The following is a 56,029-nucleotide window of genomic DNA, read 5'->3' as shown; positions in this document are numbered from 1 at the left end:
CTGTTCCAATAGCCCACGGTTTATTGATTTGATGTAAATAACCGCCGGATTGCGACCACCCCCAACCCCCTCCTAAAACAGGAGGGGGCTACGCTGAAGGGTTCCCTTTTTCAAGTCCCCTCCTGTTTTAGGAGGGGGTTGGGGGTGGTCGCAATCCGGCGAAAAAGCGATTGTTGGTTCGGCGGTTAATTAATTCAAATCAATAAACCGTGGGCTATTGGAACAGGGGAAACCCACGAAAACTATGCACTGTGCAGAAATTCCATAATATCGCCGTCCTGTACGATGTATTCTTTGCCTTCTACGGCTAGTTTACCCGCTTCGCGAACACCCGCTTCGGTTTTAAACTGCGAGAAATCGGGAAGTTTCATTACCTGCGCCCGGATAAATTTCCGCTCGAAATCGGAGTGGATCACCCCGGCTGCCTGGGGTGCTTTCCAGCCCCGGTGAATAGTCCAGGCACGCACTTCTTTTACACCGGCGGTGAAATAGGTAATCAGGCCCAGTAATTTGTAAGACGCTTTAATCAGCTTGCTCAGCCCCGATTCGGTCAGGCTGTACTCACCCAGGAACAATTCCCGTTCTTCGGGGTCTTCCATTTCGGCAATCTGCGATTCGATACCGGCACTGATGATAATTACGTCGGCTCCTTCATCCTTGACCGCTTCCTGTAAGGCATCGGAATACGCATTCCCGTTAGGCAGCGACCCTTCATCTACATTGGCAACGTAGATAACCGGCTTCACGGTGAGCAGGGAAATGTCGCCAATGGCCGCTTCGAGCTCCTCGGGCGATACCGGCACCGTACGGGCACTCTGGCCTGCTTCCAGCGCTGTTTTAAACCGTTTCAGGATTTCCAGTTCCGACTTCGCTTTCGCATCGCCTACCTGAGCCGCCTTCGCAATCTTCTGAATTTTCTTGTCAACGGCTTCCAGGTCTTTCAACTGAAGTTCGGCATCGATAATTTCTTTATCCGAAACGGGATTCACCTTGCCTTCTACGTGAACGATGTTGTCATCCTCAAAACACCGGATAACGTGAACGATGGCATCTACCTCCCGGATATTGGCCAGAAATTTATTGCCTAAACCAGCTCCCTGGCTGGCCCCTTTCACCAGCCCGGCAATATCGACAAACTCAATAATAGTGGGCACCACTTTCTGGGGTTTCACCAGCGCTTCCAGGGTATCCAGCCGCTCGTCGGGAACCGTTACAACGCCCACATTTGGTTCTATTGTACAGAACGGATAATTGGCGGCCTCGGCCTTTCCGCTCGATATTGCATTAAACAGGGTGGATTTGCCCACATTTGGCAAACCCACAATTCCACATTGAAGTCCCATAGATGATTGTGAAAGAGTGAATGAGTGAAAGTTTGGCCTAGCTGGATATCTTTTCTTGTATAGACAGTTTGCCTGTTCAGGCTTTCAACCTTCTTCTCTTTAATTTTTCGCAAAAATACAACTGCAATGGCGGACCACCGCAACGGCGAACAGCAAAAAAAGCCTTCGGACATGCCAAAGGCTTTGGGTATGATGGTTGGTTAATAAATAGGTGTTTAGTAAAGTCTAACTCATTCAGTTCCTGTTGGTTTAATTACTCCCATTTCAATTCGCTGGCGAAGTCGTCCTGCTCGCTGCGTTCGCGCTGGGCTAGCTGCGTAAAATCTACCTCGGGCATCAGTTCCGTTTTTACGTGCTCTACGGTTTCCTGAAGAGCTTCGATAAACTTGTCAAAATCTTCCTTGTACAGAAAAATCTTGTGTTTTTCGTAGGTAAACCCCTCGCCCTGCGGATGCCGTCGGCTCTCCGTAATGGTCAAATAATAATCGTTGGCACGGGTTGCTTTAACGTCGAAGAAATACGTTCGCTTTCCCGCCCGGACCCGATTCGAATAGATTTTTTCCCGGTCTCTTTCGTCCACAATAAATAGGGTTTAATCAATATACGACCACTAAAGTACGGGCATTCGTGAAAGAACAAAAAGAATGGGTATAAATATATTTTGGGGACATATAACCGCAAAAATGAATCGAGTTGTGGAGATCATTCTACAGTTTCTGGCCTAATTGCTTGCTTGTGAAGGGGCTGCATTCTATCTTTGTTTTATAGGAATTGCACTTTTTGGAGGCAGGTGGTATGTGTGACGTTTATCAGCATACGACCCGCCTATTTTTTTTCACGTAACCAAAAGCTGTATGAATGTAATCATGTCCCTTATGTTGTTCTTTAGCAGCATGAACCCGACGGGGGCCTTACCAGGCCTCATACAGAAAGGCAAAGCGTCTTTTTATTCCAAAAAGTTTACTGGCCGGAAAACGGCCTATGGTGAGCGCGTCAATCCCGATGCGCTTGAAGGTGCCCACCGTCACCTGCCTCTGAACACGCTTGTTGAAGTGACCAACTTAAACAACAACCGTTCAGTAATTGTACGAATCAATGATAGGGGGCCCTTTTCCAAAGGCCGCGTTATCGATTTGACTTATGCCGCTGCAAAGTCCCTTGGCATGATTTCCAGCGGAATTGCCACCGTATCGCTCCGGGTTGTGGACAAAGGTAAACGCGCAGTGGCGCTTGCTCCTTCTGTCTTCGATGTACCCGCAGCCTTCCAGCCTCAACTGGAACCTGCCCTGTAACTTGTCTGCTCAAACCAGACCAACCGAACCGTTCGTTATTTCCCCGTGCAATTCCTGTCGGAGATGTCGAACGGTTCGGTTTTTGCGTTAAATTGGTAGGGAGACGAATGGCTGACTTTATCGTTCATCTCCCCTTCTTTCTTCTTCGGTCTACTCATGAAACAAACTCTTAATCTGGGTCAGGTGCGTTCCTACGGCAACGTCGAATTTCTGGCCCGTCAGTTAGTCGAAGGTTTTATTACCGGGCTTCACAAATCACCTTTTCACGGGTTCTCCGTCGAGTTTGCCGAGCACCGGCTTTATAATACCGGCGAAACGACCCGGCATATCGACTGGAAAGTGTTCGGTAAAACAGAGAAGTTGTTTGTAAAACGCTACGAGGAAGAAACAAACCTACGCTGTCACCTGCTCATAGACACGTCCTCCTCCATGTATTATCCGGAGGAAAACTACGGTAAAATGACGTTCAGTGTCATGGCGGCTGCCTGCCTGGCATACATGCTCCAGCGGCAGAAAGACGCGGTGAGCCTGACTACATTTGCCGACCAGATTGACGTGCAAACCCCCATCAAATCAACGCCTTCGCACGTACACAAGCTGTTTACGCAACTGGACCAGTTGATGCAGCAACCCAAGCCGCTGCGCCGAACGGCAGCCGCTGATGTGATTCACCAGGTAGCCGAGAAAATCAACAAACGGTCACTGGTCGTGATTTTCAGCGATATGTTCGATAATAGTGAAAAGGCTGATGCGTTGTTTTCGGCACTCCAGCACCTGCGTCATAACCTGCATGAGGTGCTGATTTTTCACGTAACCGATAAGAAGACAGAAGAGGAGTTCGCGTTCGATGAGCGGCCGTACGAATTCATCGACCTCGAAACGGGGGAGAAGGTGAAACTACAGCCGGGGCAAGTTCGTGAAACGTACCAGCAAGCCGTAAAATCGTACTTTCAGGAGCTGAAAATGCGGTGCGGTCAATACAAAATCGACTTCGTTGAAGCGGACATCGCTCAGGGGTTCGACCAGATTCTGAATTCCTACCTGGTGAAGCGGACAAAAATGAGGTAACAATGTCAGTATCAGGACGGGGCCGTCCTGATACTATTTCTTCATACTTGCCTTGGCGTTCTTTGGGGCCGCATCGGTTTTCTTATCACCCTGCTGTCGTTTCTGGAAGAGGATAAAATCCTCAATTTGCTCGGCGGGTAGTTTGTGGGCTAGTATCTTCTTGTTTTTATCGAGTACGTTGACCGTTGGCGTAGTGAATACATCGAACTGATTCCGGAAGTCATTCTTATGGGCGAAATCGTAGCCATTGATAGCGTTGCCGAGCTTAAACTCTTTGATGAATTTTTTCCACTCTTCGGGGCTTTGGTCGATGGCGATGGCCAGTACCTCAACGCCTTTGCCTTTGTAATCGTCGATCAGTTTTTTCAGCCCGGGCGCACTTTCCCGGCAATGGCCGCAGGTGGGGGAGTAGAAGAAAATAACGGTATAGTCTGCCTTAATGGCCGACAGGTTAATGGGTCGGCGGAGCGTATCACTTACAACGGGCGATAGCATCGTTTTGCCAACCAGGTTGGGTTTGATGGCAGCTACCCGTTCGCCAATGGCCTTCAGGGTAGACGAGTCCGATACGGTCATAACACCCGTCTTGTAATACTTCTCGAACATGTGAACAAACAGCCCCTCCGTTCCCATCACTTTGGGTTGCTCGTACTGACTCGTGATGTAGTAGATGGTGTAATACTTGATGTCGTTGTTTTTCCCGGCAATGGCTTTATTCACCACCAAGTCCGCTTCTTTAATAAGTGAATCGGGTACCTGCACTGTCAACTCTTTGATGTACCGCTCGATTTTACTTTGTAAGAAAGGCGTTCTGACAAAACGCTCATCGGAGAAGTCGAAATCGTCCCAGAAATGATCTTTGTAATAGTTGAAAATCCAGATGGAATCCGGGCGACCATTGGCTGCTTTGGGCGCAGGTGGTACTTCCGGTTCCGAGCTGGCTTTAAATAGTTTTGCCGCGAATGTAGTCGGGTTATCGGTTAAAAACTGCGCACGGTACGCATTGGCCTGTTTCTGCAGATCGTTCAGTTGCTTGTTGAACAGGGCAGACGACGCGGCATCATTACGCATTTTCTTCTGCATGGTGATGGCCTGCGCTTCTTCCGAAAATTTACCGAGCTTCTGCTGGTAGGCGTAGAACAGCTCGTTTTCTTTCGAGCCACTAATTTTCATCGCGTTGATGATAGAAGCGGTATCGGTATCAAAGGAAAATTGCTGGTCTTCCGTGATCAGCAACTGGATATAACCCTTCCTCGGAACTACGACAAGGAATAGTCCCTGGGGTAGACTTTTTTTGCCCTCAAAAACCATGTTTCCGGCTCCATCTACGCGGGCCGTGTCTTTGGGGATGTACTGAGTAGCGCCAAAATAGTGCGCCAACACGCAGGTGGTGTCTTTTAGCCCCGTGATATGGCCCGTTATCTTAAATCCGTCGGACGATGCCTGAGTCGTTGATTGGGCCTGAAGTACCGACAAGGGAAGGAGTCCGGTAAGCAAGGTCAGGAGGATGATCTTCATACAAGTGGGTGTATAGCTTGGTAGAAAGAGTAAAACGGGTGGTTATACGAAAGTTCTGCTGGTTAACACATTGCCTACAAAACGCTTGCCACGTCGTTTATAGTCTATAGTTTTGTTGTTTTCCGCTCCCGGATTGACACGAATGCAAATACTAATGCTTCGTAAAAGGGTACAACAGGGCGTTTAATCCGGCAGTGTAGAACCGTCTGGAACGGACGGTTTTTTCAAAGATACAGGCTTCCTGCCCGGTTGTCCGAACAAGGAGTAAAAGCGTATAGGCTTACCGGGCAGTGGATTATTAAACGGACAGAATCTTCACCATTCTGAGCAGATCTTCACTAATGGGCTTGGGTAAACGGATGGTATCGCGAAAGGGCGTATACACCAGTTCATTATTGACAATNCCAGCCATTACGTTCTGCTCCCCATTCATAAGCCCTTCCATAGCGCCCAGACCCAGGCGGCTGGCCAGAATCCGGTCGTAGGCCGTTGGGACACCCCCCCGCTGAATGTGCCCCAGTGTGGTTACCCGCATGTCGATGTCGGGTTGTACCTGCTGCCGGATTTTTTCGGCAATCTCACTGGCATTCCCCGCTTCTTCGCCTTCCGCAATAACTACGATTGACGATGATTTCTGGCGGCTCCATCCCGATTTCAGAATTTCAATCACTTCGGGAATGGGGGTAAGTACTTCTGGAACCATCACCATTTCGGCTCCGCCCGCAATACCCGACTGAATGGCGATATAGCCCGAATCGCGCCCCATCACCTCAATGAAAAATATGCGGTCGTGCGAGTCGGCGGTGTCGCGGATTTTGTCGATAGCTTCCAGGGCGGTATTAACGGCGGTATCGAAACCTATCGTATAATCGGTACCGTAGAGGTCATTGTCAATCGTACCGGGGGCACCTACTGTAGGGATACCGAATTCATCGAAAAAAAGGGTGGCTCCCGTAAATGTTCCGTTACCACCAATGGCAACCAGGCCTTCTATGTCAAATTTTTTGAGTTGTTCGTATGCTTTGGCCCGTCCTTCCGGAGTCATGAACTCTTTGCTCCGGGCCGATTTGAGAATCGTTCCTCCCCGTTGTACAATGTTACTAACCGAGTGGGAGGTCATCTGAAAAATATCGCCACTTATCATTCCGTTATACCCCCGGCGGATACCAAACACTTCGATACCGTGGTAAACCGCTCCCCGGACAACGGCCCGGATGCAGGCGTTCATACCCGGTGCATCGCCACCCGAAGTAAAAACAGCTATTCGTTTCATAGGTCAAGTCAATTTTTTAACGGAATTTCACAAAAAAGGCTACGGTGCGTTCTTTTGAACCTCGCAAATTTATTCTCATTTCCCAATCTTAAGGCATTAGGCGAGGAATTATCCTATTGTTTTCATACAAATTTCATAAAGGAACTTTACGAAATAACTCCATATACTACACCTGCTCAAGCTGGTTAAACAAACAGTGTCAATAAAAAATAACGATTCTCTCCCGTATAAGTATTGACTGATTAGATTAAATCGGCCCGATGACTTTTGAACTGGTGAGCCCGCACCAGAATCCGTCCATGATTGACCAATGTCGTAAACAAACCGAAATGCGCCACCAGTACCCTGAACCGGTCGGTGAGGGAGCGACGGTGGTGCTGGACCGATAAGCCGCCAACAAGGTAGTTGCACAAAAGAAAGGGCAGGAATTGAATTTTTTGAGCTGCCTTCAGACAGCGGATTTCCCAGTCGAGGTCGGCACTCAGGTTGTTGGGCTGGTAATCCGGAGCCAGCGAACGGCTGGCTACAAATGCCTGGTGACAAACTTTCATACCCAACGCCATATCGCGCCAGGTCAGGTGTTGGGGGAGCACATGGGGGGTTACCTGGCTCCGTAAACCAACTAAAGTGCCGTCATTCTGCACAAACAGGGCATCGCTGTAATATACATTTGCCGGGTTTTCCTTCATTGCGGTTAACAGGTTTGCCAGCGTTTGTGAATCATGCAGCGTATCTCCCGCATTCATAAACCAAACGTACTCGCCCCGCGCCCGGTGCAGCCCCTTGTTCATGGCATCGTACAGACCCCGGTCGGGTTCAGAAATCCAAGTGGTAATGTGGGATTCGTACCGCCTGATGATGTCCAGCGTCCCGTCTGTTGAATTTCCATCAATCACAATGTATTCATAATCAGTTGTCTGTTGCCCGATAACGCTCTGAATCGTACGCTCCAGAAAACGTTCGGCATTGTACGTGATGGTGATGATGGAGACGGTCATTCTCTCAATGAGTGAATTAGTGAATAGTGAATGAGTGAATAAACGGTTCGCCGTAACGGTGAATAGTTGACAAGGCTACTTTACTCAGTCACTAATTGACTATATAATTTTATATGTTGCTGCGCCACTACTTCTTCCGAGAACTGAGTTTCGGCGGATTGGCGGGCGTTTTGTCGTAGTAGTTCCGGGGTGGGATGGGTCAAAATAAAGGCTAGTCCATCGGCGAGTTGCTGGGCGGAACCCGTGTCGGCCAGAAACCCAGTTGATTCATGATCAATCATTTCGGGAATGCCGCCCGTTCGGAAACCAACAACCGGCGTTCCACAGGCCAGCGCTTCAATGATCGTGTTGGGCAGATTATCTTCCAGCGAGGGAACAACCAGCGCGTCGGCGGCATTGTAGGCGGCTACGATGTCATCTTCGCTGGTCAACAGGCCGAGGTGCCGTACGGGGTAGGGCAGTTCATCAAACAGGTACGAACGCCCCTTGCCGAACACCAGGATTTCGGGAGCCAGTTCCGGGTGTTGCTGGTGTAATAAGGTTAATGCATCAGCAAAGTAGCGGAACCCCTTGCGCGAATCCGTTACATTGGCACTGCCAAACAGGAGCCGGTCCGAACCCTTACGATCATTATCCCTGTCTGGCAACGCGAAACGGGTGTTCGCTTCTGCCCGCCCGATGGGACGAAAAATACGTTGATTGATAGCATAGGGAATAACCGTGAACGGAAACCTTTGCAGCAGCGTACTTCGCTGTGCCTCCGCTGCCAGCCACCGGCTCGGTGGGGNAAAATGAATAGAGGCTTCGGCAAAGAGTTTCTGTTTCTGTTCAAAAACCTGAGTGGATAAATCCTGCTCACCCGGTTTTTTCAGGTACGGACACTGATGGCAATGCGTTAGAAAATGAGTGCAGCCGCGTGCGTAGTGGCACCCGCCCGTAAACGCCCACTGGTCGTGCAGCGTCCAGACGATGGGTTTGCCTAGGGCAAAAAGAGACTGTAAACCGCTGAGCGACAGAAAGCCGAAGTTTATCCAGTGCAGGTGCAACACGTCGGCCTGCTGAATAGCCGGATGGAAGTTAAGGTTAGCGCCAAACCGGGCGGGCGAAAACTGAAACCGTACGGACGTATCGCGTTCGTGCGGCAGAAAGTAAAGCCGTTCGGCCACAAACCGGCCAAAGGCAGTTTGCTCGGCCAGAAAGTTGTTGGCTAAATACGTTACACCCGGCGCCGACCGGTGCTTCTCCAGCCGGTTTGGGGTACCCACAAGCAGCGTACTTTCTATCAGCTCATCGCCCCCTGTCTGCTTTTGCAAGGCCCGGTGCAGTCGATTCGCTGCCACGGCTGCCCCGCCAAACAAATGGTAAGTACTTAGGTGCGTAACTCTCAACGGCCCAGTAGTTTATTGAACTTTTTAGCAACTTCCGGCCAGAATCCCAGCCCGAATACGCGCCCCCATATTCGTCGGCGTGAGTAGTGTTCCATTTCGGTAAAAATGGGGTCCTGGAACCGGTCCTTTGCTTTTTGGGTCAGGATCAGGGCAAAGCCGTGCTGTTTCAGCGTGGTGGCAAATACCCAGCCCAGCAAGAGGTTACGCCGGCTAAGCATAGCGTCATCAGCAAATCGGTTGAGGTAGGTCATCTCGCCCCAAACGGCACTGTTCTTCAACGAAAAGAGCACAAATTTTCGGATGAGTGGCTGCCGCGAAAAACTATCCAGTAGGGTGGGGGTGATGCGGGGCGACCCCTTTGGCAACAGTTCGGCTAACCAGTGGCTACCGGTTTCGTCCATAAACTGTAGTACCTGAAACAGTTTATCTTCCCCTTCATAGATAGATGCGATACCCGGCTCAAATTCAGCGGTGAGTACATGCCGGGCACGTTCGGTACCCAAATTCCGAAACAGGCGCAAATCAGTGCCCTGTGAATCGGTTTTAAACCAGTCAATTTGCCTGATTTTCAGGTCATCGAGCGATGAACGAAGACTGCGCGTTTTCAATTGAACGACTTTTACGGGTTCAAACTTGGGGGCAAACGCATATTCCTGAATCAGATCGGGCCGGGGTTTCAGCAAACTGGAGCAGTGAGGGGATGCTGTCAGGTAGAAATCATCGGTGTCTGTTTCGGTGCTGACCGTATCTGGCCCGGTAACGATGTGGTTAAACGTGTACAACTTCCTGAAATGGCTGGACTCACTCTCTACGTAGCCAAAATCGCGATCGTCGGCATCGAAAGCGATACAGACGGCATATTTGGCAAACGGTTTCCAGCGACTGTGTAATTGCCCCGATGCGCCAATGTCCACCAGTACGGGTGGTTCAGCCTGGAATTCCGGACGGGAAAGTATTTTGTCGATCATTTAGTAAACGTCAATTATCGTCATTATAAATGTCATTAGCGGTGCGTCATTCGCTGCTTATAATCAATGACTGCCAATGGCGCATCGCTGATGACAATAAGTCGCTAGTTTCTGTATGCAAAGATATTCAATTGCAAATCCATGCTGTTGTTGCCTTTATACTGATGATTTACCAGGGGAGTATGGCGGTATTGGCTGGTGTTGAGGTAATACCGAAACCCACTGTCTTCCAGTACGTTTAGTACGTCGGCAAGGGTTTGGGGGTGATCGAGGTAGGCATGAAACTCCACGAACAGATTTTGCACGTGGGCCAGCGCATCTCGGCAGTCGGTGAGTACCGCCGTTTCAGCTCCTTCGATGTCCATTTTAAGCATGTCGATCTGGGTTTCCTGCAGCAGCCTGTCGCGCAACCTCACGGAGGGAACTAACGTCCGGTCCGTTTGGGAGAAGATAGACGCCGAATCGGCCTGATCGCTCCCAAACAGGATGCCATCCTCATTCGTCCAGACAGCTTTCGTAACGACCTCAACCCCGGTTATTTTATTCTGTCGCAGGTTTTCCTGCAATAGGTCACTGATGCGTTTGTCGGCTTCAAACGCCACGATACGCGCCCGCGGGTACTGCTGCCGAAAATACACGATGCTGGTGCCGATGTTGGTGCCGCAATCGAAAATGACAGGCGTGGTAGATGTGGTATAGAATTTATAAAACTCGTCCACAAAAATTTCGCGGTATTGCCACACAAACGACAGCGCATCGGGTACCCGGAACCGATAAGGCCCAAACGTAATGTCGGTAGCCTGATTGCGCGGCCGGTCACCATAGCGTACCGCTAATCCCAGCAAACGCCGACCTTCGACTGAGCGGAGTAGTCGGGCTGTTTCGGTAAATAAAAATTTAAAAAGCCACATGAGTGAGAATTTTCAGGGGCAAAGGTAGGCCAAAACAGAACGTAGAAATCTACTTATCGTTCAGGCGGGGCATTCAGCCAGTCTGCAACTGAATTACTCCATAGACCCGATCATTCCATTTCTGACCGGAGATACTGCCCGCTCCATTACTACGAAAATCAAAAACAACGTGGCACGAACCGTCAATCTTCCAGAATATTGCCAAAAATGGTTGTTTTCAGCGCAAGGGCAAATAGCAGAAAAACGATTCCCCAGTATAGATAAATACGGTAATAATCCTGCACGTCTTCATAAATCCGAACCCGAACCGGGGCTTTTTCCAGGCGGTCGATCTGGGCGAATACCGTTCGCAGGCGTTTGGCATCTGTAGCCCGAAAGAAACTCCCGTTGCCAATGGTAGCAATGGTTTTCAGAATGCCTTCGTCTACCGTAACGGCAGTAGAATCGGAGATGACCGGGCGACCAACGGCAATGGTATAGAGACGAATAGAAAATGCTTTGGCCAGCCGTGCCGCCGTTACCGGGTCCAGATTGCCCGCCGTGTTGTCCCCATCACTCAGTAAAATAATGATCTTGCTTCGCCCTTTAACCGACTCTGTAGCCTGTACCTGACTGGTATCCACCGGTGAAACAGAACGGTCCCTCATCCGGTTAATACAGCGGGCCAGGGCATCGCCAATGGCGGTACCAGAGGTGCTAATCATCTGCGTATCGAGGTCATTCAGGTACTGTTTCAATAAACCATAATCGGTCGTGAGGGGGCAGAGTGAAAAAGCTTCGCCCGCAAAGACGACTAGGCCAATCCGGTCATTGCGACGTCCATTGATAAATAGCTGGGCCACCCGGCGGGCAGCCGCCAACCGGGTGGGTGGCAGGTCGGCCTCCCGCATCGACTCCGATACGTCGATAGCCAGCATGATATCGATACCTTCCGATTGCTCATCGCGCTGCTCCCGAATAACTTGTGGGCGGGCCAGCGCTACCAACAGTAGCCCCGTGCCAATGAATACACTAACGGGTAATAGATAACGCAGCCAGCTTAGCCACGACCAGTAAGACCGGGTATGTTCGTTTGGGTTTCGGGACCTGTCCAGTTGTGTCAGCGATAGGGTAAGCCGTTGCTGTGTTTTTCGGTACAGGTAGTAACGAAGGGCAAACAGCAACAGGATAGCCGGAATAAATGCCAACGCCAATGGGTACACAGCCCGAAACTGCTGCCATTGTGCCGGATCAAACCAGTGAAGCGAATACCAGGGTTCCATTTTGTTAAGGGACAAACGGTTTTTCGGCCAGTTGGCTCGTGGATGCATTATCTGAACCCGACTCATGCTGCATTTGGGTCCGATGGCGCTGATAGCAGATCGTGGCTATTTGGCCCAGTAACCTAAGGGCCGATAATGAATCGGCGGAGAAAGCTCCTCCGTAAATCATCCGGTCCGCTTCGCGCAGAGCATTCAAGATACGGTCGTCTTTCATGCGGTCGGCCAGTTCAGGCGTTGTTAATGATCTATAGGGCTCTGCATCCAGTTTCTCCAGATACACCTTCCACGTCATAACGGCTTGCCGGGCGGTTTCGGATGCCGATAGGGCATCAATGCTCTGGATAAGCTGGTTAAATTCCTTGAGAAAGCGCCGGTGATTCTGGCGTAGCTGAAAGAGTTGCCAGTACCTCAGAACGGTTCGTCCCAGCAAACCGTATACGCCAAGTGCTACCAAACTGGCCAGTAAAAAGCCAGCAACCAACGCTGCGTAGTTAAACTGTTGCTGAAGAGGAGCCAGATTTGTTTCCGTAAGCAGTGCAGGCATCGGCCGGGATGAATCAGACAAAGCGGCTACCGGCAATTTCGATCGCAAAAGAACTGTGTCGGTTTGCGTCCACTGAGCCGTACAATCGGTTTCATGAATAACCTGAATGGGTACTTTCAATAGCTGAACAGAATCCGTTTCAAACGATACCAGCGTATACACCGCACTGTCCCGACTAATGGCTCCGGCACCGGAACCGGTAGTTTGGGTGGCAAAGACCGATACCTTCTGTACGCGGTAAGGCGCAAAGTTCCGGGCTGTATCGGGGAAAAACACATCTGTTATGGCAGGATGACGATAAACCAGACTATACTGAAAAGGTCGCCCGATATCAACGCTGTCCGTCAGGAATTGGCCACTCAGCGCAGCCTTTCGTGGGTGTGGTTGCGCCTGTATCAGCAAAGGGAAAAGGAGCAGTAGGAGTCGAACGGCGTATGACACAGTAGTTTTACTTTCTTATCCTGAATAATTCAACGAGTTTCGGTACAAAATCCTCCTGCGAATCGAGCGCGAGGTAACTGGCATTGTACTGTCTGCAAAGCCGTTCCAGTTGAATCCGATTCTGCTGGAACGTGTCGTGCAGGGTAGTCCGGAAAGACGCAGACGAGGTATTGACCCATACCATACGGCCCGATTCACTATCGTACACCGGAATAATGCCCAGTTTGGGCAGGTTTACCTCTCGCTGGTCGTATAAGTGAATAACGACCAGGTCATGCTTTTTAGCGAGTGCCTTTAGGTTGTGTTCATAATTAGTGTCGATAAAATCGGAGAGCAGAATAACGACGCTCCGGCGTTTGAGGGCGTTCAGCGTAAACAGGAGTGCATCGGCAATGCTGGTCTGACCCGATACCGGCTGTAGTTTAAACAGGCTCATAATAAGATGATAGCCCGTTTTTATACCATTGGCGGGTTTGATATACCGTTCTTTCTGATCCGAAAAACAATACATACCCACATGGCTGGCTTCATGAATGGCCGACAACGCCAACACGCCACATACCTCTTTGGTAGCAGTCAGTTTGTCGCGCTGACGGCTACCAACCTGCTGCGACGCGCTGACATCCACCACAAAAAAAACGGTCTGGTCTTTCTCCTCCCGAAACACTTTTACGAACGTGCCGTGCCCTTTTGACGAAACGTTCCAGTCGATGGCCCGCACATCATCGCCGTACTGATAGGTTCGTAAATCACTGAATTCAAGTCCTGTTCCTTTGAAAATAGACCGAAAGTTACCGCGCATCTGCGAGTTGACTGCCTTGCGGATGCGGATGTCGAAATTACGGAGCCGGGCTAAGAACTCGTCCATACAAAATAGGCGTTATACTATTTTAACAGCTAATCCCGAACTTTGCCAGCCGGGATTAGCTTACAAAGCTATTGATTTAACCGTATGCACCGATACTCATTCCTGCGCTATCTGTGGACGTTGCTGCTCGGCGGATGGCTGGCTACAGCCTGCACAAACCCCACCGACAGGAAGCCTGCGGGCCTGATTGATGAAGGGGAGATGGCCGGTATTCTGACCGAAGTACACATAGCCGAGGCCCGTGTCAGTCGACTTAGTCTGACCTCCATAGACTCGTCGCAGGTGGCCTACAAGCATATGGAAAAACAGATTTTTAAAAAATTCGGAGTCGATACAGCCGCTTACCGAAAGAGCTACATTTTTTATTCGTCCCATCCCGCAAACATGGAGGTTATCTATAAACAGGTGACCAAGAATTTACAAAAGAAAATTGACGCTGAAAACGCGAAGAGATCGAAAAAACCATGACGGTTGGTATTATTGGCGCAGGCATTTCGGGGCTTACCCTGGCGTATGAGTTGCAAAAGCAGGGCATACACTACCAGCTTTGGGAAGCCAGCCCGCAGCCCGGTGGGTATATCCAGTCGCGTCGGGAGCAAGCCAGTGCGTTATCCGGTAGTTCGTACCTGCTTGAGTCGGGGCCAAACTCGCTGCTTGGGGATAGTGCGCTACTGGCGTGGATTGACGAATTGGGTCTGACGCCTGAACTCCTGTTTAGTAAGCCGGTTAGCAAAGCGCGGTTTATTTTTCGGGATGGCCAGTACCGCGAACTACCATCCGGGCCGCCCTCGCTATTGTTTGGCCGTTTCTTTAGCTGGAAAACGAAGCTGGCCATCTGGCGGGAACGCTCGAATAAAACCCTGTCGCCGACGGGTGAAACGCTGGCTCAGTTTTTTCGCCGACGTTTTTCTCAGGAACTGGTCGATTATGCACTGGGGCCATTTGTGGCCGGGATTTACGCAGGCGACCCGGAGGAATTGCTCGTGTCGGAGACATTTCCTATACTGATTCAGTACGAAAAAGAGTACGGCTCTGTGGTGCGTGGCCTGATAAAAAACCGGTCCAAAACGAACCGGCGTCAGTCGTTCAGCTTTCGGAACGGGATGCAAACCCTGACCGATGCGCTGGCCGCCCGGTTAACAAACCTCGCGCTGAATACGCCCGTTGAGCAGATCGTTCCGCTACAAGCCGGGTGGCAGGTAACCGTGGGCGGTAAAACGGAGGTAGTCGATAAACTGGTTATCACCGTTGGCACGGAGGCTGCCGCTCAACTGGTGGCATCGTACAACGAAGACCTCGCTACCCGGCTCCGGGCGGTTGTTTATCCGCCCATGAGTGTTGTTCACTCAGTCTTCAAACGTAGTGCCGTGGGCCATGCACTGAATGGTTTCGGTGGTTTGAACCCAAAAAGGGAGGGACAGTTTACGGCTGGCCACATCTGGAGCAGTTCCATTTTCGACGGTCGGTGCCCGGCCGATGAGGTACTGTTTACCACCTTTGTTGGCGGAACTCAGTCAGCACGCAATGCCCGCCAACGGGATGACGTGTTGCTATCAACCGTTCATCAGGAGCTGGCGAAAGGCTTTGACATCCGGGCCGACAGCGGGCCGGTTTTCCAGTCTGTTCGACGGTGGGAGCGGGCTATTCCACAGTATGATGCTGCCATTGTAGCCGTAAAGGAACCGGTAAAACTGGCCGAAAAAGATCAGTTATTTGTCTGTGCAAACTGGTACGGGGGCGTGTCGTTGTCCGATTGTATTCAGAAAGGGCAAAAAATGAGTCAGCAGGTAAAAAATAACCTGGCTGTTACTAATTTTTAATGAATTTTTTGCACAAAAACGGCGTGTTTTGCTGTTATTTTAGTACGTCTGGTATCTAACCTATTATCTGCCTGTGAAAGAGCGTTTGGTCGTTATCCCAACTTATAATGAAATTGAGAATATCGAGGCCATTATCCGAAAGGTGTTCAGTTTGCCGGATTCCTTTGATTTGCTCATTGTAGACGACGGCTCTCCCGACGGAACCGCCCGGCGTGTGCGTGATTTGCAGGAAGAATTCCCTCCCCACGGCTCGTCCCGGACTAATGCCGCTGGCCGATTGCATCTGCTGGAACGGCGGGGTAAGATGGGATTGGGAACCGCTTATATCGATGGGTTCAAGTGGGCGCTATCCAGAGGGTACCAGTACCTGTTCGAGATGGATGCCGATTTCTCGCACAACCCCGAAGACCTGATTAAACTTTACCGGGCCTGCGCCGAAGACGGTGCCGATGTGGCCGTTGGCTCGCGTTACATTAAAGGTGTTAACGTGGTGAACTGGCCGATGGGCCGGGTGTTGATGTCCTATTTTGCGGGCGTGTATGTCCGGTTCATTACGGGTATGTCCATCATGGACCCAACGGCCGGATTCGTTTGTTACCGCGCCGAAGTACTGGAGGTGATATTGCATAACCCCATCAAATTTGTGGGCTACGCTTTCCAGATTGAAATGAAATTCACCTGCTGGAAATATGGCTTCCGCATTAAAGAAGTCCCCATTATTTTCACTGACCGGACACGGGGTGTATCGAAAATGTCGTCCAAAATTTTCAAAGAAGCCGTTTTCGGGGTTTTGCAGATGAAAATCAGCAGTTTCTTCCGCCATTACATTCCCCGGAACGAAACCGCTAAAGCTACGCAAGAGCCAGTCGACGCAGCTTGATTTCTGCTAGTAAGTTTGTTCGGTAGAAAACGGCGATACCCAGGAAACAGGCAGGCTCATTTTCGTCATTGAAATGGGGTGGAGTTTCATCGTAGAAGTGTTTGAAAGCAATGCTTCGATGAAAACAAAGTCGATTCTTGTTGAAGGGTAAATTTATTTCCGGACCAGCTAGTATCTATTTGTACAAATCAGGATACTTTGCTTAACATAATTGCTACTTATACAACAGTTCGTATGCTACTGATTCAGTGTACAGAAAAGTAGTAGAATACGATATCATATCAACTTAATGGTTTTTTATTGACTAATAAATTAAGCTTTCCATGGCGGAAATGGACGGCGCGGGAGCTGCCATCGTTGGCCTTAAAGCGGATATCAAACTTTCCCTTAAGTTGATTAGTCGTTGAATCATACTGAATGATTTGTAACCAACCATTGCCTTGATTGTATGTCCTAGTGATAACTTGTGCTACCCCTTCGGTTGCATAGCTACAATAAACACTAGTACCTTGTAAAGAATCTAAACCCGACTGAGTAATTCGATATAGACCGGAGCGAAGCGGAATGTTCGATAAAAGCAACGTTTGGGTTCGGTTACATTGGGTTTTGCAACCTGTCACTTTACCACTTTTTTTCTTTTCTAATTCAGGATGAGGTAGATCAGTAGCAAAAATGAGACTCAGCCTGTCACCCTCATAGATTTTCGGTGTACCATTTGATAGGGAAGCAAACCAAGCTGATCGATCAAGCGAAGCACGAACAGGAAACGAGCGGGAACACGAACTACAAAGTGCCAGCAAAAAGAATAAAACGGTTTCTAGCTTCATGACTTTACATTTTTACTCACTAAGCTAATTTTCGCTTTCAACTACTTGTCTAGTTAATTTAATTCATTCCCTTATTTCAAGGCAACATAATTCTTTATCAACTTCCCCGGCAGATAATCTGGTCCTTTTTTAAACTTGATAGCTGTGGTGAAATCAGGAAAAAGTCGAATAACATAAGTGTAGTTACAAAACTACTCTTGAAAAAGTACAATAATTGAGTTGTCATTCACCTATCTTCTAAATGAACTTTACCGGAAAATCGTAATCATTTTCCTACGTAACGTCCAGCAGAAACCGGTCATAGTCTTCCGGCTCTATATCGATTTCAATTCGTTTGTATGGATTGGTGAAACCCGCCACCATCGTTACATTCAACTTGGCCGTTCCCAACCGGTTAGCCAGGAATTCAATCAGGTAAGCATTGGCTTTCCCGTTCTATCCATTAGCATCAATGCAAGAATGTCGGGTTTAAAATAGCTAACCTACCATATTACGTCTACGATAGGATGATAACGACTAAATTTCTCATCGGCAGAGATAAGGGGCATTTGTTCGGCTAGTGATGTGGCCAAAATTAATCTGTCAAAAGGATCACGGTGATCGGCGTAGAGCGGTATCCGATCATAAAAGGCAATGTGCTGGTTATCAAGTCGAATAATGCGGAATCCATCCTGTTCCGTTTGGGAAATCAACTCTTTAAGCGATACTTTAAAGTCAGGAATCTTCCCAATCTTTTGCTTGATTGCTATTTCAATCAAACTTATCTGAGACACGTAAATCTGATTGAGCGAATTAGTCAGCATGGCGCGGGCACGTTCCGAAAACGCGGGGTTATCCTCCTGAATCCATACCAGGATCTGGGTATCAATCAATATATTCATTCGGATCTACATGTACTCGCTGAGGTCGTCTAGTGGCTCATTGAAATCTGCCGGAAGTGTAACTCTTCCAGCCAGTGAGCCAAATCGGATGCCCGCAAAACCACTCTCTTTTCGGGGTTGCCCGGTAGCGTCTGCTACCTCCTCCAAAAACATGACAATTACTTCCGCTCGATTCTGAACGGGTGGCGTTTCATGTAGTGTAATCTGCCCATGATCGTAAGTGCCCTTTACTGCGGTAAGCATAGTTCATCGATTATAAAGTAAAGATAAGGAATTTAAGCCTGATAGCCGACCCACGTCTCGCTTAGCAGATTGCTACGTTCCCGGGAACTGGCTAACTAGCTTATTTTTTTCAAAAATCGGTCATAAACTTCCCGATCCACATCAAGATCAAGTCGTTTGTGTGGATTGGTGAAACCCGCCACAATCGTTACATTCGACTTGGCCGTTCCCAACCGGTTAGCCAGGAATTCAATCAGGTAGGCATTCGCTTTTCCGTCCCGCGCTGGTGCCTTTATTCTGGCGTTCAGCAATCCGGCGCCATCGAAAAACAGTTGATCCACTTTGCTCCCCGGCTTCACTTTCAGGTGTAGGGTCATGCGTCAGACGTTTACCCTGTAACTCAGCTTTATCTCATCGCCGGTCATACCCCGAAAACCCCAATTATGGGCGGGGCTTTCCAGAATACAGATTTCTACATCCGTAACGGCTAAGCCCAGTTGTTCGCCGATACCCTGGTACAGCAGATGAATCAGTTTCTTCTTCGTTTCCACCGTGCGGCCTTCTATCATCATAAATTCCAGCATAATGTACCGCTCCGATGCCGTAGCCGGTCGGAAAAAATCGTCGTTGTCGAGGTAAAAAAAGCGGTGCGCCCGTTTATCCACCGGAAATTGGAGCGCTTCCACCACGCAGGCATGAATCACGTCGGATAGCTGATTGCGGATGGGCAGCAGCAGCTCGCGAACGCCGTAAATTTTCACCTGACTCATGTTATCTACCCGTTTAACTGGCTCGCCAGTACCGCAATGCCCTCTTCAAACGAGTGCGGGTCATAGCCTAACACCGTGCGGGCCTTGTCCAGAACGAAACCCGTGCGTGGAGGCCGACGGGCTACCTGCGTAAACGTAGAGGCATCGGCCTGGGCAATCAATGATTTATCGAGACTAAAATAGTCAGCAGTCCGGATGGCCATTTCGTAGGGCGTTAGTACTTCCTTTCCCGAAATATTGAATATACCTTCGGCTTCCTGGTCGGCAATAAGGTAGCAGCCCATCGCCAGGTCTTCGGCCAGCGTCGGACTGCGCCACTGATCGGTCACGACCTTAATGTTTTTACCGTCTTCCAGTGATTTTTTTACCCATAAAATAATGTTGCTACGGCTCATGTCGTGCGCAATCCCGTACACCAGCACCGTGCGGGCAATGGCCCACCGAATGGCCGAATGACGAACAACCGATTCGCCCGCCTGCTTGCTCCAGCCGTAAAAACTAATTGGGTTGGCTTCGGCGGTTTCGTCGTATGGACCGGCGGCCCCGTCGAATATGAAATCGGTTGATACATGGACCAGAAACGCATCGATAGTACTACAGGCTTCAACGATGTATTCGACAGCATGCACATTCTGCGCCCAGCAGGCATCCTTCTGTGTTTCGCACTTATCCACATCGGTCATAGCAGCTCCGTGGATAACTACGTCTGGCCGTGTTTCAGTAATCACATCCAGCACCTGTTGCCGGTCGGTAATATCCATAGACCGATAGACATACCCTTCCGAAAAGGGTAAACGATTATCGCCCCGTGCGGTGGCAATCAACTCAATAGTGGGTTGCTGGGTCAGTAAATGAACCAGTTTCTGGCCCAACAGTCCGTTGGCACCTGTGATAAGAATTCGTTTTTTCATAAATAGGAATGAGGAGCCAGGAGCGAGGAGCGAGGAGTTGCCGATGTGTCTGTTATTTCGTGTCAGCAACTCCCCGCTCCTCACTTCTCGCTCCTACTTACTAAACTCATACCCGTACTTTTTCGTGATTTTCCTTTTCTTTATCCACTCGCCCGTCATGGTCATGGGCACATCGCGTTTGGGTCTGTCCAATTCATTCCGGGGTTGTTTCGCTACGCTGTCAACGATAGCCAGCCCATCAATTACCTCGCCAAAAACGGTGTAATTGCCATCCAGATGCGGTGATCCGCCAATGGTTTCATAGACCCGCTTTTGCTCTTCGGTAGGAATGTGCCCCTTCAATGTTTTTATCCGTTCGACCTGCTTCTGGAAGCCCACTTCATCCCAAACCCGTCCTTCTACAATATAAAACTGGCAACCGCTCGATGCCTTTTCCGGATTATTATCGCGGGCTGCAGCCAGTGCCCCTTTTTTGTGAAAGAGGGTTGGAACGAACTCCGCCGGAATCCTGTATCCGACATCCCCGTTGCCGAGTAGTTCACCGTCTTCGTTTTTTCGGGATTTCGGATCACCTCCCTGAATCATAAACAGGGGAATGATTCGATGAAACAGCAGGCTATCGTAAAATTTCTGGTCAACGAGTTTTATGAAGTTTTCCTTGTGCTTAGGTGTCTGGTCGTATAGCACCAGGTGCATGGTTCCGAATCCCGTATTCAACGAAACGAGGTAATCCTTTTTCTTGCGTGGTCCGCTATTGCGGTTTTGTGCCGCTACAATTATTGGAAGAAGCAGGAAAAGCAATAAAGTTTTACGCATTGGGTGTTTTTATTGAATGGATTGTTTTTCCCGTTGAGAAGCTACAGATTCACTCGGTTTTGAAAGGCATCTTTTAATCGCTGGTCGTGGGTAACCACAATAAGACTGGCTCCAATTTGCTCCGACTGGTCGCGCAGGAGCGTTATAACGCGCGCTGTATTCTCGTCGTCGAGGCTGGAGGTTGGCTCATCGGCCAGGATAACATCCGGCTGATTCATCACGGAGCGGGCAATGCTGACCCGCTGCTGTTCGCCTTGGCTAAGCTGGTGCGTTTTCCTGGCCAGTTGCTCACTAAAACCCAACTGCATAGCCAGTGCACGGGCGCGATCCTTATCCTGCGGTTTGTTGGCCAGATAGTTGGCCAGCAGCAGATTGTCCATTACCGATAACGCGCTCACAAAGTGAGGTTTCTGGTATACAATTCCCAGATGCCTGGCCCGAAAGGCAGCCGTATCGGCAACGCTAAGCTGCGTCAGGTCTGTCTGATCAATAATAACCGAGCCGCTTTTGGGTTTGAGCAGTAAAGCCAGTAAATGCAGGAATGTTGTTTTTCCCCGGCCCGACTGCCCCAGAATAAGCAGCGCTTCCCGATTGGCACAGTGTACATCCGGAAATGTAAACTGTTTAGCAGGGGTATAGTCAAAGGTAAGGTGCCTGGTTTCCAGCATCTGTTAGAAACGATTAGCCACAAAAATAGGCAAAAGTTACATTTGCAATGGATAATGTAGAATGAACAATGTAGAATGAATAATTTTACGGGACGCCTGCCCATTGTACATTGTTCATTCGGGACCGCCCGCGCGGTACATTATCCATTTTCCTTTGAAACGTATTGCACTTTTTGCCTCCGGTTCCGGCTCGAATGCCGAAAAAATTGCCACTTATCTTGCGGATAACGCATCGGTGGATATTTCCCTGATTCTTTCCAACAATCCCAAGGCGGGTGTCATTGAGCGGGCCAGACGGCTGCACATTCCGGTCTTGTTGTTCGACCGGGCTACCTTTTACGACACGAATCGAATCACGCAGCTTCTTATTAATCAGAAAATTGATTTACTTGTACTGGCTGGTTTCATGTGGCTGATGCCGGCTGAACTGGTACGGGCTTTTCCGAATCAAATCGTTAATATCCACCCGGCTTTGTTGCCTAAGTTTGGGGGGAAAGGCATGTATGGTCACTTTGTCCACGAAGCGGTTGTGGCGGCTCAGGAAACCGAGTCGGGCATTACGATTCACTACGTAAATGAACACTACGATGAAGGACTAATTATTTTTCAGGCTCATTGTCCCGTTTTACCAACGGATACGCCCGACGATGTAGCGCTGAAGGTACAGGCACTTGAACATACCCATTATCCACGCGTGATAGCGGAGATTTTAGCTGAAGCGACGCCAAAACCATGAAAAAACTTTATGTGCTGTTACTGATTGTGCTGGCTGTAACGGGCTGTTTCAAGCCCATTATTTATTTGCAGAATAAGCCCAATTACCCCGTCGATGTGTTTTACGACAACCAGCGCCCCGACCGTCCCTTTGCGACGTTACAAGACCTGGAAGTAAAAGGGGAATTACCGCTTAACGAGCGGCAGTCCGGCAATAAACGGATGCTTAGCCGGGGTAACGACATGCAGCAGAAAGAGTTATTACTGGCCCGGCTTACACTACAGGCCAAGCGGATGGGTGCCGACGCGCTGGTGTTCGTTCGTTACACCTATTACACCTCTACAACGGACAACGGATATGTGATGAAGGGCGTTGCTGTAAAATACAGCCGGGAAGAGGAAACAACCGTAGAATCGACTGATCAGCACTAGCTCCTTCATCGATAAGTACTATGCACCTGCTATTATGGGTTCCGGCTGTCTGGAAACGAACAGGGTAAGTTCTTATTTAACCTCTTCGTAATCGACGTATTCACCGCCTTTGTGGGAAGAATTGCCCATGTTTTCCGGGCGTTTGTCCACGCGAATCTCACCCTCACGGGTTTTATTGCGCTTATTTCCCTGTTCTTCCTGTTGTTTTACCAATTTTCGGCCAACCAGCAAATAAAAGACAAACCGGCGTACGGGTGGTACAAACAGGATAATCAGCGTGATGATAAACAGATATTTGAGTAGCATGTTCAGGTATCGTTATTAATAGATAAACGATGAGTCAGGTCGTTTAGTTTTCCATTTTGTCAGACGGCTTTTATCCGGGTTGCCCGGATGCGTAAGCGTCCCTGTTAAAAGCACGTTTTTACAAACCTCTACTACTGACCGTACAATGCCTTTGCGGCTGGGGCATACTTATCGTCGGCCGACCACTGCGGGCGCGTGGCCCGATTGGCAATCAGGCGGGCTGCGTAGGCGTAGGCCTGACAAAAGCGGGTGAAATAAGGGTAATCCAATGATTCGGGGTTGTCGATAGCCTGATGGTAGTACTTCCCAATCGCTGCATCAAACGTTTTGAAACCCGGCGAAAACGTGGGAGCCGGAACGCCTTTAGCCGCAAAACTGACATTGTCAGAACGGTCGAACAGGCCCTGTTCGGGGGCGGGTTCGGCAAATACGCCCAGGCCAAAGGCGCGGGCAGCGGTTTCGATTTCTGTTTTGGCCCCCGTCCGCTCCAAACCAATCACCGAAACAATCGTGGTATCGTTGTACCCCGCTCCGTCGATATTCAGGTCGAAAATGGTTTGCTTCAGCGGCACCAATGGATGTTCTGCATAGTACCGGCTTCCCAGTAGTCCTACTTCTTCACCGGTCAGGGCCAGCACTAAAATAGACCGTTTGGGCTTTTGCAGCGATAACGCTTTGGCCGCTTCCAGAATGGCTACCGTGCCCATGGCGTTATCCCGTGCTCCGTTGAAAATACTATCCGTCGGTTGATAGGGTGTATTGGCCTGTTTACCCACGCCGATATGGTCGAAGTGGGCCGACAAAATCACGTATTCATCTTTCAGTTTCGGGTCGGTGCCTTCGATGATNCCCGCCACATTGGCCGAAGGCGTGGGCGTACGCATCCGTCCCGACGAATGCAGGGTAACGGTTTGCCCGGCTTCTTTCAGTTGTTTGTATTTGTTATTGGCGTTGTTCACCCATACGTGGGCTACGGAATTAGCTCCTTCGGTCGTAACGGGTATCGCTATCTGTTCGCGGTTAAAGTACTGATTAACAAAGCCCCAGGGGATGGATTCGCTGTAGAGTTCAATCAGGGCAGCGGCTCCTTTTTCAGCCGCCAGTTTACGTTTTTCATTCGAGGCCCGAAAGATTTCGCCGGGCCCTTTTGCCTCCGGTGAGCCGCCCTGAGCAACCAGAATCCGTCCTTTCACATCCCGGCCTTTGTATCCATCTTCGCCATCTGTCAGTCCGTAGCCAACATACAGCACCTCACCCGATAAATCGGCCGGGCCACCCGCCATTACCACCACCTCTTTACCCAGGCGCAGGGTGTCGGCTCCCAGTAGCATCATGGCCGAACTGGCGGCTTTCACTTTTTCCAGATTGATGGGCTGCAAAAAATCACCTTCGCTGGCCGGTTTTAGGCCCAGCAACCGAAATTGCTCGGCAATGTAGCGTGCCGCCACCGCATTGCCTGGTTCACCCGTGCGACGCCCCTGCAACTCGTCGGAGGCCAGAAACCGCGTGTGCGCTTCTACTTCGGAGGGAGGCAGGCTGAATTCAGGCAGTCTGGACGGTGCTGCCGTTCCTCTTGCTGGTGCAGCGGCCGGTCGGGGAAGCCGGGATTGGGCCTGAAGGGACAACGTAAGCAGGATCAATACCGCGATAAGCGACAGAGTACGTTTTGTTTGCATGATGATTGGGTTTCTACCGTCAAAAGTACGAAAACCCGGTGGTTAGCCCTCATTCCTGATTTAACCTTTCCGGTAGTGCTGCCGGGCAAACCGCATGAAGGTATCGGCAAGCCCTTCGCTAACGCCCTGCATCTGAATTGAATAAAAGTCGCGCTGGATAGCAAGCCCCTGCACATCCAGAATTTTTAGCGAACCCGCCTGCAACTCGTGCTGCACGGCAAAAACCGATACGAAGGCCATGCACCGCGAACTGCCGAGGTACGACTTCATGCTTTCGGTACTACCCAACTGCATCTCGATGGTCAGGTCGGTGAGTCGCAGGCCAACGCCCCGCAGTGCGTGTTCTACTACTTCCAGCGACCCGGAACCCCGCTCGCGCAGCACGATGGGCACGGTCCGTAACTCATCCAGCGTAATCTCATCGCGGTTAGCCAGGGGGTGGTCAGCGCGGCAGATGAGAACGAGTTCATCTTTTACGAAAGGGGTATACCGAATGTCGCTGTGATGCGTCCGCCCTTCCACCAGGCCCAGATCAATTTCGTCGTTGAGTAACCACTGTTCAATCCGTTCGGTATTACCGCTCAGCAGCGAGATGGATACGTCGGCCGACTGTTCGTGAAAGCGGGCCAGCACGGGCGGAATCACGTATTGCGCTACGGTGGTGCTGGCCCCCACCCGAAGCGTACCCCCCGGCTCACCTTTCAGCGCATTCATGTCGAACTCCAGTTGGCGGTAGGTAGCCATAATGGTTTCGGCATGGCGTAGGAACACGTTTCCGGCTGCCGTCAGGCTAATCTGGTTGCCGCGTCTGTCGAAGAGAGCCGTGCCAAACTGGTGCTCCAATTCCTGAATATGCTTGGTCACGGCGGGTTGCGTCACGTACAGTTCCGCAGCCGCTTTGGTAAAGCTAAGCCGCTTGGCAACGGTATAAAAAACGTTCAGACGAAAATCGAGCATGGGCTATTACGGATTAAAAAGTCGGTTTAGCCAGCCGACGAAGCGTAGACAGAGTTCGGCGTTATGGTCGAGGTAGGTTTTGGTTAAAGCTAAACCCATTGGTGTACCGGGGTCTTTTTGCCAGGCTAACCAGGTATGAATAAATGCCTTTGCCCGATGGGACTGAGGATTATACAGGCTATCAATATTTAGTCCTTCGATTTTTCCGAGTACTTCACTAACGTACGGCCGAAGCAAGTCATTTTCTGGAATAAGGTACTGGACAAAATCTTCAAGCATTCCCAATTGTAGGTTATCGGGCATGAGCCAGATTCCTATAGTTGGATTACGGTCAATTCCGGCGATAATGGTACCATCTTTTTCCGGTGATTCTGGAACCTCATAATTCTCTTTACGGAGCGTATCGCGGATACTATCCCAACGAGCTTTTAAATCTTTATCTGCATCCAGTACAATACCGATTGCGTTAATCTTTGGACGCTGAAGCTTAATCCGGGCGACAATTTGGTCAGGCATTTTGTCGACTCCTTCGCAATCGACAATCTCGAAATTATCGGGTAGTTGATGAGCATTGCGAATCGTAGCCGCTACATACAAATCATCTTTACCCTCAACCAGTAATTTGAATGAAAACTTCTTTCTACTAATATTTTCACTCATCGGGGATCGACATGAACGCGAGTGGTGGATTGAATTTCGTCGGCATCGTAAACCGTTGCTTCGATATTGCCTTCGTAATTCTCAAGTCGTATCATAGCGCCCGCACTTGAATCTTGTCTTCCATTATTCAGTACAGCGGAGAACGCTTCAACGCAATCGAGGCTATGTGTCGTAGCAAACACCTGAATGTTTAACTTTTCGGCAAGGTAGAAAATAATCTCCCAGATTTTTTCCTGCACCGAATAGTGTAGTCCATTTTCAAACTCATCAATGAGTAGGTAGCCGTTCTCACAGTTGACCATTGCTAGAATGATTGTGAGGATTCGGTTGATACCATCACCCATCGAACGAAGGGGCAATGGATTATTACTCTCGTCTAATCGAACCACTGGATACCGCTTGCCAGTCACCTTGTCTGTTCGAAACGCGAGTTTAGAGATTCGGGCATCAACAATTTTCAACGCATCCACTACCTCTACTTCCCAATCTGTAGTGACGATATCATCGAATAATGATCCATTAGAAATGCTATTCTCACTACTCGTTTTTACAAATTTATTTGCGGAATCTTTCGAGAAGCCATAATTCGGAAAATCAGGTTCCTTCAACCTGAGGAATTGTTCTGCCAGAATTATACGATCAATTGGATCAGTTGAGGTTGATACCGATAATCTTAGTACTTCAGGCTGAGAATTTTCAGGTAGTTTCTCCAATCCAGGGTTTTTTATTTTCACCTGGCCAAGCCTAATTCTTAATTCTACTGAATCTGACTCTAATTGCGAATTGATTTCAATTTGCCCCTCTTTTTTGTCGCTTAGCCTATCCGTGAATAGGGACGATAAAACTGCCTGACCACGTATATAGCGATCATCTGACATGGATTCAAAAAATCCGTCCCTCGATTCGAGAATCTCATAGATCACATCGAATCTGCCATTGTTAGCCCACAGATAAACCGCTTCCAGCACCGATGTCTTCCCTGTATTGTTCTTCCCCACCAGCAAATTTACCCGGCCCAGTTTTTCGATGGTCAGGTGGCGGAGGTTACGGTAGTTGCGGATTTCGAGCGAGTGTAACATAACGGTTGTTATTTAGCGTAGGCCAAAATACGAGTTTAAATGGGCATTAACCAAAATGCCCGGTACCGGTATCTTCGGCAACGGGCATCTATTTGTAAATCGAGTCAATTCCTTACGGGCGAATGACGGCCCAACCGTCTTCCTGCCGGATAATGAGTTCGCCGTTGGCGGTGGGTACGTAACTGACGAAGGGAAATAACTCCTCCCGTTTGATTTTCCGCATCCGCATGGTGTTTTCGCACATGGCCAGAATAACGCCCTGCTTTTGCAAATCTTGGAGTTGTTTTTCGTACTGGGGCTTGTCTTTGCGATACAGTATGTTTGCTCCACCGTACACGACCAGTTCCATATCCAGTTTCTCCTTCAGGCGTGGGTCGTTCAGGGCGTTCTGAATATTAGCCAGGGCGTGACTGATTACGGACGTGTCGGCAGTATTTAGCTGGTAAACAGCCCGGTAGCGCGACTTAGTGGCTTCGGCACCGTGGAAGGTGCCGGTCTCACTGGTTTGCGCCATTGCCGGAGCGATACTCAGTAAGGCCAGCGCGAATAAGTAGGTTAGTCTTTTCATGTTTGGTTTATTTTTCAGGTGAAGTTACTGTTTCTTCCGGGCATCAGCAATGGGTTGAAACGGACCAAACTTATGCTGCCGTTCCGGGAAGCTATCGGCGTATGGTCCGGTGGGGAAATCAATCGGTTTACTGGCCACGTTGGGCCAGTCCTTGCTTTGGTCTTTGTGGGGACGGGGCATGGAGTTGATGAAGGCCGCTACATCCCAGGATTCCTCGTCGGTTAGTTGTGGACTGGCGTATGAGGCCCCGAAAGGCATGTTGTTTTTAACATATCCGGCAAAGCTGGATAGGCGGTACAGACCCGCTCCGTCGTTATAACTGTGTGGCCCCCACATGGGTGGATAAATGTATTCCGATGCACCGGCCACTTTCATTCCTTCCCCCTTTACGCCGTGGCAAACCTGGCACTTCGCTACGTACAGCTGTCTGCCTTTAGTGGAATCAGCGACCCGGTCCAGGTAGGCCACTTTCACCAGACCTACCCCCTCGGGCTTTTGCCCTTTGGCTACGTCTGTTCCAAGCCACCGCATATAGGCAACCATCGCCTGCATTTCCCGGCTCGCACTGTCGGGTGCCTTGCCGCCCAGACTGCGTTCAAAACAGTCGGATATGCGTTTGATAACTGTTTCGGTGGCACCCGACCGTTCGCGAAAACGGGGATAGGTCGAAAACACGGCGGAGTAATTATTGCCAAGAATTTTGGTACCCGCTTCGAGGTGGCAGTTCTGGCAGTTCATGCCATTGGATAAGTGCTTCACCGACCCGTTTGGACCGAGGTATTTGGCCGTGTGGGCAACCAGGTCGCGACCATACCGGATTTGTTTGCCCAACGTACCCGCCGGAATCCGGCTATCGGCAGGTGGTTTCCAGTAGGTTGGTGGTACCAGCCCGGCCAGTGTAATCAGGCAGATTATGCCGCTAAGAATGGTTAAATGCTTCATTGTTTATACGTATAACAGGAACAACTCATTCCTCCGAAATTTGCCTTGTAGATCATTTAGGCAACTAATCCAACGGTTAAAACAAATGACTCTGATCAGTCAAAAAATGATTACTCGTTGCTATTGTCTGGTGTGGTAACTGTAGCAGACAAAGTAGGCGCAAAAAATGGAAATAAAGAAGTCCGCGGGTGGCAATCTGCCGGTTTTTCGTTTAATACGTTTTTGTCATGTCTGCGGGAATGGCCAGTACAAAATCAGCCAGATTCCGGTTTTCCCGGTCGGGCTTGTCGGTGTCGGGCATTTCGACGGAGGAGAGGGTCAGGATTTTTAGAGTTGGCCGCTGCTGCCGCAGATACCAGACAATACCCTCAAAGTTTTTGGAGTGATAATCGCCGTTCAGATGCAGAAAGGTTTGGCCCGGTTTTACATTTTGCAGAATAAAGTAAGCCATCGTCGCGTCTTTAATAGCTTGAGCCCGGGCAAAATTGGCCGCCGGTAGTTCGGTTGTTGTAGCTGAGGGGCTGTGCGCCGGACTACCAGTGGCTCCGTGACCCGGTTCGCTCATCATCGCCATCATGGCTTTGTAGCCCGGTAAGGTCAGGTCAACAGTAAGTGGAAGGGGAGCCATCTGCCCCTTAGCCTCTGCTGAAACCGTATCGAGAGCCGATAATCCCTGCCGGGAAACCAGTCGGGCGTACCGGCGGGGCACGTTGGTGGCAATGAACGGAATGTGCTGTTCGCGGGCAAAGTCCGTAATGGGTTTGTAATCGGTATCGTAATTATCCCAGAGCCGGGCCTGTACAGCCAGTTCCTTTGCGGTGGTCTGCCCCTGTACATAATTGCTCAGGGCCGTCTGGTTATCGGTCTCAAACATTTCGGCACCCAGTATGAGATTGCCTTTTTTTCGACCCTGTAAGTCTTTGGTCAGCTGGAGTTCGAGCCAGTGGCAAATGGGGTTATTATGCAGCTCTCCGAACAAAACGACATCGGCATCGGCTGCCTGCTGGAGCAGCTTCGCATAGGTGGTCGCTTTAAGGGTTGGCGTGTAGAGTTGGTAGGCCGGTTTGTCGGAGCGAAAGGCAACAAACAGAAAACTAAGCAGAAGCAGCGTAAGGCGCATAGCAGAGAAAATACGTTTTAGTAAGTTAACGTCTTTTTGGTAACTAATCGCGCTAACAAATCGTTACTCATCAGGCTCTCCAATCTGTATACTATATTGCATTACACTCCTCTTTCATTCGACTGAGGAGCCAGTTGTTTACCCATTTTTTTATTTCTTCCGGTATGAATCTGTTAGAAACCCTCCATCAGTTTCCAATCGTTGAACAGGTCCCCGATGAACAACTTCAGTGGTTTATCGACCGGGCCGAGGTTGTCTCGTTTCCCGAAGAAACCGTCATTTACAAACCCGGCTCTCCAGCGGATCACTTGATACTGTTGCTCGATGGTCGTATTCGGATTGATGCCGGAACGGGTGGGGCCGGGGACGAGTTGCTGGCTTTCGAACCGCATTCGGTGCTGGGTGTGTTGCCTTTTTCGCGCATGAAAGCCAATGTGAACTGGGTAATAGCCAGTTCGCCGGTGCAGATGATGCAACTGCACCGTACCCACCTGCCCGACCTGATTCATTCGTGCTACGAACTGACCGAGAGCCTGGTTCATCAGATGACCACGCGGGTTCGGGACTTTACCAAACAGGCGCAGCAAAACGAGAAACTAGCATCGCTGGGCCGGTTGTCGGCGGGGTTAGCGCATGAACTAAACAACCCGGTGGCTGCCGTTGTGCGCTCGGCTGATACGCTCAAAACCCACATGCGGGCCACGCCCGAGGCCTTTAAGGCCATTATGCACCTCAACCTGACCGACGAGCAGGTCGATTCGGTCAATACCGTATTCTTTAAAAAAGTAGACCAGCAGTCAGGCCCTAACCCGATACAGCGGCTAACGCTGCTGGAACGAAGCAGTCTGGAAGATGAAGTAGCCGACTGGCTCGACGACCATGGCGTTGATGATACGATGGACCTGGTTGGGCCATTGATTGACTACGGTTTTACGGTTGATGACCTGGACTGGGTTCTGGAAAAAATTGGTGATGAAAACCTGGCTGGTGTAAGTAACTGGCTGGTCAATAATCTGGTGACTGAAAAACTGGTTTTCGACATCAGTGAGGCATCCAAACGTATTTCTATCCTGACTGACTCCATCAAAAACTATACGCACATGGACCGGGGCGGGGGTAAAGAAACGGTCAAACTGGCCGACGGCATCCACAATACGCTCACCCTGCTACAGCATAAAGTAAAAAGCAAGCACATTACCGTAACGGTTGCCTTACCACCCAGCCTGCCTGCCATCTGCGGCTGGCCCGGTGAATTGAATCAGGTTTGGACAAATCTGATTGACAATGCCATCGATGCTATGCCCGATGGGGGCTCTCTCGCCATTGACAGTCAGGTTGATAAACGGCCCGATGGTTCGGAGTTTGTGCTGACCAAAGTAACCGATAGCGGGTCAGGTATCCCGGCCGATATCACCGATAAAATATTCGAGCCTTTTTTTACGACGAAGGAAATCGGCAAAGGCACCGGTCTCGGACTGGATATTGTACAGGGCATTATAAAACATCATAACGGGTCCATCAAAGTAAAATCAGTACCGGGCCGTACCGAGTTCAGCGTATGCCTGCCCACTCAATGAGAGAGTGAGTGAATGAGTGAATGAGCGAATGCTAGTTGGTATTCACTCGCTCACCCATTCACTCAATTGTTCATTCACTCAATCACTCATTAAAATTTATGCGTCTTCCTATCATTTTTGCCATTGACGATGACCCGCAGGTGTTGCAGGCTATTCAACACGATTTGCGACAGCAGTACCGCAAAAAATACCGTATTCTTTGCACCAGTTCGGCCCGCGAAGCGCTCGATTCGTTGCCCGAACTAAAAAAGAAAGGGGAGGTTGTGGCCCTGTTCCTGTCGGACCAGAAGATGCCTGATATGACGGGTGTCGAGTTTCTGGGGAAGGCCCGTAAACTATACCCCGATGCCAAACGAGCCTTGCTGACGGCTTATTCCGACATCGATGCTGCCATACGGGCCATCAATGAGGTACAACTGGATTACTACATTGCCAAGCCCTGGGACCCCCCCGAAGAAAAACTGTATCCGGTACTGGAAGACCTCCTTACCGACTGGCAGGCGAATTACCGGCCTGATTTTGATGGATTAAAGCTGATCGGCTACCAATTCTCCCCCCGGTCTCACGAGTTGAAAGATTTTCTGGCGGGTAATCTGTTCCCCTATCAGTGGCTCGACGTTGAAACGAACCCACGGGCGCAGGAGTTACTTGATTTGCACGGAAAGGACCAAAACGATTTACCCGCCGTTGTTTTTGACGATGGGAGCCTCCTGGCTCAGCCCGGCCTGAGTGAAGTGGGCGAAAAACTGGGACTACAGCCCAAGGCGTCTCTGAGTCTGTATGACCTGGCCATTATTGGCGCTGGTCCTGCCGGACTGGCAGCCGCTGTTTACGGCGGTTCGGAAGGGTTGAAAACGATTCTGGTCGATAAACGGGCTCCCGGTGGGCAGGCTGGCACCAGTTCCCGCATCGAAAATTACCTCGGTTTTCCCAATGGCCTGAGCGGGTCCGACCTGACCCGGCGGGCCATTACTCAGGCGCAACGGTTTGGGGTTGAGTTTCTGGCCCCGCAGGAGGTTGTTTCCATAAAGTCGCAGGGGCAGTATAAACACATAAAAATGTCGGATGACACGGAAGTAGTGGCGCGGGCCATTGTGCTGAGCACCGGTGTGTCGTATCATAAACTGGAAAACGAAAGCCTCGATAAATACACCGGAGCAGGCGTTTATTATGGTGCCGCCACCACTGAAGCTATCGCTTTCAAAGGGAAGATCGTGTACATTGTGGGAGGGGGGAATTCGGCTGGTCAGGGAGCCATGTACCTGTCCAGAACGGCGGCCCAGGTGTTTATCTGCGTCCGACGCCCCGATTTGTCCGAAACAATGTCGCAATACCTGATCGACCAGATCGATAAAACGCCTAATATAACGGTAGTAGGCTGTACCGAAGTGGTAGAAGGCTTAGGTGATAATGAGCTAGAGTGTCTGGTGCTGAAAGATATGGATACCAAAGAGCGCCGAACGGTGGAGGCTGCCGGGCTATTCATCTTCATCGGTACGAAACCCTTTACCGACTGGATTGAAATGGATATTCTGAAAGATCCCAAAGGCTTTATTGCTACGGGCCGGGATATGGCGAAGTTCGCTGCGTTCAGAAATGTCTGGAAACTGGGCCGGGAACCCTACCTGCTGGAAACCTGTAGCCCCGGTATTTTTGCCGCTGGCGATGTCCGGGCCGGTGCCATGAATCGGGTAGCATCGGCCGTAGGAGAGGGCGCCATGGCCGTAAGTTTCGTACATAAATACCTGGCCGAAAATTAAATTCAGTACTATGTCCATGCTTAAACAAACCATTTGCAACCATCTGTCAGCCATCACCGAAATCCGTCCGGCCACTGAATACGGCTGCGACGAATGCGTAAAAACGGGTGATACCTGGGTACACCTGCGTACCTGCCAGACCTGCGGTACGACGCTTTGCTGTGATTCATCTCCCAATCAGCACGCTACGAAGCATTTTTTAGCCAGTCATCACCCTGTAGTCATCTCCGCCGAACCGGGCGAACGGTGGCTCTGGTGCTACGCTGACGAACAAATGGCTGGATATTGAAACAAGGGAGTTAATAGTCAGTTTATTCTCTAACGTTTGCGTGTAACAACATTGATTGCTTCATCCAATGCGGGGTATAATCTCCTCTTACTGCCTTGGCGGAAGAAACCTGCAACGGGGATTGACCACAAATGGTATATCGTAAACAGAGAACCATTATGATTGCTGAACAAACATTAACCGAACAATACCTGCGCGTACGGGCTCATTCCGAGACCATCTGCCGGGGACTCGAAACGGAAGATTATGTCGTACAACCTATTGCCGACGTTAGCCCGCCTAAGTGGCATCTGGGGCATACGACCTGGTTTTGGGAAACGTTTTTGCTGACCCCGAACCTACCCGGCTACCGCATTTTTCACGAGGACTTCAGCTACGTTTTCAACAGCTATTATGAAACCGTCGGGAAACGGGTGCTGCGTACAAACCGGGGTAATCTGAGCCGCCCAACGGTGGCGGGGGTGTATGCCTATCGGGCATACGTAGATGAGCACATGAGTCGCTTTCTGGATACCGCTACCTTCTCGGATGACCTGCTTGCCCTGATTGACATTGGGCTGAATCATGAGCAGCAACATCAGGAATTACTCATTACCGATATCAAGTACATTCTGGGCCATAATCCCCTGCTTCCGGCCGTTGACATGCCCTTTGTTGAGTATCCCGCTCTGGTTATTGCCCCACCCGTTAGTATTGAGTCGGGTATATACACCATCGGTTTCCAGCACCACGGACGGGAGAATGGCGCATTCTGCTTCGATAATGAGCTGAATGCGCATAAAGTGTACCTCAACGATACACAGTTGAGCGGCAACCTGGTCACCAGTGGCGAATACTGTGCGTTTATCGAGGCTGGGGGGTATCAGAATTTCCGACACTGGCTGTCCGATGGCTGGGCATGGGTCAACACAAACGGCGTTCAGGCTCCGCTGTACTGGCACAAAATTGAGGGTAAATGGTGGTATTACACCTTCGATGGCCTGAAACCCGTTGACCCGGATGCGCCGGTTAGCCACGTTTGTCAGTACGAAACTGACGCGTATGCCCGCTGGAAAGGGCAGCGACTCCCCACCGAATTTGAGTGGGAAGCCTGCACCCAGTCGGGTGGTATCAACTGGGGTACCCGCTGGGAGTGGACAAACTCGGCTTACCTGCCTTATCCCGGTTTTGTAACCGCCGAAGGGGCCGTGGGCGAATACAATGGTAAATTCATGAGCGGACAATTGGTGTTGCGCGGTGCCTCGGTGGCCACACCCGAAGGGCACTCCCGACCAACCTACCGCAATTTTTTTCAACCTGACAAGCAATGGCAGTTTACGGGAATACGCCTGGCGAATCCATAATGGAGACGCCCTTTGTGGAGCAGCAAGAAGCTGATGCCGCCCTGATTGATGAAGTACGAACGGGGCTGCAGCAGGTTCCCAAGCGGCTGTCGTCACGCTTTTTTTATGATGCCGAAGGAAGCCGGATCTTTGCTGAAATTATGCACACGCCGGACTATTACCTTACCCGGTCGGAGTACGAGATTCTGGATACGCAGAAGGCCGACCTGCTGCAGCTGTTTGCCCCGGATAAGCGTCCATTCGAATTGGTAGAACTGGGCGCGGGCGATGGGCTTAAAACGAAAATCCTGCTTGGTTTCCTGGCCGACCAGCAAGCCGATTTTACCTACGCCCCCGTTGATATTTCGGGCGATGCGCTGGACAAACTGGTAGATGACGTACAGAAACAGTGGCCTGATTTACTTTTAAATGCCCGGCACGATGATTACTTCAACGCCCTGGAGCAACTCTCCGAAGAATCCGACGCCCGGCGTATCGTGCTGTTCCTAGGCTCCAACATCGGTAATTTTGCCCCTGATGAAGCCATTGATTTTTACCGGCAACTTTACGACCGGCTACAACCCGGCGACCTGGTTCTGACGGGTTTCGACTTGCAAAAGCACCCGGCCATTATCCATGCGGCTTATAACGACCGGATGGGATTGACCCGCGCTTTCAACCTGAACCTGCTCCGGCGTATCAATACCGAACTGGATGCCGACTTCAATCTGGCCGCTTTTGACCATTACGAAACCTACAACCCCGAAAGTGGTGAGGCCCGCTCGTACCTGGTCAGTCAGAAAGCGCAGATGGTCCGTATCAACGCGCTCGATATGGCCGTACCGTTTGAGTACGGAGAAATTATTCATACCGAGATTTCCCGCAAGTTTACCCGCACCCAGATCGAGGAGCTGGCTCGTCAAACCGGCTTTTCGGTAACCGGCTGGTTCACCGATTGCAAAGGCTACTTTGCCGATGTCATGTTTGAGCGGTAGACGTGATGAACTCTAAAAAGGCCAGTCCCGATGAATACACATCGGGGCGGGCCTTTTTAGAAACACAACCAAAGTTGCCGCTATAGGGCCAACTCAATGGCGGGGTCCCAGAGCAGGGTTTTGAAATCGACTACCCGGTCATTATCTACCCGGATACCTTCATCTTCTAACAATTGCTGCATGATGGTTGGACCACCGAAGAAGTGCTTACCGGATAGCACGCCGACGCTGTTCACCACCCGGTGAGCGGGTACGTCGGGGTGGTTATGGCAGCCGTTCATGGCCCAGCCCACCATACGGGCACCCGCCCGCAGGCTCAGGTAATGGGCAATGGTGCCGTAGGTCGTTACGCGTCCCTTCGGTACCAGACGGACAACGTCATACACTTCGTCGAAATAATCCCGTTTTTCCATCCCGTTTATACCGGCTCCGAAGTCGGGGGATTCTCGATGGCCTGGACCAGGCGGTTGTACCAGGGTTCTCCGTACGCCCGAATCAAAGCTTCCCGGACGAATTTATAGATAGGAACATTCAACTGTTCGCCGAAGCCACAGGCGGGGCTACAGATAGGCCAGCGGTCGTAGTTGAGGGCGTGGAATGATTCGTATTTTGTGACACGGATGGGGTATAGATGGCAGGAAATGGGTTTCTTCCAATCCACTTTGCCGTCGTTATACGCTTCTTCGATACCACATTTCAGGATGCCCCGATCATCCCAGGTTGCATACACACATTCCCGGCCACCCACGGTGCTGGTCACAAAGCCACCGGCTCCGTCGGACTCATACCCGCCCTGCTGCTCAATGACTTTGATGCCTTCGGGCGACAGATAGGGTTTGATGGATTCGTAGATCCGGTCGAGGGTAGCAGGTTCATCACCTTCCAGCGGGGCACCCATATCGCCTTCAACGCAACAGGCACCCTTGCATTTATCGAGGTTACAAACGAAAAACTTTTCGGCAACATCGTCGCTGATGCAGGTCGTATCAATGAGTATCATAGTAGGAGGGAGGGGGATTCTTTATTCGTTCTTGATTAGTTTGATTTTCTGTCCTACCTGAACCACCGTAGTTTTCAGATTATTCCACTCCTTTATCTGTTCGATACTAACACCGTACTGCTGCGAAATCCGATACATAGTTTCCCCTTTGGCAACGGTATGGTAGCTCACGGTTGCTTTTGGCCCTGCCGCTGATTTTGTGGTAGCAGACACTGTCGACTGACTTACGGGCGCAGCTTTCACGTTCAGTTTCTTTCCTACTTCGAGCACATCGCTGGCAGTCAGACTGTTGAGGGCCATCAACTCATCCACTGTCAGGCCATACTGCCTGGCAATGCTGTAGTACGTCTGGCCGGGTTCGACCGTGTGGGTCGTTGCCGACCGGTCAACGGTAGTAGAGGGCGTGGCCGGGCTAGTGGTGGCTGGCGCAGGGGTGACTACCGGTTTGGGTTCGGGCGTTTTAGCCACTGGCACAGGCCTTGTTGCGGGGGTGTCTGTTTTTGGGCTAACCGTAGCTGCGGGTCTTGGTGGGGCCTTGGTAGGTGGTACAGCCGCCGACGTAACGATGGATCCGTCTGCCTGCTGCTCGGTTGGTCCCTTGTACGTACCGGTTTCGGGCCGTCCCATGTCTGTGTCCGAAACCGGTGCTTTCTTAGGTTGGCGGGTGTACGTATCTGCCTTTTTTGTCGGTTTTGTATCGCTGGCTGCCGAATTGGTATCAGAGGGGACCCGTTCGGGGGTGGTAGCCACGGGTATTGCTTTCGTCGGTTCGGCGGCATTTGGCGTTCGCACGATAACAATCCGTTGTGTTCCCTCCGAACTGCCACTGGTTTGCGGTGATACCGGAACGGAGCGGGTTACGGTTGGTTGGGAAACAGGCTTAACTGGCTCTGACCGTTGGGGGGCGGCTGGTTCCGATGTTTTGTCGTTGGGTGTTACACCACCGCCTACCAGTTTGGGCTGGTACAGTTTCCGTTCCGATGCATCACGGGGGATATCGCTACTTCCAACGGGGCGGGCGGGCGCATTGGTTGCTACATCAGCCCGAACGGGAGCAGGTGTGGGCGTCTGGTCATATACGGGCGGGGTAGGGGCGGTAATAATTTCGGCCGGTTTATTGGCTGGCCGGCGTTCGCGAAGCCACATGACCCGCCCGGTGGCTAATTTCTGCACCCGATCCAGGCGGTTGTAGCGCATCAGTTTTTTCAGCCGGATACCATACCGCTGCGAAATGCTGCGGGCCGTTTCCCCTTCGCGAACGGTGTGGAAGGGGACGAGTGCCTTGTTCCGTTTTTTTGCCAGGTAGTACACATCATTGAGCAGCACGGGGTCCCGGTCGCTCATGTCATTGTAGCGCAGAAAACTCGACAGGCTTATTTTTGATTTCCGGGCCAGCGAAGCCGCATTATCGCCCTCCTGTGCCTGGATACCCGGTAATCCATTGATTTCGAAAAGAACGGGGTCATTCTTGCTGCTCAACCCGGTAGTTACCCTACGGAGAACTGGAAAGCCAACATCCGTCTGAACAAAATCGGGCGCCTGGCTGGGCGCACTGCTGGTTATTTTTTGCCGAACATCATTGATCTGGTCGTTGGCTACCGGTATGGCCAGTACATACGGGCGGTCGGTGGGTACGCCCCCGTTCAGCACCCAGCGGTTGTACTTGCGTAGTTCAAACTCATCGACACCCAGCTCGTCGGCAATGGTTTTCATGGATTTGCCGCCCCCGTTCGGGTACTCGATCAGCGCAAAACGGTTATTGGTCTGATGCGTTTGCAGGGCATTTTCGATGGCGATCTTATGGGCAAAAAACCGAAGGATGTAGCGGTCGGTGCGGCCATCGAGGGCTATCTCGCGGGCGTACGACCAATCGGGTGGAATTAGCTTGGCAATCCCGCCCGCGCCCAGGTAATACGAATATAGAGAAGCGACCCAGTTATTAAACTGACTGTTACTCTTTTTCAGGTATTTAGCGGCTCCGTGGGTGGATGCTATAATGCTTTTTCGCTCGTCAATTTCGTCGTCTACCCGCATTCCATTGTCCATCGCCGTTTCACGCTTGAACTGCCAGTAGCCTACAGCGGCTGACGAAGACACGGCATCCGGCGTGAGTGAACTCTCCTGAACGGCCAGGTATTTGAAATCGGTAGGGACATCCTCATCAATCAGAATGGCTTCAATCATGGGGAAGTACAGTGCAACCCGGTCGAGCTTGGCCGTCCAGTACTGCCGGTTAGCAATGAGCGCATTAACATCCTGCTGTATCAGCCGCCGGGCATCGGGGTCCAGTTGAACCGAAATGCCAGCAAACGTGAGTTGTTCCGGCACCGTTGGCCCGTTGGTTTGAGCCGATACCGCAAGGCTTATCAGGGTTAAAAGTAAGGGTAGTAAACGCATCCTTTTTTTCATATAACATACCGCCCAGGCGGTGGTTCATGTTGGTCAATCGCACTTATCGTTTTCGCATCATCATTATCCCGTCCCGTACGGGCAAAAGCACATTCTCTACCCGTGGGTCCTGCTGTACTTTCTGGTTAAAAGCCATAACGGCCCTGGTGTCGGCATCCCCTGCGCCAATGGGTTTTGCTACCTTACCACTCCATAATACGTTATCGGCCAGTATGAATCCGCCGGGGCGGAGTTTGTCCAGCACTAAATCAAAATAAATGGACAGGTTCCGCTTGTCGGCATCGATAAACGCCAGATCAAATGATTCATTAAGCGTTGGGATGATATCCGTTGCCAGCCCCAGCCGAAAATCAATTTTATCGTTCAGTGGAGACTGCGCCCAGTAGGAACGGGTGAAAGCTTCGATTTCTTCGTTAGAATCGATGGTTATCAGCCGACCCTCTTCGGCCAATCCTTCGGCCAGGCAAAGGGCGGAATAGCCGGTATAGGTGCCAATTTCAAGAATCCGGTGCGGCCGAATCATCCAGGAGACCATGGCCAGAAAACGCCCCTGCATATGCCCCGACAGCATGCGGGGAGCCATAATGTGTGCGTGGGTGTTGCGGTTCAGGCGGTGAAGCAACGCACTCTCGGGCGAGGTGTGGGCTTCGGCGTAGGTGGTTATATTGGCAGGCAAAAAATCCATTCGGCGGTTTATCCGTATGAAACGTCGTTTCGACAGATAAGGGCTGGTTTCAGTAAAATTAACGGATAACTGGCACAAATTGGTAATTGGCTACGACTAAATACGGTTTTTTGAGTCGATCAAAATCGTTACCGGCCCATCATTTACTAACGAAACCTGCATATCGGCCCCAAACTCGCCCGTCTGAATTGGCTTTCCTAAATCGATTTCCAACTGGTGTATCATGGCTTTATAGAGCGGAATGGCTGTTTCGGGGCGAGCCGCTTCGGTAAATCCAGGTCGGTTCCCTTTTTTTGTGCTGGCATGGAGGGTAAACTGACTGATAAGCAGAATATCGCCATCGACAGCAGCCAGATCGAGATTCATTTTCGCTTCGGAATCATTGAAAATACGCATCCCGACAATTTTTCGGCTGAGCCAGGTACTATCTTCCTGGGTATCAGTATGGGTAATGCCAAGCAGAATCAGAAAACCTGTACCTATCTGACCTTTCACCTGCTCCTCAATCGTAACGGAAGCATGTTTAACGCGCTGAATAATAGCAATCATGGGTAGGCTATACGAACCGTTTACTCAAAAACGTTACTATCCGCCCAATAGTACCGACTACTTTTGTCAGAAGGGCAAAGAATTTGCTATAGTCTTATCGTTAACCCGATTGTCAGGGTTAGTTTTCGGTTGATTGTACGGCCAGAAGGAGGAATCCTGCTTTGGAAAATTACCCGTGCTTCGGAAATATTCGCTAAAAAAGCAGGTTACGTTAAACCTTTTCAGGGGTAAGATGTCCATCAACCAAATGCGTGTGTACTATTCAGGTCTTGAACTAAGTTGACAAATGGATAACAAATCGACTACACTATTGCCGATCTCCCTGGGTGCGATAACTTTTCTTATGGCGTACGCTGCCGGGTTATTTGACTGGATTCTGGATTATTCCGGTGAAGCCGAAAACGATATGGTAGATTTATTCAGGAACACGGTCGGCCTGATTGCATTGCTGGCTTATACGTATTTCGGCATTCGGTTTTTCAACCGGTTTGTCAGCGAACGTAGCTGATAATCTGTTTTTTCGTGACTAGCTACCGTAAAGGTCAGACGATATTACCCGCTTTTTTTACCCTCGCTGGAGTACATAGCGTGCAATTCCCCAACCTTGGCCACCCACCCCTGCCCGCATTGAAGCTGCCATTAAGCTGTTTCAGCGAAAGTATGATTGTGCCAATCTACTGAATTCTACAGAGCGACCGCTTTGCCGACGTTTCGCCAACGGATCATACCAGAAAGTAACGGTTCATTCAAACCTGGCACTGACTCAGCCCTCAACCGAAGCCTCCTGGCAGGCTATCATATTCCTGACGGGCTAGTGTGATCAGATTCAGCTGATTAACGAGTTTCGTTACTTTTCAGGTAGTTCTCTTCTGGTGTACCAACAGTAGCCTCAGTCCCATTTATACGGCGGGTACTGAACCGGATTTTCTGTCCGGTAACCATCGGCCAGCGGTTCGATGAGCTACGGTCCATCGACACGACTACGCAGGTATCTCCAACCCAGCGGGTGATCAAAAACGTAACTGGTTGCAATCAGAAGTATAGATGCTCCCCGAATGTCGACCATACTTCTTTACCGCTTATCTAGTTTTCGACCGATTGCTAAAAGAGAAAACGCTATGAAGTAATCTACCACATACCTTGTCTCATGATTACTGATAAATATCGTACTTACATGAAACTTGGATCATTTATCTTACTTGTCTTCCTGTCAGCAGTAAATACTTTGCCGGCACAAACGCTTCCCTCCACGCCTAAACGTCCCGTTACCGATACTTATTTCGGCAAACAGGTAGTGGATAATTACCGCTGGCTCGAAAATATGAACAGCGACGAAGTGAAAAACTGGTTCAAAGCCCAGGGCGCCTACACCAACGCCATGCTGAACCGGATTCCAGGCCGCGACAAACTGATTCAAACCTTTGTCGATTACGATAAGCTGCTCACCGTCCGCTATGGCGAAATCAAAAAAAGGGGAAACACGTATTTCTATCGCAAAACATTGCCCAGTGAGAATGTGGGTAAACTCTACATCCGGGAAGGGAAAACGGGAACGGAGAAATTACTTTTTGACCCGTTAGGGTCCGAAAAAAGCAAAAAGTACGCCATGAGCACGTTTACGCCCAGCCCCGACGGTAGGACAATGGCGATTGGCTTGCAGGAAGGTGGCGCTGAACTGTCCACGATACGGACGATGGACGTAGCCACCAGAACCTTCCGGCCCGAAAGCATCACGGCCGTTTTCGGGGGCGGTATCGACTGGTTACCCGATAACAGCGGTTTTCTGTATCTGCCCAATAATTCCCTCGATGTTAAAGACCCCCAGGGAAACCTCAACACGAAAGCGCGACTGCACAAACTCGGCACCAACCCGGATGCTGACCCCGAACTTTGGTCGCGGGCTAAAAATCCCGACATGGGTATCCGGCCTGACCACTATCCGGTTATGTTTTTTTCAGACGACTATACACAGGTGTATGGTGTCCTGTCATCGGTTGATAACCGGGTTGATGGGTGGCTGACTAATCCGGCTGATTTGGGCAAACCAACGATTACCTGGAAACGGCTGGCTGCTTCCACCGACAGCGTGACGGGATTCGTCAAGTTGGGCAATAAGCTGTATCTGAAGAGTATCAAAAACGCTCCGAATGGACAGATTCTAGTGACGGACGCGACTGATCCGAACCCCGCTACGGCTGCCGTGCTACTTCCCGAAAGTAACCAGAACATTACCCGTATGGTGTCGACCAAAGATTTCCTGTTTGTAACGCTGAGTGATGGCATCAACGAAAAAATCCGGCAGTACGATTCACGCAGCGGCCAATGGGCCGATGTTCCCATACCCGGCACCGGTACTGTGGGTATTGAACCGTACGATTCTCCCCGGAGTAACGAAGCACTAGCCTACACCACCTCCTGGAATAATCCCGGAACAGCCTATGAGTACAACCCCGATAATCGCCAGCTTGCTGTCAGCACGTTTGATGTGAAGCCCAACTACCCCGGCGTAGCTGACCTGGTGGTGGAAGAACTCGAAATACCAGGGCATGATGGCGTGATGGTCCCCCTTTCGGTAGTCTATAAAAAGGGGCTCAAGCGTGATGGCAGCGCGGTTTGTTTCATGACTGGCTATGGTGCCTACGGCATTTCGGCCACACCCTATTTCAGTCGGCGGAATCTGGCACTGCTCAATCAGGGTGTAATTCTGGCCGAAACACACCCGCGCGGAGGTTCCGAAAAAGGGCAGAAATGGTACCGGGCGGGGTTTCAGACCACCAAGCCCAACACCTGGAAAGACTTTATATCGAGTGGCGAGTACCTCATTAAAAATGGCTACACCAGCGCTCAGCACCTCATTGGTGAAGGCACTTCGGCGGGTGGAATCCTCATTGGCCGGGCTATCACCGAACGGCCCGATTTGTTTGCGGCTGCCATCAGCAACGTAAGTTGCTCTAATGCCCTCCGCATGGAAGAATCGCCCAATGGGCCCGTGAACGCGCCGGAATTCGGTACGGTGAAAGACTCCTTGCAGTGTATGGCTCTGTACGAAATGGATGCATTTAATCACGTCCGGGAGGGCACGAAGTACCCGGCTGTGATGTGCGTGGGTGGCATGAACGATCCCCGCGTTATTGTCTGGCAACCCGGCAAGTTTGCCGCTGCCCTGCAAAACGCGACCACGTCGGGCAAGCCGGTGGTGATGCAGGTCAACTACGACAACGGCCATTTTACGGAAGACAAAGCCGTAACCTTCCGCAACTTCGCCAATATGTATGCCTTCGCGCTCTGGCAGGCAGGTCACCCGGCGTACCAGCCCGTAAAAGCATTAGTGACGAAGTAGACTAACCAACTTTCACACACTTACTTTTATCCATTAAACCTCCATGAAAACACTCGTAATGCTTTTGCTGGCAAACCTTGCTTTGCCCCTGGTTCTGCTGGCCCAAAAGCCCGTTTCAGTCACGCTGACCAAGCCCGGCAGTCAGACCATCAAGTTCGACCCCAAACAAAAAATACCGACGCTTAATCTCCCCTGTAAATTGACGAATGGAAAAGATCGCCCCTTCGCCTGTGAGTTCTCGTTCGACCGGCTGGAGTTCATTGGCAACGACGGCAGTGTGTTGGCTACGGTTAAACCCGTAATTGGTCAGCCTAAACCAACGATTTTACCCTTCGATAAGGCCAAGAAGTCGGCCCCGTCGGGTAAAGCAGGGCCAATTACCTACACGGCGAAAGCGTATTTCACCCGTCGGAATAATCCCTCCTTTCCGGTGACTAAAGGCTACCAGATTCGCTCCTGCCTGGTGATGGCCTGCTTACAATCCGACAATATCTCAACCCTGATATCGGGGATTCAGATGCCAGCGAAACTGCTCGAAAAGGCAGTTGTCACGTTCGACATGACGTGGACGTATGGCAAAAAAGAGGGTATGATGATAGGCCCTCACGAACTATACATCGAAAATGATGTGACCACCACCAAGTTTGCCTTCAATGCTCAGAACACCATGCGCGACAAATCGGAAGCCTGGATTGATATTCAGCCGTTTATTTCCGGCGACCCATCACCGGCTAATTAGGCATTTCCGCCTTTGGATGCCCGTTAATATGCTTACGGCGTAGTATATGAACGGAGCTATCCCGAACAGCCCATTCGCGTAGCCCATCCTGAACGAAAACGTCAAATAATACCCACCCAGTTTAATGTATCAATCTGGGGGTAAATTCCTCGCCTTTAGGCGAAGACCGCTCAGGCGGCCCTGTTCAGTTTTACTCTTTGGAGCAGCCGAAAAATCACTACTCGTTTTGTTTTTGTTTCTTTAGTCGGCTTCAGCCGAAATCAAACCCATCGGTCTTTTAGCCGATGGTAGTTTAGTTTTATCTTTCTACAAATCGTGACCTCCTAATCAGATTCGGTGAAATCCATGTTCTCTACGCCTAATTTTCGCACCGCTTTCCTGTTGCTGTTGGCTTTAATCGGCCTGTCGTGGTGGAGCATTTATCTGGTTCGTGCGCCCCAGGCTAAGCCCGTTACGGCGCCACTAACCGATTTTTCGGCGGGGCGGGCCATGCAGTATGTCTGGCAAATTGCCCGGCAACCACATTCTATCGGTACGCCCGACCATGCCCGCGTTAGAGCATATCTGGTAAATACCCTGCGGGTACTCGGACTTCAGCCCCAGGTTCAGGAAGCCACGGTGACCGGCCCCGTGACCAGTTCGGCTTCGCTGTCGCCATCAGGTGCCATGCTCGGTGTTGCATTGCGGGCAGGCTATGTCTACAATGTGATGGCCCGACTAAAAGGAACCCAGCCGGGCAAAGCGGTGCTGCTGATGGCCCATTACGACTCGCAGCCAAACGCATTGGGCGCGGGTGACGATGGCGCGGGCGTAGCGGCCATTCTGGAAACGATACGAGCTATTCAACAGGGGACACCGCTACAGCATGATGTCATCGTGCTTTTCACCGATGGAGAGGAGTACGGGTTGTTCGGAGCGAAAGCATTTCTACGTCATCCCTGGGCCAAGGATGTGGGTTTCGTCCTGAATCTGGAGGGACGGGGTAACAGCGGCCCCAGTATGACCTTCGAAATAAGTCCGCAAAACGGGTGGATTGTCGAACAATTCGCGAAGGCGGCTCCGCATCCGTTTGCGTCGTCGCTCGCGTATGAAGTGTACCGAAAACTGCCCAACGACACTGACTTTACCATTTTCCGCGAGGCTGGCTATCCCGGCCTGAACTCGGCATTTCTGGATGGATTTGTCCACTATCATAAACTGACCGATTCGCCCGAAAACCTCAGTCAGAATAGTTTGCAGCACCACGGCGATAATCTGCTGGCCCTGACACGGCATTTCGGCAACAGTCCGCTCGATCAGGTGAAAGCACCGGACAAAGTATTTTTCAATCTGGTCGGCGACTGGATGGTGCAGTATCCAATGGCGTTGAACTGGCTCTGGATAAGCCTGTTAACGGTTGCTTTCGTAGTCGTGTTCGTTTGGGGATTTCGACAAAAGCAACTGACTGTTGGGCAGGTAATTGGCGGGTTGGTGCTGTATTTGGTTATCCTGCTGCTGGTCGTTTCTTTTGCCTGGGGCGTCAACGTATTTATTCATCAGCAACTGCCCCTGACGCACGTTTTCAACGGGAGTTACGGCTCGGCGACGTTTGCGCTGGCTTTCACGCTGCTAGCGGTGGGGTTGCTGGGGTTATTGACCAATCTGGTGTTGCGCTGGTTACAGCCTTTATCGCTCATTATGGGGGCTTACGGGCTGCTTTACGGACTGGTGCTCACCTGTTTGTTTCTACTTCCATCGGCAACGTACTTGTTGCTGTTTCCGTTACTGAGCGCATTGATCGGCCTGCTGGCTGTGCTGTGGCAAACGCGAAATCAGGTAGAAAGCCGACCTGTTCACGCTTTGATTTTAGGAATAGCGGCCCTGCCCACCCTGTTCATTCTATTGCCGATAGTTAATCTGTTGTTTGTTACGTTTGACCTTCAGCTACCCATGGCGCCGGTACTGCTGTCGGGCCTGGCATTTGCCCTGTTGCTGCCCCTGTGGGTACTGATTGTGACCAGCGCGAAAGCCGTCAGGTGGCGGTGGAGAAATCAGCCCATTGGCCCGGCTATCCTGCCCTTCGCGTCGTTAGTGCTCGGTGCTGTACTGGTCTTTACGGCCATTTATAACGAAGCTCCGACTACCGAAAAACCACTGCATAGCCAGGTTTCCTATTACCTGAACACGGACACGAACCGGGCATTCTGGGCATCGTATGGTCTGGAAACGATTGATGATTGGAACCGGCAGTTTTTCCCAGCCCCTTCCACCGGCAAACTGACCGAAATCTTTCCTGATGTCCAGGGAATTAGCCGGGGGACGTACCTGGAAAATCCGGCGGCTGTGATTACGGCTTCCCCGCCCGTTGCAGACGTTCTTTCCGATGTAACAACCGACACTATTCGACGACTGACCCTTGACCTGCACTCTGTGCGGGGAGCCGCCAATATGGACGCGACGATGTTTACGCAGGCAGCGGGTATTGTCAAAAGCATTCAGGTGAATGGGGAGCCAATTGCTATTGAGGCTCAGCAAACGTCCATCGGCCTGGCGTTTGATCTGCTGTTTTTTGGCCTGCCCGTCACGAAGAAAATCACGCTAACCGTTGAGCTAGCTGCCGGAATCCCACTTCGCCTGTTGCTATACGACCAATCCATTGGCTTGCTGCCCGAACTGGTGAAGATACCCCGACCGGCACACGTCATTCCGGAACAGGGGCGTAGCAGTAATCTGACCTTTATTGGAAAAGCCTACCAGTTCTGATCGAAGAAGCCTTGAAACAGGAGATGACTGAATAGGCGAAAAATAAATCATCGGTAATACTCTCAACAATCTACACTTCGTATCACTCAATTAGCCATTTGCTACTCATTTTTTGCTGCTTTTCTTTAGCCTTTGTTCCGGTCTCGGTACAGGACACGACCTATCGCTGGCGTCTCCAGAACGTGCTGAAAACGAATGTACTGGCACCCGTTTCTATCTCTGGCCAGGACTATTAGTACTGGACTTGCGAACGGGTGTTTATCCGGGCTACGCTTTCTGAGGTGATTGAACCAGGCTAATGCTCAAAAACCCTGGAGTGTTCCAGGTTTTTGTCAGGAATGCAAGGACACGCTACTTTTGCCGGATAACTGAATCCGTAATCCTGCTGAAATGAAAAAGCTTCTTGCCCTGCTGCCGCTCGTATATGTCTTTATAGCGGGTTGCCAAACGTCCAGACCAAACACGGCTGTTTCACCACAAAAAGCCCTGACGACGATTGCCTTCGGGTCGTGTAGTGATCAGAAACGACCGCAGCCCCTGTGGGACGACATCGTTGCGCAGAAACCTGACTTATGGATCTGGCTGGGTGATAATATCTACGGCGACTCGGAAAATATGGACACGCTGCGGGCCAAATACGCCCGGCAGAAAAGTAATCCCGTTTACCAGCAGTTGCGGCAATCGACTCCTGTCATTGGTGTTTGGGATGACCACGACTACGGTGTGAACGACGGAGGTAAAGAATATCCTATGCGGAAAGAAAGCCAGCAGGTGATGCTCGATTTTCTGGATGTGCCCGCCGAAAGTCCACTACGAACGCAGGAAGGAGGATATTCGGTACACAGCTACGGCCCCAAAGGACAGCGTGTGAAGGTGATTTTGCTGGATGGCCGTTATTTCCGCGACCCGCTCAAAAAAGATGGGAAAGCGAACGTACCCGACCCGTCCGGCGATGTGCTGGGTGAAGCTCAGTGGCAATGGCTGGAAAAACAACTGACCAACTCCGATGCCGACCTGCATATTATTGGCAGTGGTATTCAGGTGTTGCCCGAAGAGCATGTATATGAGAAATGGGCCAATTTTCCCACCGCCCGCCAGCGACTACTGGATCTGCTGGGTAAAACGAAACCGAAAGGAGCTTTTCTACTGAGTGGTGACCGACACATTGCCGAAGTATCTAAAGTAAACGTGCCGGGGCTGGGCTATGATTTATACGATATCACCAGCAGCGGACTGACGCACGTATCTGCTCCGCACGTAGAACCCAACCGCCACCGCGTGGGCGACATGGTGGCCAAACTGAACTACGGCCTGATTACGATTGACTGGAGCCAAACCCACCCCGTTGCCACTGTTCGCATCAATGGCGATGACCAGGCTACGTACCTGACTCAGGAAATTACGTTCTAAATCAGCACTGTTTCAATAACGTAACCTAACTGGTTTTCGCTACTGTGACGACACGAAAGAAGGGGTTTCCCGTTCGCGAACAGGAAACCCCTTCTTTGTGAAAATTTCGTTTAGTCCTTATGGATCAACTCCATCACTTCTTCTGAGATGCCCGTCATGGAGAATCCGCCATCGTGGTAGAGATTTTGCATGGTCACCATCTTGGTCAGGTCGGAGAAGAGCGTAACGACGTAATCGGCGCACTGGTCGGCGTTGGCGTTGCCGAGGGGGGCCGTTTTATCGGCGAAGTCGTAAAACTTGTCGAAACCGCCAATGCCGCCACCCGCCGTAGTTGGCGTGGGCGATTGCGAAACGGTGTTCACGCGTACCTGCCGGTATTTGCCGTAGCGATAGCCAAAACTACGGGCAATGGATTCCAGAATGGCTTTGGCATCGGCCATATCGGTATAAAACGGGAACGTTCGCTGGGCCGCCATGTACGTTAGCGCCACGATGGAACCCCCTGCACTGATGGCGTCGAGCTTATACGCCGTCTGCATCATTTTGTGAAACGACAGCGCCGAAATATCAATGCTTTGTTTGAACCAGTCGTAGTTGAGGTCGGTATAGGCTTTTCCCTTGCGGATGTTCGGACTCATACCAATGCTGTGCAGCACAAAGTCCACCTTGCCGCCCAGCACCTCCTGTGATTTGGTGAACAGGTTTTCCAGGTCTTCGACCGACGTGGCATCGGCAGGAATGATCTCTGCGTCGCATTGCTCCGCCAGTTGTTTGATCGCGCCCATCCGCATAGCAATAGGGGCGTTGGTCAGGGTGAACGTTGCCCCTTCTTCTTTCGCTTTCAACGCCACTTTCCAGGCGATTGATTTTTCGTCCAGCGCACCAGAAATGATGCCGCGTTTTCCGTTCAGTAATCCGTAAGCCATGTGTTTAATGTAAAATGTATAATGAACCGCACGGGCGGCCCCGAATGAATAATGTAGACAGCCTGAAAGCACTCGGGGCCGCCCGTGCGGTTTATGCTACGGCATTCATTAATTAAGCCCAAAGGTAGGCTATTTTTCAGTTTGCCGAATTGTTAACCCCGTGGCTGCCGCCACAACGGGCATCTTCAATACGTCTTTCATGAACGTCTCGGTAGCCTGATAAACTCCTGCCAAATCACCCGAGGTAAAGTGTGAGGCAATGACGTGTTCTCCCGCGTTCGGGAAATCTTTTTTTACCTTTTCCGCTGCGGGGGTGCCCAGTTCGTCGAACATCTCCAGCATGGCGGCCACCGATACCACCTGGTCCTGGTGCTCCTCGTCTTTATAGTAGTAACCCATAAAAACCGGCTGCTTTATTTTTGCAAATAGCTCCGGTGTCATAAACTCGTCGAGCATGGTTTGCAGGGTAATCAGGCCATTGGTATGGTATTGGGGTGACCAGTAGCGTTCCCGTCCACCGCTGTAGTGGGTATTTTTGACGTACTCACCGCTGAAAACCTGATCAAGAATCTGTTTCCCCCAGGGCTTCGTAATCAGTTTCAGGGCCGGATTAGCCACCGCAATGCAGGGAGAATATAGAATTAGTCCATCAATTTCGGGGTGGTGCGATGCCAGATAAAGGGTCAGCATACCACCCGCCGACGTGCCCATCACGATTACCTTGTCACCCAGCGCCTTACCGATGGCCAGTGCCCGCTCGGCCGATGCGGCATACCGGGCTGGGGTTAGGGCCTTCATCGCATCGGGCGAGTTCAGGCCATGTTCGGCCGTACGGGCGAGGTATAGATTACAGCCAAATCGCTGGGCAATCTGCTTATGAACGGGGTCGCCTTCGGCCCAGGTTGCCGAAAAGCCCGGAATGTAAACGATGCTGTAGGGCGTTTTGACTTTTTGCAGGCTATCAGCCCATACGATACGGGCTTCGTTATCGGACCGCAACTTTAGGGATTGTTCTGACTGAGCAACAGACTGCTCCAGCTTTACCAGGTCGGGGTCAAGCGTGATGGATTCATTTTTGACCGCATCGGTCTGGGCAGTCGGCCCCAGTAAATAGCCAATTACCATAACAGTCAGCAGTAGTCCAACAATAAGCAGTAGCCGTTTCATACGTATTCTTTGATATCCATTCGGATGCGCCAGTCTTTTGGCAGGTAATTATTCACGCGGTTTCCAACTCCTTTTACCCAGCCCAGATTCAGCCCTTTGTACTGAGCCAGCAACCAGCCGCTCACCGGGGTATCGAACACCAGGTTTTCTTTCTTAAAGTACCGGAGGGCATTTTCTTTACTTAGTTCAATGGCAGGTAAACTCTGGTTGACAGCGGTGCTGAGGGCCAGCGCGTGCGACGGGATAAAATCCTGTCCTTTAAACTGGCCCATGTCTAAACCGAATCCCTTGTTGTGCAGCGCACTATCCAGAAATAGGAACGTTTTTTCGAGGCTTTTTGGCAGGGCCATTACCGCCCCGTTGGGTTTCTCCCAGAACGAGAAATCGGCGGGATTTTGCAGCCATTTTGCGGCCGAGGCCGTGTCTCGGGTGCGTAGTGCCCGGATGGTACGAAACGTACGAGCGTCTAATTTTACGGCCGCCGTAAAGGTCTTTTTCCGGAAAATACTGATGAAAAAGCCCTCGCCCCGAACCCGGTGTGGGTAACACTGATAACCAACCGCATCGTCCGAACTTTTCTCGACAATACCCCAATCGTCGGGCAGCGTCAGGGCGCGGTTTTGAAAACCATGTTCGGCTAAGTACTGCATGTTGTTCCGGTTTTCCGGGTCATTATACGTACAGGTACTGTAGATGAGAATGCCTCCCTCATCAAGCAAATTGGCGGCTGCCGAAAGAATCCGTTTCTGACGGCTCGAACAAAGTTGTACACTGGCTTCCGACCATTCATGCACGGCTTCCGGATCTTTCCGGAAAAGACCCTCTCCCGAACAGGGCGCATCGACCAGTACGACATCAAAAAAGCCTGCCAGGTTAGTCATTTCGTCCGGGTCGTGGTTGGTAACGACTACATTGGGGCAACCCCATTTGTCCAGATTTTCGCGCAACACCGACACCCGGCTCCGGATCACCTCGTTGCAAACCAGCAAGCTATCCGGCGACAGGGCTGATGCCAGGAGGGTACTTTTGCCACCCGGCGCAGCACACAGGTCGAGTGCCCGGAGTGGCCGGTTCAGGTTCACGGATTGCCGGAGGGCTTCGCTGAGCAGCATAGAGGATGCTTCCTGCACGTAGTAAGCACCGGCCTGAAACAGCGGGTCGAGCGTAAAACTGGGTCGTTCGGGTAGGTAGAACCCATCGGCACACCAGGGAACCGGGATCAAATCCGTGCTGTCATAGCCTTGCTTGCGTGGATTCAGCCGGATACTTACGGGCGCGGGTTGGGTCAGAGCCGTTTGAAAAGCTGGAAACTCTGCTGCCAGTTGCGCCTTCATCTGCTCCTCAAAAGCATCCGGCAGCGCAGGGGCTGATGCCAATGGAGGGGATTTGGCCGATTCCCGTTTGTTTGCATTCATTCGGTAAAAATACGGAACAGTAGCCCGGTTTTCACTAAACTTGCGGCATGGTTGCCATACAAGACCAATTTGCCCGTATAAGAACCTTTATTTTCGACATCGACGGCGTGCTGACCGATGGGAGCATCAGCCTGCTGGCAACGGGCGAACGCTTTCGAACTGTTTCTATTCGGGATACGTACGCCATTGAACAGGCCGTAAAAGCAGGCTACGGAGTGGCTATCGTATCGGCATCAAATGCCGAAGGTGTACGAAACTGGTTAGCTACCATGGGAGTAACCGATGTTTTCATGGGTGGGCCATCGGACCAGAAACTAAACGCTTACCTCGGCTACATTGCCCGCAATACCCTGAACGAAGCCGAAATTCTGTACATGGGCGACGATCTGCCCGACTGCCCAATCCTGCGTCGGCCCCATGTACTAAGCACTTGCCCCGCCGATGCGTTGGACGAAGTGCAGGCAATTTGCCAGTATATATCGCCCAAATCGGGTGGGCACGAAGCCGCCCGTGATGTCATCGAACAGGTAATGCGGATACAGGGCAAGTGGAACGTTGAATGAATGATGAATAATTTGCTTCACTGTTCTTTATTTTTTATAATAACTAGTTTACAATGAATGATTTAGCTGAACGGGATCGGGCGGTTGTCTGGCATCCGTTTACGCAGATGCAAACGGCTCCGCTGCCTGTTCCTATTGTACGGGGCGAAGGTTCAGTGCTGTACGGGGCCGATGGCCGCGAGTACCTGGATATGATTTCGTCGTGGTGGGTCAACCTGCACGGGCACGCCCATCCGCACATCGCCCAACGCTTGTCGGAACAACTGAATACGCTGGAACACGTTATTTTTGCGGGCTTTACCCATCAGCCCGCCGTTGAACTGGCCGAGCGGTTACTGGCTATACTGCCTCCCAATCAGGCAAAGGTTTTTTATTCCGATAATGGGTCGACCGCCGTTGAAGTAGCCCTGAAAATGGCGTTTCAGTACTGGCATAACCTCGGTCAGCCGCGCCGGAAAGTAGTGGCGCTGGAAAATGCGTACCACGGCGATACCTTCGGAGCGATGGCCGTGGGTGGCCGCAGTGCTTTTTCGGCGCCGTTTGCTCCCTTTCTGTTCGACGTTGATTTTCTGCCCGCCCCTGTTGCCGGACAGGAGCAGGCCGTGCTGGAACAGGCCAAGGAACTCTTCTCCGACGATGTGGCGGCTTTTATCGTGGAGCCGCTGGTTCAGGGGTCGGGGGGCATGATTATGTACGAACCCGAAACGCTGGATGCGTTATTTAGTCTGGCCCGCCAGTATGGTGTACTGATCATTGCCGATGAAGTGATGACGGGCTTCGGGCGCACAGGTAAGCTGTTCGCTTCCGATTATTTGCGGGAGAAAGCCGATCTGATGTGCCTCTCCAAAGGGCTGACGGGTGGAACGATGGCCCTGGGTGTAACAACCTGCACGCAGGCCATCTACGACGCGTTTTTATCTACCGATAAGCTCAGGACACTTTTTCATGGTCATTCGTTCACGGCCAACCCCCTCGCCTGTGCGGCTGCGCTGGCCAGTATGGATCTGTTGCTGCTGGACGAAACGCAGGTTGCTATCCGGCGTATTGCTCAGAAAAACAGTACGTTTGCCCAACGGTTGGCTACCTATTCAACCGTTGGAAACATCCGACAACGGGGTACCCTGCTGGCCTTCGATCTGATGGTGGGGGAAGAAACATCGTACTTTAATACCATCCGCGATGTGGCTTATGATTTCCTGACAGCGCGGGGCGTGTTGATGCGCCCACTGGGCAATGTGCTGTATCTGATGCCGCCCTACTGCACTACGGATGAACAACTGGACTATACTTACCAACAGATAATTGACCTGTTACAAACGATTTGATACGGATCACTTGACATTGTGCTGGTAAACGCGCAATTTTGGTGGAGTAAAACAAGCGGGAGTAGCTCAGTTGGTAGAGCGGCAGCTTCCCAAGCTGCAGGCCGTGGGTTCGAACCCCATTTCCCGCTCGCCCATAACCACATGAAGATGAGCCGGTTAGCTGAAAAGTTAACCGGCTTTTTTCTTTGTCAGAGTGGCTAATAAAACACTTGATAAAACAAGTACCCTGCTGGCTTACCTTATGCGTCTATGAAGCCTTAAATATCGACACCCTTCCGGTTTATTGGCATTGAGTTCGTACGAAAACCTGATTAAACCCGCCGGGAACGGTGTTGGCCTGACCTTCTATTCAGGTAGCGTCCTTTAATAGCCGAGTATCGATCAGGAATGGTTCGTTTTCTACAATCCTGACGTTTTCGCTGAAATCGGGGTGTTGTGTATGAAGCAGGTAGTTGCGCGACCGGCTGACAATGGCCGACGGAACGGCCATTGTCAGCGTATCATGCTGCACGAGCCAGTTTGTCAAGTATGACTGAAGCGTTTCGTACTGTTCCTCATCCTGCCAGTGGGCGGGGAGGTCGGTGAGCGACACGGCCCGGTAGGTGTCGGGTATATCCAGCACCAGCAGATTAAAATCGGGGATAAACGAGGGATTCAGGTGCGCTATAATTTCTAGTAATGCCAGTTCGGGTGTAGCCGAGGTGTATAGAATTGGGTACCCTTTTGGATTCTAGCGGCCACCCGCCCGGCGTGCTCCCTCGGCCGACAGGGGTTGCGAGATATAGGTACTTTTATAGAGTCGGTAAACCAACATACAATATGTTAGGCGTACACGCCATACTCAATTCGGGTGAGTACATCGTCTACCAGACTAAAGCCGCTTATGGTTGTCAGTAGGGCCAGTGGAGCCTGCCCTCTAAGTTCCCGGAGCGGATAGCGGAGCCAGTTGGCAAAGGCATCGCTCCGGCCATCGAACACCAGCAAACCGTGGGCGGCCAGGTTTTCCAGCAGTAACAACCGTTCGCCCGATTGCTCATCCAGATGCCCTTCACGGCGGAATCGGTGCATGGTTCGTTCGGCAATTTGGAGTACAGTAGCCACCTCTTTAAGCGACATATTCAGTAATTGAGCAAGTTGATCTACCTGCCGGGCCAGTACGCCCTCGCGGGCCTGCTCAATAATACCAAAGCCCGTTGCCTTTTGGGGGCGGTACGTAGTGGGCTCAACATCACCCATACGTCGTCTGGTACGTGAAGGAGATGGCGTGGATTTGGAGGTTATTGCAGACATAGTGTTTAATTTACAATCAAATATAACTGCTTTCAGGCAGCTAATCAACTGCTAATTGGCAACAGACGAATTGCATCATTCAGTATACTTACCATGCCTTACCCAGAAATAAATATGCTTCTGCTCAGTCAATGGTTAGTCAATATTTAGGCGGCTATACAGCCGAAGTGATAAAGTTGACGCACTCTAGGATCATTTTTCTCCAGTTTAGTGCCTTTGGGTAAGATAGAAAAAAAACGATCTAGTAGTAAACGATTGTGGTAGAGCGTCTTAATAGTGGCCATCGAGAAGGGTTGTTGACCAACGCCCTGCTCAACTTTAGCCACGTTAACCGCGCTCAGGGCTGCATTAAAATGGTAATCAAGTTTGTTGACCGAACGAGCCTGACAATCAGAAAGACCCG

At 50.9% G+C, this 56,029-nt stretch carries 58 protein-coding genes, 1 tRNA gene and 2 pseudogenes; 20 read left to right on the top strand and 41 right to left on the bottom strand.

Annotated features, from left to right (window positions below):
* Window positions 1-242 precede the first annotated feature (242 nt).
* Window positions 243-1,343: a redox-regulated ATPase YchF gene (ychF, locus tag B157_RS0122960; RefSeq protein WP_020605657.1), complete on the bottom strand. Its 1,101-nt coding sequence runs from the start codon at window positions 1,341-1,343 to the stop codon at window positions 243-245.
* Between the two features lie 253 nt (window positions 1,344-1,596).
* Window positions 1,597-1,923, bottom strand: a complete 327-nt coding sequence (locus B157_RS0122955) for a DUF3276 family protein (protein ID WP_018618278.1) — start codon at window positions 1,921-1,923, stop codon at window positions 1,597-1,599.
* Window positions 1,924-2,218: 295 nt separating this feature from the next.
* On the opposite strand from B157_RS0122955, the gene B157_RS0122950 reads away from it, so the two are divergent.
* Window positions 2,219-2,635, top strand: a complete 417-nt coding sequence (locus tag B157_RS0122950) for a septal ring lytic transglycosylase RlpA family protein (protein WP_245565213.1) — start codon at window positions 2,219-2,221, stop codon at window positions 2,633-2,635.
* A gap of 35 nt (window positions 2,636-2,670) precedes the next feature.
* Here B157_RS0122950 and B157_RS40135 read toward each other — a convergent pair whose 3' ends face one another.
* Window positions 2,671-2,793, bottom strand: a complete 123-nt coding sequence (locus tag B157_RS40135) for a hypothetical protein (RefSeq protein WP_281168501.1) — start codon at window positions 2,791-2,793, stop codon at window positions 2,671-2,673.
* On the opposite strand from B157_RS40135, the gene B157_RS0122945 reads away from it, so the two are divergent.
* Entirely contained in the window at window positions 2,792-3,703 is a 912-nt protein-coding gene (locus B157_RS0122945) for a DUF58 domain-containing protein (protein WP_020605655.1), read from the top strand. The genes B157_RS40135 and B157_RS0122945 overlap by 2 nt on opposite strands.
* Before the next feature lie 33 nt (window positions 3,704-3,736).
* On the opposite strand, the gene B157_RS0122940 is transcribed toward B157_RS0122945, so the two are convergent.
* From B157_RS0122940 to B157_RS0122900, 9 genes are all read right to left on the bottom strand, one after another.
* Window positions 3,737-5,221: a TlpA family protein disulfide reductase gene (locus B157_RS0122940; RefSeq protein ID WP_020605654.1), complete on the bottom strand. Its 1,485-nt coding sequence runs from the start codon at window positions 5,219-5,221 to the stop codon at window positions 3,737-3,739.
* 298 nt (window positions 5,222-5,519) lie between these two features.
* Window positions 5,520-6,494 (bottom strand): 6-phosphofructokinase, encoded by a 975-nt coding sequence (pfkA, locus tag B157_RS0122935; protein WP_020605653.1) that lies wholly within the window; start codon window positions 6,492-6,494, stop codon window positions 5,520-5,522.
* A gap of 242 nt (window positions 6,495-6,736) precedes the next feature.
* A complete protein-coding gene (locus B157_RS0122930) occupies window positions 6,737-7,492 on the bottom strand; it encodes a glycosyltransferase family 2 protein (RefSeq protein ID WP_020605652.1) in 756 nt (251 codons plus the stop codon).
* Window positions 7,493-7,572: 80 nt separating this feature from the next.
* Window positions 7,573-8,541 (bottom strand): glycosyltransferase, encoded by a 969-nt coding sequence (locus B157_RS0122925; protein WP_425423215.1) that lies wholly within the window; start codon window positions 8,539-8,541, stop codon window positions 7,573-7,575.
* A 335-nt stretch (window positions 8,542-8,876) separates the two neighbouring features.
* Window positions 8,877-9,848, bottom strand: coding sequence for a hypothetical protein (locus tag B157_RS0122920; protein ID WP_020605650.1), 972 nt, complete (start codon window positions 9,846-9,848; stop codon window positions 8,877-8,879).
* Between the two features lie 104 nt (window positions 9,849-9,952).
* Entirely contained in the window at window positions 9,953-10,759 is an 807-nt protein-coding gene (locus tag B157_RS0122915; protein WP_020605649.1) for an FkbM family methyltransferase, read from the bottom strand.
* 182 nt (window positions 10,760-10,941) lie between these two features.
* On the bottom strand, window positions 10,942-12,021 hold the full coding sequence (locus B157_RS0122910; protein WP_020605648.1) for a VWA domain-containing protein: 1,080 nt from the start codon (window positions 12,019-12,021) through the stop codon (window positions 10,942-10,944).
* 4 nt (window positions 12,022-12,025) lie between these two features.
* On the bottom strand, window positions 12,026-13,006 hold the full coding sequence (locus B157_RS0122905) for a hypothetical protein (protein ID WP_026308907.1): 981 nt from the start codon (window positions 13,004-13,006) through the stop codon (window positions 12,026-12,028).
* Window positions 13,007-13,013: 7 nt separating this feature from the next.
* A complete protein-coding gene (locus tag B157_RS0122900; protein WP_020605645.1) occupies window positions 13,014-13,874 on the bottom strand; it encodes a DUF58 domain-containing protein in 861 nt (286 codons plus the stop codon).
* Between the two features lie 84 nt (window positions 13,875-13,958).
* On the opposite strand from B157_RS0122900, the gene B157_RS0122895 reads away from it, so the two are divergent.
* From B157_RS0122895 to B157_RS0122885, 3 genes are all read left to right on the top strand, one after another.
* Window positions 13,959-14,342, top strand: coding sequence for a DUF4296 domain-containing protein (locus B157_RS0122895; RefSeq protein WP_020605644.1), 384 nt, complete (start codon window positions 13,959-13,961; stop codon window positions 14,340-14,342).
* On the top strand, window positions 14,339-15,694 hold the full coding sequence (gene hemG / locus B157_RS0122890; protein ID WP_020605643.1) for a protoporphyrinogen oxidase: 1,356 nt from the start codon (window positions 14,339-14,341) through the stop codon (window positions 15,692-15,694). Before B157_RS0122895 ends, hemG begins: the two co-directional genes overlap by 4 nt.
* Window positions 15,695-15,767: 73 nt before the next feature.
* On the top strand, window positions 15,768-16,574 hold the full coding sequence (locus B157_RS0122885) for a polyprenol monophosphomannose synthase (RefSeq protein WP_020605642.1): 807 nt from the start codon (window positions 15,768-15,770) through the stop codon (window positions 16,572-16,574).
* Window positions 16,575-16,855: 281 nt separating this feature from the next.
* On the opposite strand, the gene B157_RS38460 is transcribed toward B157_RS0122885, so the two are convergent.
* From B157_RS38460 to B157_RS0122840, 9 genes and pseudogenes are all read right to left on the bottom strand, one after another.
* Window positions 16,856-17,401, bottom strand: coding sequence for a hypothetical protein (locus B157_RS38460; RefSeq protein WP_157618551.1), 546 nt, complete (start codon window positions 17,399-17,401; stop codon window positions 16,856-16,858).
* Window positions 17,402-17,674: 273 nt separating this feature from the next.
* Window positions 17,675-17,824 (bottom strand): annotated as a pseudogene (locus B157_RS40300) (DUF167 domain-containing protein); the annotation flags it as partial.
* Between the two features lie 59 nt (window positions 17,825-17,883).
* Window positions 17,884-18,282 (bottom strand): type II toxin-antitoxin system VapC family toxin, encoded by a 399-nt coding sequence (locus B157_RS0122870; RefSeq protein ID WP_020605640.1) that lies wholly within the window; start codon window positions 18,280-18,282, stop codon window positions 17,884-17,886.
* 6 nt (window positions 18,283-18,288) lie between these two features.
* Window positions 18,289-18,525: a hypothetical protein gene (locus B157_RS0122865; protein ID WP_020605639.1), complete on the bottom strand. Its 237-nt coding sequence runs from the start codon at window positions 18,523-18,525 to the stop codon at window positions 18,289-18,291.
* Between the two features lie 95 nt (window positions 18,526-18,620).
* The gene (locus tag B157_RS0122860) at window positions 18,621-18,881 is read right to left on the bottom strand and encodes a DUF167 domain-containing protein (protein WP_020605638.1); all 261 of its coding nucleotides are present in this window, start codon (window positions 18,879-18,881) and stop codon (window positions 18,621-18,623) included.
* Between the two features lie 3 nt (window positions 18,882-18,884).
* Complete coding sequence (locus tag B157_RS0122855; RefSeq protein ID WP_020605637.1) at window positions 18,885-19,274, bottom strand: tautomerase family protein; 390 nt, start codon at window positions 19,272-19,274, stop codon at window positions 18,885-18,887.
* Window positions 19,275-19,279: 5 nt separating this feature from the next.
* Complete coding sequence (locus tag B157_RS0122850) at window positions 19,280-20,185, bottom strand: SDR family oxidoreductase (RefSeq protein ID WP_020605636.1); 906 nt, start codon at window positions 20,183-20,185, stop codon at window positions 19,280-19,282.
* A 93-nt stretch (window positions 20,186-20,278) separates the two neighbouring features.
* Entirely contained in the window at window positions 20,279-21,001 is a 723-nt protein-coding gene (locus tag B157_RS0122845; RefSeq protein WP_020605635.1) for a peptidylprolyl isomerase, read from the bottom strand.
* Between the two features lie 41 nt (window positions 21,002-21,042).
* The gene (locus B157_RS0122840) at window positions 21,043-21,669 is read right to left on the bottom strand and encodes an ABC transporter ATP-binding protein (protein ID WP_020605634.1); all 627 of its coding nucleotides are present in this window, start codon (window positions 21,667-21,669) and stop codon (window positions 21,043-21,045) included.
* Window positions 21,670-21,823: 154 nt separating this feature from the next.
* Here B157_RS0122840 and purN point away from each other — a divergent pair, with 154 nt between their 5' ends.
* Complete coding sequence (purN, locus tag B157_RS0122835; protein ID WP_026308906.1) at window positions 21,824-22,405, top strand: phosphoribosylglycinamide formyltransferase; 582 nt, start codon at window positions 21,824-21,826, stop codon at window positions 22,403-22,405.
* A complete protein-coding gene (locus B157_RS0122830; protein ID WP_020605632.1) occupies window positions 22,402-22,815 on the top strand; it encodes a YbjQ family protein in 414 nt (137 codons plus the stop codon). Before purN ends, B157_RS0122830 begins: the two co-directional genes overlap by 4 nt.
* Window positions 22,816-22,887: 72 nt before the next feature.
* On the opposite strand, the gene B157_RS0122825 is transcribed toward B157_RS0122830, so the two are convergent.
* From B157_RS0122825 to B157_RS0122790, 8 genes are all read right to left on the bottom strand, one after another.
* Window positions 22,888-23,121 (bottom strand): hypothetical protein, encoded by a 234-nt coding sequence (locus B157_RS0122825; protein WP_020605631.1) that lies wholly within the window; start codon window positions 23,119-23,121, stop codon window positions 22,888-22,890.
* A gap of 131 nt (window positions 23,122-23,252) precedes the next feature.
* Window positions 23,253-24,797: a M20/M25/M40 family metallo-hydrolase gene (locus tag B157_RS0122820; protein WP_020605630.1), complete on the bottom strand. Its 1,545-nt coding sequence runs from the start codon at window positions 24,795-24,797 to the stop codon at window positions 23,253-23,255.
* A 60-nt stretch (window positions 24,798-24,857) separates the two neighbouring features.
* Window positions 24,858-25,754, bottom strand: a complete 897-nt coding sequence (locus B157_RS0122815) for a LysR family transcriptional regulator (RefSeq protein ID WP_020605629.1) — start codon at window positions 25,752-25,754, stop codon at window positions 24,858-24,860.
* A 6-nt stretch (window positions 25,755-25,760) separates the two neighbouring features.
* Window positions 25,761-26,414, bottom strand: coding sequence for a DUF3226 domain-containing protein (locus tag B157_RS0122810; RefSeq protein WP_020605628.1), 654 nt, complete (start codon window positions 26,412-26,414; stop codon window positions 25,761-25,763).
* Window positions 26,411-27,493 carry an AAA family ATPase gene (locus tag B157_RS0122805; RefSeq protein WP_020605627.1) on the bottom strand — a complete coding sequence of 361 codons (1,083 nt, stop codon included), beginning with the start codon at window positions 27,491-27,493 and terminating at the stop codon, window positions 26,411-26,413. Before B157_RS0122805 ends, B157_RS0122810 begins: the two co-directional genes overlap by 4 nt.
* Before the next feature lie 112 nt (window positions 27,494-27,605).
* The gene (locus B157_RS0122800; protein ID WP_020605626.1) at window positions 27,606-28,061 is read right to left on the bottom strand and encodes a DsrE family protein; all 456 of its coding nucleotides are present in this window, start codon (window positions 28,059-28,061) and stop codon (window positions 27,606-27,608) included.
* Window positions 28,062-28,085: 24 nt separating this feature from the next.
* Entirely contained in the window at window positions 28,086-29,003 is a 918-nt protein-coding gene (locus tag B157_RS0122795; protein WP_020605625.1) for a c-type cytochrome, read from the bottom strand.
* Between the two features lie 211 nt (window positions 29,004-29,214).
* Window positions 29,215-30,123 (bottom strand): ChaN family lipoprotein, encoded by a 909-nt coding sequence (locus B157_RS0122790; protein ID WP_020605624.1) that lies wholly within the window; start codon window positions 30,121-30,123, stop codon window positions 29,215-29,217.
* Window positions 30,124-30,287: 164 nt separating this feature from the next.
* Between B157_RS0122790 and B157_RS0122785 the strand changes: the two genes are divergently transcribed.
* From B157_RS0122785 to egtD, 5 genes are all read left to right on the top strand, one after another.
* On the top strand, window positions 30,288-31,700 hold the full coding sequence (locus tag B157_RS0122785; RefSeq protein ID WP_020605623.1) for a sensor histidine kinase: 1,413 nt from the start codon (window positions 30,288-30,290) through the stop codon (window positions 31,698-31,700).
* A gap of 98 nt (window positions 31,701-31,798) precedes the next feature.
* Window positions 31,799-33,460 carry an FAD-dependent oxidoreductase gene (locus B157_RS0122780; protein ID WP_020605622.1) on the top strand — a complete coding sequence of 554 codons (1,662 nt, stop codon included), beginning with the start codon at window positions 31,799-31,801 and terminating at the stop codon, window positions 33,458-33,460.
* A 16-nt stretch (window positions 33,461-33,476) separates the two neighbouring features.
* Entirely contained in the window at window positions 33,477-33,749 is a 273-nt protein-coding gene (locus B157_RS0122775; RefSeq protein ID WP_020605621.1) for a UBP-type zinc finger domain-containing protein, read from the top strand.
* A gap of 158 nt (window positions 33,750-33,907) precedes the next feature.
* A complete protein-coding gene (gene egtB, locus B157_RS0122770) occupies window positions 33,908-35,092 on the top strand; it encodes an ergothioneine biosynthesis protein EgtB (protein ID WP_020605620.1) in 1,185 nt (394 codons plus the stop codon).
* The gene (gene egtD / locus B157_RS0122765) at window positions 35,092-36,066 is read left to right on the top strand and encodes an L-histidine N(alpha)-methyltransferase (protein WP_020605619.1); all 975 of its coding nucleotides are present in this window, start codon (window positions 35,092-35,094) and stop codon (window positions 36,064-36,066) included. The genes egtB and egtD overlap by 1 nt, the downstream gene beginning before the upstream one ends.
* An 80-nt stretch (window positions 36,067-36,146) precedes the next feature.
* On the opposite strand, the gene B157_RS0122760 is transcribed toward egtD, so the two are convergent.
* The 5 genes from B157_RS0122760 to dtd all read right to left on the bottom strand — a co-directional run bounded on the left by B157_RS0122760 (window position 36,147) and on the right by dtd (window position 40,709).
* Entirely contained in the window at window positions 36,147-36,479 is a 333-nt protein-coding gene (locus B157_RS0122760; protein ID WP_020605618.1) for an MGMT family protein, read from the bottom strand.
* 5 nt (window positions 36,480-36,484) lie between these two features.
* A complete protein-coding gene (locus B157_RS0122755) occupies window positions 36,485-37,066 on the bottom strand; it encodes a DUF3109 family protein (RefSeq protein ID WP_020605617.1) in 582 nt (193 codons plus the stop codon).
* A gap of 21 nt (window positions 37,067-37,087) precedes the next feature.
* Window positions 37,088-39,463, bottom strand: coding sequence for a LysM peptidoglycan-binding domain-containing protein (locus tag B157_RS0122750; RefSeq protein ID WP_020605616.1), 2,376 nt, complete (start codon window positions 39,461-39,463; stop codon window positions 37,088-37,090).
* 55 nt (window positions 39,464-39,518) lie between these two features.
* On the bottom strand, window positions 39,519-40,160 hold the full coding sequence (locus tag B157_RS0122745) for an O-methyltransferase (protein ID WP_020605615.1): 642 nt from the start codon (window positions 40,158-40,160) through the stop codon (window positions 39,519-39,521).
* A 96-nt stretch (window positions 40,161-40,256) separates the two neighbouring features.
* Window positions 40,257-40,709 carry a D-aminoacyl-tRNA deacylase gene (gene dtd, locus B157_RS0122740; protein ID WP_020605614.1) on the bottom strand — a complete coding sequence of 151 codons (453 nt, stop codon included), beginning with the start codon at window positions 40,707-40,709 and terminating at the stop codon, window positions 40,257-40,259.
* Between the two features lie 343 nt (window positions 40,710-41,052).
* Here dtd and B157_RS0122735 point away from each other — a divergent pair, with 343 nt between their 5' ends.
* Window positions 41,053-41,217 carry a hypothetical protein gene (locus B157_RS0122735; RefSeq protein ID WP_245565211.1) on the top strand — a complete coding sequence of 55 codons (165 nt, stop codon included), beginning with the start codon at window positions 41,053-41,055 and terminating at the stop codon, window positions 41,215-41,217.
* Between the two features lie 326 nt (window positions 41,218-41,543).
* Here B157_RS0122735 and B157_RS0122730 read toward each other — a convergent pair whose 3' ends face one another.
* Entirely contained in the window at window positions 41,544-41,723 is a 180-nt protein-coding gene (locus B157_RS0122730) for a hypothetical protein (RefSeq protein WP_020605612.1), read from the bottom strand.
* A gap of 160 nt (window positions 41,724-41,883) precedes the next feature.
* Between B157_RS0122730 and B157_RS0122725 the strand changes: the two genes are divergently transcribed.
* The 4 genes from B157_RS0122725 to B157_RS0122710 all read left to right on the top strand — a co-directional run bounded on the left by B157_RS0122725 (window position 41,884) and on the right by B157_RS0122710 (window position 48,940).
* The gene (locus B157_RS0122725) at window positions 41,884-44,049 is read left to right on the top strand and encodes a prolyl oligopeptidase family serine peptidase (protein ID WP_245565209.1); all 2,166 of its coding nucleotides are present in this window, start codon (window positions 41,884-41,886) and stop codon (window positions 44,047-44,049) included.
* A gap of 43 nt (window positions 44,050-44,092) precedes the next feature.
* Window positions 44,093-44,788, top strand: coding sequence for a hypothetical protein (locus B157_RS0122720; RefSeq protein ID WP_020605610.1), 696 nt, complete (start codon window positions 44,093-44,095; stop codon window positions 44,786-44,788).
* 345 nt (window positions 44,789-45,133) lie between these two features.
* Window positions 45,134-47,530: a M20/M25/M40 family metallo-hydrolase gene (locus B157_RS0122715; RefSeq protein WP_020605609.1), complete on the top strand. Its 2,397-nt coding sequence runs from the start codon at window positions 45,134-45,136 to the stop codon at window positions 47,528-47,530.
* 390 nt (window positions 47,531-47,920) lie between these two features.
* A complete protein-coding gene (locus tag B157_RS0122710) occupies window positions 47,921-48,940 on the top strand; it encodes an alkaline phosphatase D family protein (protein WP_020605608.1) in 1,020 nt (339 codons plus the stop codon).
* A gap of 110 nt (window positions 48,941-49,050) precedes the next feature.
* Here the strand turns inward: B157_RS0122710 and B157_RS0122705 are convergent, their stop codons facing one another.
* From B157_RS0122705 to B157_RS0122690, 3 genes are all read right to left on the bottom strand, one after another.
* Window positions 49,051-49,866: an enoyl-ACP reductase FabI gene (locus B157_RS0122705; RefSeq protein ID WP_020605607.1), complete on the bottom strand. Its 816-nt coding sequence runs from the start codon at window positions 49,864-49,866 to the stop codon at window positions 49,051-49,053.
* A gap of 129 nt (window positions 49,867-49,995) precedes the next feature.
* Window positions 49,996-51,033 (bottom strand): alpha/beta hydrolase, encoded by a 1,038-nt coding sequence (locus B157_RS0122695; protein WP_020605605.1) that lies wholly within the window; start codon window positions 51,031-51,033, stop codon window positions 49,996-49,998.
* Complete coding sequence (locus tag B157_RS0122690) at window positions 51,030-52,448, bottom strand: methyltransferase RsmF C-terminal domain-like protein (protein ID WP_020605604.1); 1,419 nt, start codon at window positions 52,446-52,448, stop codon at window positions 51,030-51,032. Before B157_RS0122690 ends, B157_RS0122695 begins: the two co-directional genes overlap by 4 nt.
* 47 nt (window positions 52,449-52,495) lie before the next feature.
* Between B157_RS0122690 and B157_RS0122685 the strand changes: the two genes are divergently transcribed.
* The 3 genes from B157_RS0122685 (at window position 52,496) to B157_RS0122675 (ending at window position 54,464) form a co-directional block, all read left to right on the top strand.
* Window positions 52,496-53,011: a KdsC family phosphatase gene (locus B157_RS0122685; protein WP_020605603.1), complete on the top strand. Its 516-nt coding sequence runs from the start codon at window positions 52,496-52,498 to the stop codon at window positions 53,009-53,011.
* A 53-nt stretch (window positions 53,012-53,064) separates the two neighbouring features.
* On the top strand, window positions 53,065-54,336 hold the full coding sequence (gene bioA, locus B157_RS0122680; protein WP_020605602.1) for an adenosylmethionine--8-amino-7-oxononanoate transaminase: 1,272 nt from the start codon (window positions 53,065-53,067) through the stop codon (window positions 54,334-54,336).
* Between the two features lie 55 nt (window positions 54,337-54,391).
* A tRNA-Gly gene (locus B157_RS0122675) sits at window positions 54,392-54,464 on the top strand.
* A 221-nt stretch (window positions 54,465-54,685) separates the two neighbouring features.
* Here the strand turns inward: B157_RS0122675 and B157_RS37145 are convergent.
* From B157_RS37145 to B157_RS39095, 3 genes and pseudogenes are all read right to left on the bottom strand, one after another.
* Window positions 54,686-55,054: pseudogene (locus B157_RS37145) on the bottom strand (RES family NAD+ phosphorylase); the annotation flags it as partial.
* Window positions 55,055-55,158: 104 nt separating this feature from the next.
* Window positions 55,159-55,626, bottom strand: coding sequence for a type II RES/Xre toxin-antitoxin system antitoxin (parS, locus tag B157_RS0122665; RefSeq protein ID WP_245565207.1), 468 nt, complete (start codon window positions 55,624-55,626; stop codon window positions 55,159-55,161).
* A 146-nt stretch (window positions 55,627-55,772) separates the two neighbouring features.
* Window positions 55,773-56,029, bottom strand: a 257-nt coding sequence (locus tag B157_RS39095) for a hypothetical protein (protein WP_020601911.1), incomplete at its 5' end; no start/stop codon positions are given.

Source organism: Spirosoma spitsbergense DSM 19989, from assembly GCF_000374085.1.
GTDB lineage: Bacteria > Bacteroidota > Bacteroidia > Cytophagales > Spirosomataceae > Spirosoma > Spirosoma spitsbergense.
Note: the sequence above shows the minus strand (reverse complement) of the source record. Positions and strands in the feature narration are given on the sequence as shown.

Coding starts and splice junctions, on each gene's coding strand:
- B157_RS0122800 (WP_020605626.1), bottom strand. CDS start 28,061: ATGAAAAGACTAACCTACTTATTCGCGCTGGCCTTACTGAGTATCGCT.
- B157_RS0122930 (WP_020605652.1), bottom strand. CDS start 7,492: ATGACCGTCTCCATCATCACCATCACGTACAATGCCGAACGTTTTCTG.
- B157_RS0122775 (WP_020605621.1), top strand. CDS start 33,477: ATGCTTAAACAAACCATTTGCAACCATCTGTCAGCCATCACCGAAATC.
- B157_RS0122830 (WP_020605632.1), top strand. CDS start 22,402: ATGAAAAAACTTTATGTGCTGTTACTGATTGTGCTGGCTGTAACGGGC.
- B157_RS0122895 (WP_020605644.1), top strand. CDS start 13,959: ATGCACCGATACTCATTCCTGCGCTATCTGTGGACGTTGCTGCTCGGC.
- B157_RS0122795 (WP_020605625.1), bottom strand. CDS start 29,003: ATGAAGCATTTAACCATTCTTAGCGGCATAATCTGCCTGATTACACTG.
- B157_RS0122910 (WP_020605648.1), bottom strand. CDS start 12,021: ATGGAACCCTGGTATTCGCTTCACTGGTTTGATCCGGCACAATGGCAG.
- B157_RS0122720 (WP_020605610.1), top strand. CDS start 44,093: ATGAAAACACTCGTAATGCTTTTGCTGGCAAACCTTGCTTTGCCCCTG.
- hemG (WP_020605643.1), top strand. CDS start 14,339: ATGACGGTTGGTATTATTGGCGCAGGCATTTCGGGGCTTACCCTGGCG.
- B157_RS0122695 (WP_020605605.1), bottom strand. CDS start 51,033: ATGAAACGGCTACTGCTTATTGTTGGACTACTGCTGACTGTTATGGTA.
- B157_RS0122755 (WP_020605617.1), bottom strand. CDS start 37,066: ATGATACTCATTGATACGACCTGCATCAGCGACGATGTTGCCGAAAAG.
- B157_RS0122750 (WP_020605616.1), bottom strand. CDS start 39,463: ATGCGTTTACTACCCTTACTTTTAACCCTGATAAGCCTTGCGGTATCG.
- B157_RS0122735 (WP_245565211.1), top strand. CDS start 41,053: ATGGCGTACGCTGCCGGGTTATTTGACTGGATTCTGGATTATTCCGGT.
- B157_RS0122690 (WP_020605604.1), bottom strand. CDS start 52,448: ATGAATGCAAACAAACGGGAATCGGCCAAATCCCCTCCATTGGCATCA.
- B157_RS0122840 (WP_020605634.1), bottom strand. CDS start 21,669: ATGCTGGAAACCAGGCACCTTACCTTTGACTATACCCCTGCTAAACAG.
- B157_RS0122855 (WP_020605637.1), bottom strand. CDS start 19,274: ATGAGTCAGGTGAAAATTTACGGCGTTCGCGAGCTGCTGCTGCCCATC.
- B157_RS40135 (WP_281168501.1), bottom strand. CDS start 2,793: ATGAGTAGACCGAAGAAGAAAGAAGGGGAGATGAACGATAAAGTCAGC.
- B157_RS0122860 (WP_020605638.1), bottom strand. CDS start 18,881: ATGACCCTACACCTGAAAGTGAAGCCGGGGAGCAAAGTGGATCAACTG.
- dtd (WP_020605614.1), bottom strand. CDS start 40,709: ATGATTGCTATTATTCAGCGCGTTAAACATGCTTCCGTTACGATTGAG.
- B157_RS0122870 (WP_020605640.1), bottom strand. CDS start 18,282: ATGAATATATTGATTGATACCCAGATCCTGGTATGGATTCAGGAGGAT.
- ychF (WP_020605657.1), bottom strand. CDS start 1,343: ATGGGACTTCAATGTGGAATTGTGGGTTTGCCAAATGTGGGCAAATCC.
- B157_RS0122710 (WP_020605608.1), top strand. CDS start 47,921: ATGAAAAAGCTTCTTGCCCTGCTGCCGCTCGTATATGTCTTTATAGCG.
- B157_RS0122940 (WP_020605654.1), bottom strand. CDS start 5,221: ATGAAGATCATCCTCCTGACCTTGCTTACCGGACTCCTTCCCTTGTCG.
- B157_RS38460 (WP_157618551.1), bottom strand. CDS start 17,401: ATGAAGCTAGAAACCGTTTTATTCTTTTTGCTGGCACTTTGTAGTTCG.
- B157_RS0122725 (WP_245565209.1), top strand. CDS start 41,884: ATGAAACTTGGATCATTTATCTTACTTGTCTTCCTGTCAGCAGTAAAT.
- B157_RS0122715 (WP_020605609.1), top strand. CDS start 45,134: ATGTTCTCTACGCCTAATTTTCGCACCGCTTTCCTGTTGCTGTTGGCT.
- B157_RS0122790 (WP_020605624.1), bottom strand. CDS start 30,123: ATGCGCCTTACGCTGCTTCTGCTTAGTTTTCTGTTTGTTGCCTTTCGC.
- egtB (WP_020605620.1), top strand. CDS start 33,908: ATGATTGCTGAACAAACATTAACCGAACAATACCTGCGCGTACGGGCT.
- B157_RS0122805 (WP_020605627.1), bottom strand. CDS start 27,493: ATGTTACACTCGCTCGAAATCCGCAACTACCGTAACCTCCGCCACCTG.
- B157_RS0122760 (WP_020605618.1), bottom strand. CDS start 36,479: ATGGAAAAACGGGATTATTTCGACGAAGTGTATGACGTTGTCCGTCTG.
- B157_RS0122785 (WP_020605623.1), top strand. CDS start 30,288: ATGAATCTGTTAGAAACCCTCCATCAGTTTCCAATCGTTGAACAGGTC.
- B157_RS0122865 (WP_020605639.1), bottom strand. CDS start 18,525: ATGCTTACCGCAGTAAAGGGCACTTACGATCATGGGCAGATTACACTA.
- B157_RS0122950 (WP_245565213.1), top strand. CDS start 2,219: ATGTTGTTCTTTAGCAGCATGAACCCGACGGGGGCCTTACCAGGCCTC.
- B157_RS0122845 (WP_020605635.1), bottom strand. CDS start 21,001: ATGCGTAAAACTTTATTGCTTTTCCTGCTTCTTCCAATAATTGTAGCG.
- B157_RS0122920 (WP_020605650.1), bottom strand. CDS start 9,848: ATGATCGACAAAATACTTTCCCGTCCGGAATTCCAGGCTGAACCACCC.
- egtD (WP_020605619.1), top strand. CDS start 35,092: ATGGAGACGCCCTTTGTGGAGCAGCAAGAAGCTGATGCCGCCCTGATT.
- B157_RS0122850 (WP_020605636.1), bottom strand. CDS start 20,185: ATGAAAAAACGAATTCTTATCACAGGTGCCAACGGACTGTTGGGCCAG.
- B157_RS0122825 (WP_020605631.1), bottom strand. CDS start 23,121: ATGCTACTCAAATATCTGTTTATCATCACGCTGATTATCCTGTTTGTA.
- bioA (WP_020605602.1), top strand. CDS start 53,065: ATGAATGATTTAGCTGAACGGGATCGGGCGGTTGTCTGGCATCCGTTT.
- B157_RS0122900 (WP_020605645.1), bottom strand. CDS start 13,874: ATGGACGAGTTCTTAGCCCGGCTCCGTAATTTCGACATCCGCATCCGC.
- B157_RS0122810 (WP_020605628.1), bottom strand. CDS start 26,414: ATGAGTGAAAATATTAGTAGAAAGAAGTTTTCATTCAAATTACTGGTT.
- B157_RS0122685 (WP_020605603.1), top strand. CDS start 52,496: ATGGTTGCCATACAAGACCAATTTGCCCGTATAAGAACCTTTATTTTC.
- B157_RS0122745 (WP_020605615.1), bottom strand. CDS start 40,160: ATGGATTTTTTGCCTGCCAATATAACCACCTACGCCGAAGCCCACACC.
- B157_RS0122780 (WP_020605622.1), top strand. CDS start 31,799: ATGCGTCTTCCTATCATTTTTGCCATTGACGATGACCCGCAGGTGTTG.
- B157_RS0122705 (WP_020605607.1), bottom strand. CDS start 49,866: ATGGCTTACGGATTACTGAACGGAAAACGCGGCATCATTTCTGGTGCG.
- B157_RS0122945 (WP_020605655.1), top strand. CDS start 2,792: ATGAAACAAACTCTTAATCTGGGTCAGGTGCGTTCCTACGGCAACGTC.
- B157_RS0122915 (WP_020605649.1), bottom strand. CDS start 10,759: ATGTGGCTTTTTAAATTTTTATTTACCGAAACAGCCCGACTACTCCGC.
- parS (WP_245565207.1), bottom strand. CDS start 55,626: ATGTCTGCAATAACCTCCAAATCCACGCCATCTCCTTCACGTACCAGA.
- B157_RS0122815 (WP_020605629.1), bottom strand. CDS start 25,754: ATGCTCGATTTTCGTCTGAACGTTTTTTATACCGTTGCCAAGCGGCTT.